The following is a 57,671-nucleotide window of genomic DNA, read 5'->3' as shown; positions in this document are numbered from 1 at the left end:
TCGCAGGGCACGGTGAAGGGGCTATCGCGGTCAATGCCGCCCTCTGGGTCAGACTGGAAAAGCTCGATCACCAGATCACCCCCGCCGCGGTTGATGATATCCTCGGCCTTGATGTTATGGCGATGCATCGGCGACAGCTGCCTGTCGCGCGAAATCATGATCTTTTCGGCGTATAGCATGCCGCTGCCCTGCGCCAAATCCGCTGCCGTACCGTTCCGGGTGGTAAACAGAAACAACCCCAGTTCGTCAAAACGACCCTGACCGTAATCGGTGATGTCCCACCCGAGCCCCCGCGCGCGCAGGATTTGTGCCGCGTCACTGCGCATCTGCTCCGGCGTCCAATAGGCAAAGGGTGGCAGGATATAGCCAAAGCTGCGGATGAAGGCATCACTGTATTTCACGATTTCATTGACATCAGAGCGTTTCATCACCGGGGTCTCCGTTCAGGGCGTAAACATGCAAAAGCTGCAGGCGCGTCATACACCCGGCATAAACCCGGTTTCCAGCAAAAGCTGCGCTTAGGGGGTATCAATCAGTTCAAGCAGCTTGCGGCGCTGAATTTTCCCGGACGGGCCTTTGGGCAAATCATCCAGAAAATGCACATGATCCGGTGATTTGAACGGTCCGAGACGCGCTTGGCATAACTGTATCAGATCCTCAGACGACAGCTGCGATCCTGCACGCACTTTGACCGCAGCCTCCACCGTTTCACCATAGCTTTGACACGGACGGCCAAACGCCGCTGCCTCAATGACATCGCCATGCGCGTAAAGCGCTTCATCTATTTCGCGCGGCGCAATGTTTTCCCCGCCCTTGATGATCAATTCCTTGAGGCGACCCGTCACGAAAAAATACCCATCCGCGTCCATGCGGCCCAAATCACCAGTGCGCAGCCAATCGCCCGCAAAGGTTTCCTGTGTTGCCTGCGGGTTCTTCAGGTATTCCAGCATGACATTTGGGCCTCGCACCGCGATCTCACCTTCGACACCGGGGGCGCAGGGTTTGTGCGCAGAATCCAGAACAGCAACCTGATTTCCATAAGCGCACCCCGGTGAGCCGATTTTGCGCACCCCCGGCGGCAAGGGGTTCGACAGAATTTGCGCCGCCGTTTCGGTGAGCCCCATGGTCTCGATGATCGGCACCTCAAAGCGCTGTTCAAAAGCCGTCTGCACTTCCGGCGCCAGCGCTGAGGAGGCGGAGCGTCCGAACCTCAGGCGCGTTTTGGTATCCGCATCCGGTTCGGCCGGGCTGTGCAGCAAATGGCTGATGATGGTCGGCACCACGGAATACCATGTCGCCTCGGCGCGCGCGGCGTCCTGCCAGAAACTGCGCGCCGAGAAACGGGGGCACACAGCCAGTGACCCGCCAGACACCAACGCACCCATCACGCTGACGCACAGACCATTGATATGATAAATCGGCAAAACACAAAGGCCCCGGTCATGCGGGCTGAGGTCATGGGCCACGGTGGCCGTCCAGCCCCCGGCCAAAAGGCTTGCATGGGTGTGCACAACCCCCTTGGGCTGGCCCGTCGTCCCGGAGGTGTACATCAAAAGCGCATGATCGCTCGCGCAGATGCTGTGAAGCTGTGTACCGGGCGGATCCGCGTTCAAATCAACCTGTTCAATCCCGTCAGGGCGGGCGAGGTCAAACAGCGCTTGTGCCTCCTCGTGAACCAAGGCGAAACGCGCTTCAGAATGCTCAAGCGCATAGGAGATGGCATCGCGGCCAGCCACAAGATTGACCATGGTCGCGCGAAACCCGCCATATAAAGCGCCATAAAGAGCGATCAGCCCCGTGCGCCCGTTCGGATGCAGGATCGCGATGCTTTCCCCTTTGCGCGCCCCTTTGCGCGTCAAAACCCATGCCACCCGCAAGGCTTCTGCCCGCAACGCGCGCCACGACAGAACCGTTTCATCCTGTGAAAACACCAAGGCAGTGCCTGCCTGCGTCGCGCGATGATCAAGCCAGTTGCGCACCGTCCCGGCAGGCGGCGCTTCGAGGTCCGTTTTCATGCGCCAGCGGCTTTCCAATACTCGCCAAAAATTTCCGCCACGCTGGGTTCCCGCGCGGGGATTTCGCGGATGACTTTTGCCGTCTGCATGAAGTGCTTCCAGTGCAGATTGTCGTCAATGGAATTGCCGCCCCAAGACCCGCATCCCATCGAGAGGGAAAAAGGCATGCCGTTGTTAAAAGCGCCCCCGGTTGCAAAGCAATGCGCCTGATTGACGATCACCCGACAGGTCGGCAAGGTTGTTGCCAATTCGATCGCGCGGGTATCCCGCGCCGAATGCAACCCAACCGAATGCCCTGCCCCCTGATGCGCCAGAATCTGTGCCGTTATTTCGCAAGCCGACGCAAAGTCGTCAGCCCGATAAAGCGCCGCGACGCGTGACAGCTTTTCCCCGGACAACGGGTGCTCGGGGCCAATGCCAGTGGTTTCGACCAGAATGAACTGCGTGTCTGCTGGCACATCTCCCTCAACATCCAAAGCGGCGATTGTTTGTGCCGCATCCTGCGCAATCACCGCGCGGTTGAGATGACCGTTGGGCCAGAGCTTTTGCACAATGCGGTCTTCGTCGCGGATCAGCGCGCCGCCAACTTTTGCAAGTTCGATCATGAAGGCGTCATAGATGGCATCGACCACCACAAGCGCATTTTCAGAGCTGCAGGAGGTGGCATTGTCAAAAGTCTTTGAGGCCGCGATTTTTCGCGCTGCCGCCGTTAGATCTGCGGTTTCATCGACAATGACCGGAACATTGCCCGCACCAACGGCCAATGCAGGCGTGCCGCTGGTATAGGCGCGCCGGACGTTGTTTTGCGATCCCGTCACCACGATCAGATCGCTGATCTCCAGCAGCCGCTGGGTTTTTTCCTTGGATCCCGGTGCCGAGACCATCTGCACCAAATCCGGATTTTCACCGATCTTTGCGAATTCTGCATGGACGTATTCAAGCAGCGTTTCACAGGCGGGCACCCCTTTGGGCGACGGCGACAACACAATCGCGTTTCCGCATTTCAGCGCATTGATGATGTTGTTTGCAGGCGTTGCAGCAGGGTTCGTCGACGGCACCACCGCCCCCACCACTCCAATTGCGCGGGCGATCTCAGTGATCCCCGTTTCCGGACTGTGTGTAACCGCGCCGAACGTCTTTACACCCGCAATGTCCCGCATCAAACCCAACGTTTTGCGATGGTTCTTGGTGATCTTGTCGGCGACATTCCCAAGGCCCGTGGTTTTCACAGAGAGTTCAGCGAGGTGGCGGTTGCGCGCAGGCTCCATAATGGCCCAGGCGGCGGCTTGGGCTGCCAGGTCATAGCGCGCTTGCGAGCCCTTCGCCTCATACTCCTGCTGGGCGGCACGCGCGCGCGCCACCGTTCTTTCGACTTCTCCAATGTCTTCATGGGCATTCATCTTGGACGTCCTGCTGGTGTATAAGATCCGCGCCTCAGACAAGAGGCGCGGACAGTCGTTTTCAAAGTCCGGCGAGCAATTCTGCCAGCGTCTCCTGACGCTGCGCCCACATCTCGAGCACCTCGTCACGGGTCATGACATTCATGGGCGAGCCGCCAGCCTGCATCTTACCCTGCACACGGCTGTTTTCGAACATGGCGGGGACTGTTGCCGCCAACTTGTCAATGATCGGCTGCGGTGTACCCTTTGGGACCATCACGCCCCGAAAATTGACCGAAGCGTTATCCACATCAAGTCCTGCTTCCATCATCGTCGGCACATCGGGCAGAAATTCGTTGCGCTCCAGATCAGCGACCGCAAGGATCTTGACGTTGCCCGCTTCGCGCGCACGGAATGCGTCAGACAGGTTGTTGATGCCCGCCATAACTTCGCCTGCGATCACGGCTTTCATTGCCGCCGCGCCACCGCCTTTTGTCGGGATATAGGCCAGCTTCATGTCACCGGCTTTTTCCATTTGCAACGCGGCGATATGGTGGCCGACGAAGAGCCCGGCACCGGAGGTTGTCAGCTTGCCCGGATTGGCCGAGGCGAAATCAACAACGTCCTGCAACGTGTTGAATTCACTGTCTGCACCGACCACCAGCACCGCCGGGTCCGCCCCCCAGTTTGCAATCGGTTCAAAGCTGTCCACGCTGTAGGAGACACCGCCCTTGATAGACTGCGCGATAAAATGCGGCACGTTGTAAGCGCCCAATGTGTAGCCATCTGCATCCGCCTGCGTCGCCAGCCAGTTCCAGCCCACGCGTCCCCCGGCACCCGGCTTGTTCAGGATCGCAATCGGCATCCCCAGCGCGTCCTCGTTCCCCGACGTCATCGTCACGATACGCGCCTGAAAGTCCGTCGCTCCGCCTGCGCCGTAACTCACCATCATCATCACCGGACGGTCGGGGTAGTTTTCATGCCCATCCGCAAGCGCGGCCCCCGTCATTCCCATCAGCGCGATTGCCGCACCTGCCAGTAGTTTCTTCATTCTTCAATCCTCCCTAAAGGTTATATGATCCGCGTGTTTGTCGTTAGAAAAAGACCTCACGCGGTGTGTAGACTTTCAAAAGAACGGCAAAGAGGCCGTACATGACTGCAATGAAACAGCCGGTGGCGAAAACGCGCTTACCCCATGACTTGACCTGCGAATGCGGCGCCGGGTCGTAAAGGCTGAACAGCAGGAAAAAGGCGATGGCCGTGGCCGTGTAGAACCCCAGCGTTTTCGCGGCCCAGAAGATATAGACAATCGCGACGATGAGGCCCGGCAGCATGCGGATAAAGGCATCTCCCGAGACACCCGCCCCGACCTTGGTCCACCCGAGGCAGGCCTTGACGAATGTCCAAATGGCCAGCACGGCAAAGACGGTTGAAATCAGCCGTGGAAACAGAAAGGCCTCAGCCGGTTGTTGTGTATAGCTCAGGTATGTGACCCACAGGCCCACTACCACAACGCAGCCAGATGCGACGATATGCTGGACACGCGGCAGATTGATGTCGCTCATACCATGATCTCCTCTTTCGAGACATATCGACGATTGCGGACCTCCATCCATGCGGAATAAGCGATGGATGCAATCACGGCGGCGATCAGGAACAGGTTCAGCGGACCGCCCAGGAAATAAGGCCCCAGCCCATCGGTGGCATTGGCAATCATCGACCCTTGGATAAAGTTGGATTCAGCAATCGGACCAAGGATCAGACCCAGCACCAGAGGGGCCGCCGAAAAGCCGAACCGCTCAAGAAAATACATCATGATGCCCAAGGCCGCCATGACATAGACATCGCCCATGCTGGACTGCACCGAATAGCTGCCAAAGAGCGCAAGCCCCAGAACGACCGCCGCCATCAGCGACTGCGGCACCTGAGCGACACGCGCCGCAAATCCCGCAACATAAAGGCCAAAGATGCACATCAGCACCTGCCCGATCAGCATCGAATTGATGAAGGTCCACGCGACATCGGGGTGATTGTCAAAAAGGTCCGATCCGGGGAAAATCCCATGGATCAGCAGACCGCCCAAAAGCACCGCAGCGGTGGGTGAGCCGGGAATAGACAAGGTCAACAGTGGCACGAGTGAGGGGCCGACCATTGCATTGTTGGCAGATTCAGCCGCAATCACGCCTTCGGGGTGGCCCTTGCCGAATTTCTCACGCTCCGGCGAAAACTTCTTGGCCTGATCATAGGCAACCAGCCCGGCGATCTGCCCGCCGACGCCGGGGATCAGGCCGATGATCGACCCCGTGGACATGCCGATGAACATCGCACGCGGGTATTTCAACAAGGCGCGCATGGCCTCTACTACGGAATGCTTTTGCACTTGCAGCACTTCGGTGCCGTCATCCCGCCGCCCCTTTGCAAACATGGTAATGACCTGCGGGATCGCGAAAAGCCCGATCAGCGCGGCGATAATGTTAATCCCGCCCCCAAGCGCATCATGAAAAATAAAGCGCTGCGCGCCCATGATATCGTCAAACCCGATGGTCGCCAGCCACAGGCCAATACAGCCCGACAACAGTCCTTTGACCACGGATTTACTGTCGAGCGTGCCGATGACAGTGACCCCCAGAATGGCCAGCCAGAACAGATGCGAAGGCCCGAACGCCAGGGCCCATTTGGCCAGAACGGGCGTGAGAAAGATCAACAGCAGGACCCCGAAAATGCCCCCCACTGCAGAAGACAGAAAACTAAGTTGCAGGGCTTTGGTCCCCTCACCATTCTGCGCCATCGTGTGGCCGTCCAGCGTGGTGGCAATATTGGCAGGTGCGCCGGGAATCTTGAGCAAGATCGCCGAAACTGCCCCGCCTGCAACGGTTGATGTATAGGCTGCGCCCAGCAAAATCAGACCCTGCGTCGCGTCCAGTTGAAAGGTGAAGGGGATCAGCAAGGCAACGGCCATGGTCGGGGACAAACCCGGCGTGGCCCCAAGCACAAGCCCGCCAATCGTGCCCAAGAGTAACAACGCAAAGTTGACCGGCGTGAATACATCACCGAAATAATAGATAAACTCCATTCAGGCCCCCTCCCGTCAGGACGTTCTTGACCTTTCAGGCTAAGGCATGAAAATAGTTTTGCAAATGTTTTCATAAAATGCATGAATTAGGCACTGTATATGACTGATAAAAAATCAAAAAATGCTGACATTGTGGCGGTTGCAAATGCCGCGAAGGTCTCGATTTCCACTGTGTCGCGCAGCTTCAATCACCCCGGGTTAGTCAATCCTGCGACTCGTAAAAAGATCGACCGCGCGGTGCGCAAACTGGGCTATATCCGCAACCGGGCCGCGCAGACCATGCATGGCATTCGCAGTGGCACAATAGGGCTTGTACTGCCGACCATCGACAATACGATTTTCGCCGAAGTGATACAGGCTTTTTCCGAAAGCGTGGATGCGCACGGGTTCACGATCCTTGTCGCGTCCCATGGCTATGATCTCGAACGCGAATATGCGGTGCTGCGCAAGTTTCTGGAACACCGCGTGGATGGCGTTGCCCTGATTGGGCTGGATCACAGCGACGAAACCTACCAATTGATCAACAGTCAGGCCATTCCGGCGATCACCATTTGGAACTATGATGCGGCCTCCCGGCTTTCCTGCGTTGGGGCGGACAATTGGCAGGCGGGCCGTTTGGCAGCACAGCACCTCATCGATCTGGGGCATCGCGAAATCGCCGTGGTTTTCCCCCCTGTTGCCGGTAATGACCGGGCGCGCGCCAGACATGACGGCGCGCTTTCGGTCCTGTCCCTGCACTGTTCCGACCTGCCCCCGTCCTGGACCCAACAGGCGCGTTATAGCATCGCCGATGGCAAGGACGCCGTGATCAATCTGCTGTCTGCCGACAGACGCCCCACGGCCATTTTATGTGGCAATGACGTCTTGGCCGTGGGGGCCATCCATGCGGCACGACGCCTGAACCTAAGTGTTCCAGAGGATTTGTCGGTCATCGGAATAGGCGATTTCAAAGGGTCAAAAGAAATGGAACCGGCCTTGACCACCATCAGCCTGCCCGCGCGCACAATCGGGCAGATTGCAGGCGAACAACTGGCCCAATCCATCATCCAGGAAGACCGCCAGATCCGCCGCACGGATTGTGCTATTTCGCTGGCAAAGCGTGACACATGTCAGGTCTGTACGACCTAGCAGCGTTTCAAAAACCCACGCACATCAGGCGCGCCCGATCCTCGGCCAATCCCATGGACAGCAGCACAGGATCCGTGCGCTGGCGGGTTTGGAAGTCTTCCTTGCTGATCAGACCCTGCCACTCGATCGAGATCAGCGCTTGCGCGACCGCCCCGCCCAGCGTGGTGCCCGGACCTGTGATGATAAAGACGTCAGGGGCAAATGTACGGGCTGCAACTGTGATTGCGCGGGTGAAATCGTAGGGGGCTACCACCTGATGGCCAAGGGTATAATCGCGAAGGTCTTCTGTTGTGCACGACTTTGGATACCAGACTGCCCCCCGCCCATCGATGATCGGACGCTGCGGCGGCTGGAAAAGTGCCGCGCTGAGGGCTGCGCGCCCCTGCGCCGCGACAGGTTCCTGCAGGGCGGTATGAAACGCGGCGTGATTTGGAAGCCGCATCGGATAACGCCCCTGCACAGGTGTAACACTTTGTTCAAATGCGGACAGACCGGCTTCATTCCCTGCGACGACCAGCATACCGCCGAGGTGGATGGAGACCGCAAGACTGTGATCAGGGCGCCGCCCGATCTGCGCGACCTGCTCCAGCAACGTGTCACGCAGCCCCGGTATCTGCTGCCAATTCTCATCCACAAATGGATAGAGACACTGCCCGCCGATCATGCTGTCTTGCATCAGCGTGCCCATCGTGTTGACAATCCTGAACGCATCGACTGGTTTCGCGGCCCCCGCAACGGCCAGTGCCGAATACCACCCCATCGAATTTCCGGTCACACCGACCACTTCGATCTGCTCCGGTATTTTCTGCGCATCCAGAAACGACGCGGTATAAATCAGGGCCGAGGCGTGATCGCCCCGTGTGTGAAGGGCCTGCTGATAGCGCGCAGCACCATCGAGGTCGGCCAGCGTCTGCTGTCCCAGCGCGGTCCTTTCGCGGTCAAACGCCGCGAGGTGGTCCAAGGCATCGCTGTGATGGCGCGCAAGATATCCCAGTTCGCTTTTCGTATAGGTGCCGCGACCGGGGCAAATCACAACTGCGGTTTTGCTCATGATGCACCCTGCGCCAGTCCGAGTGCCGCAGACACGATACCCTCGACCGAGGGAAGCGTCGCCGCATAGGCAGGCCCGGTTGCGATAAAACAATCCTCTGCGGTGAGGCGCGCCACCCGGGTCCGCCCCGCTTCGGTAAAAAGGCTCAGCAAAGCCTCGGACTGACTGCCCGTGCGGCGGCACTCATCGACGATCAGCACCGAAGCACAGTCCTGCGTGGCCGCAAGGATCGCAGCATCGGGCTGCGGAGCCAGCCAGCGGATATCAATCACGCGGGTCCCAACACCCTTTTCTGCCAACACCTTGGCCGCTTTTTCGGACAGATACCGCCCGTTGCCATAGGAAACCAGCGCGATATCCGTGCCATCCCCAACCACGCCCACATCGCCAAGATCGATCCGCTGATCCGGTGCGGGGTAGTGGTGCAGCCATCCGCCGTCGCCCGCTACGTGCAGATCGCGCATCGGGTAAAGCGCGATCGGCTCGATAAAGACCACCACGCGCTGTTCTTCGCGCGCCAGCCGCACCGCTTCGCGCAGCATCATCGCCGCATCCGCCCCATTGGACGGACATGCGATCACAAGCCCCGGAATGTCGCGCAGAACGGCAAGGCTGTTGTCGTTGTGAAAATGTCCGCCAAATCCCTTTTGATACCCCAACCCCGCAATCCGCAGCACCATCGGGTTGGTAAACTGACCATCCGAGAAAAAACTGAGCGTCGCAGCCTCACCACGTAGTTGATCCTCGGCATTGTGCAGATAGGCGAGGAACTGGATTTCCGGGATCGGAACAAAACCGTTGTGCGCCAGTCCCAACGCGAGGCCCAGAATGGATTGTTCATCCAACAGCGTATCAATAACCCGGTCCGGGCCAAATCGCGCCTGCAGCTTTTGCGTCGCACCGTAAACGCCGCCCTTGCGACCGACATCTTCGCCAGCAACGATAACCTCGCCGTGCTCAAGCATCAGATCAGCCAGCGCCCAGCTGATCAGCCGCCCCATGGGCTGTGGCTCTGCCATGGCGCGCAAGTCACTACCGAAAAGCGCGTCGCGTTCGCTGGCATCCGGCCCGTTGCTGGGCACGACCTGCCGCGCTGGCGGGATCAGGCTGGCGGCGACGTCTTCGCTGGTTTTCAGGCGCGGTCGCGTCACCGCTTGTGCGGCTAGTCGCGTGCATTGTGTGCCCGCGTTTTGATAGATTTCCAAGGCTTCTTGGGGCGCGCAGGCCTGCCGTTCGTGCATCAGCCGGACACTGTGCAACAAGGGGTCATTGGCTTCATCCGCCGCAATGGCCTGTGGGCTGCGATAGGTCGCCTCAACATCTGACCCTGCATGACCATAAAGACGAATAGTGCGCAGATGCAAAAACGCAGGCTTGCGATGGCGCCGCACATATGCCGCCGCAGCCCCCGCAACAGCGAGGGTTTCAGTCATATCGAGACCATTGCAGGCAAAGTAGCGCAGGCCCGGACGGTGCGCCAAATTGGCCGCAATCCACCCCTCAGGCGTTGGGGTCGAAATGCCGATGCCATTGTCTTCACAGACCAGCAGCAGTGGCATGGGCACCGATTGATAACTGCTCCAGCAGGCCGCGTTGATTGCGCCCTGCGCCGTGGAATGATTGGCTGATGCATCGCCAAATGAACACATGACCACAGCATCATGGGGCAGCGTGGACTGGTCAGGTTTCAGGCGACGCGCCAGACCAATCGAATAGGCGGCCCCCACCGCCTTGGGCATATGGCTTGCAATCGTCGAGGTCTGCGGCGGGATGTTGAGCGCCTTGGACCCCAGGACCTTGTGCCGCCCGCCTGAGATCGGATCATCGCGCGACGCGGCAAAGCTCAGCAGGATATCCCATGCGGGCGTCTGTCCCGGCACCTGTGCCGCGCGTTGGATCTGAAAAGCGGCGTCGCGGTAATGCAAAAAGGCCATATCTGTCGGGCGCAGGCTTTCAGCAACCGCCGCCATGCCCTCATGCCCGCTGGAGCCGATGGTGTAATACCCCTGCCCCGCCTTTTGCATTGCGCGGCTCGTCCGATCAAGCTGGCGCGACAGACATTGCGCGCGGAAAACCTCAACCATTTTTTCCTGCGGCACATCACGCCGCGCGGCGGACCCATCCGGAAAATCATGCGCCGCGACGCGTTTCAGAAAGTTCTCGTGAACGATCCCAGCACGATCCATTTTCGTCGTCCTCAGTTCCGGCTACAGGCACTCATTTTGCCGGTTGGACGGTGCTGGGATTCGGGGCAATTGTCCATGCACATTGCGCGCCAATAACAGCACTGCATTGCTGCCATGATGTCAATCAGCCGTCGCGCCGACACCTTTCAAAGCGACCAAAGCCGTTTTGGCCAATTCGATCCCACGCTCAATGTTCAGATCTTCAAACATACGGCGTGTGACCGCGTAGGCCTGCGCAGCTTCCTTATGTTCGCCTTTAGCAGCAAGGACATGCCCATTGACCAGATAGGACCATGCCAGATCACATTTGCACTGACGTTCTGTCTGGATTTGGATGGCCGAGGTGATCGACGCCTGCGCGGCAGAAATATCCGGCGTACTGCTCGCGATCTGCACCTCGGTGGCCACGCGCAACGCGATGGATCGCGGCCAGGTTTCGCCGCTTTCGGTGGCCGTCACGACCGCCGCCTCACTGAGCCGCATTGCCGTATTGATGTCACCCTTGGACAAAAGCGCCTTCGCCAGAAAAGCCTCAAACGCGCCGCGGTGAAATGAGGTGCCCAGGGTGGCCCCCAGTTCAAGGCATTGTTCCAGATGATTGCGCGCAGCGACGATTTCTCCTGCGACAAGGCAGGCTTCTCCGCGCCATCCCAAGGTCAGGTATTTGCGGAACACATCACCCGATTGTTCGCAGATATAGAGGCTTTGTTCAAAATCAGGCGTGGCGTCTGACAGATGGCCGAACCATCCGTTCACCAGCCCGCGAAACATCAGACAGGCCGCTTCTGTCGGCAGATGTGCAACCTCACGTGCCAGCGCCACACCGTGATTGGCCGCATCCATCGCTTGCTGGTATTGACCATGTTGTGCGAGCGCAAAGGCCAGAACACCCGCAACGGCCGCTTCCTCAAGGTGGTCGCCTACATCGTGCATCTGGCGCACGCTTTGCGAGGCATAGTTGATCGCCGCCACGGGCTCTCCGAGCAGGCAATGTACACGCGCCAGCAGGTTGACGGGTCCGGTCTTCATCCGCTCGTCGGTATCACTCAGCTGTTCGGCCAGTTCCAGTGCCTGACGGGCCAGATCAGCCGCCAGCGCAAACCGGCCCAGCACATAATACGTCCGACCCGTCCAATACTGTATCTGACACAAACGGATCTTGTGGTCTATTTTCTCAGCCAGCGTTCGCGCCATGCCAAGATTGCCAAGGTTGCGCTCGAATTGGTCGCGTGACGAGGCGACATTCGCAAGTTTCAGGATCGCACGGATTTGCAGCTTCGCGGACAATTCGTCCGACGGAATGGATTTGGCCATATCCAATGCGGACTGGTAATGCGCGGAGGCCTCGGTTGACGCATAGCGCGCCGCCGCCGCATCCCCGGCGCGAAAACTGAAGGGGATCGCTTTTTCCACATCACCCGCAGCCTTGTAATGATAGGATAAAACTTCCGGGCTGCGCTCGCTCACCTGCGGGAACCGCCCCTCCAGAACCTCCGCGATGTCCAGATGAAGCTGGCGCCGCTTGCTGTGCAGCAGGCCTTGATAGGCCGCATCCTTGATCAGCGCATGTTTAAATTCATAGACGACCTCGGGGGCCAACCCGCGCCGATAGAGCAGTTCCGAATCCACAAGGCGCGTCAACGCGACATCCAGCGCATCCTCGCTCTTTTGTGTCACCGCCAAAAGCAGCGCGTGGCCAAAGGTGCGCCCCAGCACCGACGCAAGCTGTGCTGCCTCTTTCGCCGATCCGAGGTGATCCAGACGCGCCATCAACGAATCCTGCAACGAATCCGGGATGGCCGTCGCCCCGAGCGGCCCCGTCAATTCATACCGCCCGTTCACGAGCTTGAGCAGGTCCATCTCGAGAACCAGCTTGGTCAATTCCTCGATGAACAGCGGCACGCCGTCCGTTTTTGAACAGATATGATCCAGCACCTCATCAGGCAGCGGCCGACCGCCCGTCACCCCTTCGATCAACTCGATGCTCTCAGGACGGCTGAGGTGGCGCAAACGCAACACCGTCAAATGCGGCTGCTTGCTCCAGAGCGGTTCGAAATCAGCACGGAACGCGGGGACAACCAGAATTCGGGACGTGCGCACATGCTCGACCAAAAGCCCCAGAAACTCGCGGGTTGAATGATCCGCCCATTGCAGGTCTTCGACAAGGATCAGCAACGGAGTTTTTTCGGACAGCGCCTTGGCAACGGACACAAGCGCTTTGAGTGTTTGTTTTTTCTGGTCCTCAAGCGTCAGAACCGGAGTGTTGTATCGCCCTGCGGCGGGCAAACTAAGCATCGCGGCCAGCAAGGAGCCGTACTCCGCCACGTCAAACCCCAGCTCGGCCAGATACGCGTCCAACTTGTCCAGCATGGCCGTAGGCGCGTTATCCGCCTCAGATTGAAGGGTGCGTTCAAAGAAATCAATCACGGGGTGGAACGGCGTGTCCTGCCTGTAATTCGAACAGACAAAACTGATCGCCGTGCAATTCTGGGCCAGCACCTGCATCTGAAAATGCTGCAAAACGCGTGACTTACCGACGCCCGGCTCGCCTGACACAAGAACGATCTGCCCGTCGCCGCCCTTGGCCTGATCCCACCTGTTCACAAGCAGGCTCAGTTCTTCTTTGCGCCCCGCCATTGGGGTCAGACCCCGCTGCAATTTTGCTTCAAAACTGCTGCGCGCCTCGGTACTTTCGCAGACGCGGAAAACTTCGATCGGGTCTGAAACGCCCTTGAGAGACTGCGCACCAAGCGGCTCGCAGATAAAAAGACCCTCAATCAGGCGGTGGGTGCGCCGGCCGATCACGACGGTGCCGGGTTCCGCGAGGGACTGCAAGCGGGCCGCAATATTGGGTGTGTCCCCCACAATCGCCATCTTTTCGCGCTGCTCACCGGCACCAATATCGGCGGCAACGACTAGCCCCGTATTCACCCCGATCCGCACATTCAGGCAGACGTCAGGTGCGGAGAAATCCTTGTTCAGCGCTTCAACAGCGGAAATGATGGCAAGACCTGCGCGGATCGCCCGCTGCGGGTCATCTTCATGCGCTTGCGGGTATCCGAAGTAGATCAGCAGCCCGTCACCCATGAAATTTCCGATGAAACCGCCGAATTGTTCGACGACTTCGGCACAGGCCACACGGTAGGCTGTCAGCAAGCCGGTCATCTCTTCGGGGTCCAACTGCTCCGAAATAACTGTCGAGCCAACGAGGTCGCAGAACATCACCGTAAGCTGGCGGCGGTCCCCTTCGAAGGCGTATGGTTTGGCCGGATCAACAGGGGATTGTCGGCGGGCTGGAACAGGCGCAGAATTACTCTGCACGATCGCAACACCGCAGCCCCCACAAAAGGCATCATCAGGTTCATTGGAGAACCCACAAGAGGCACAGGCAACCGGAAGCGCGGTTCCGCAACTGCTGCAAAAACGCCGTCCCGCACGATTTGCGGTGTCGCAATTCAGACATTCAATACTCATGCGTCCGTTCCCTTGGCGGCGCTTGATCGCACCTTTTTATACTCAACGGTTCTCCCCTATATCCCTTAGGGTAGCAAAGCGCGCTCTATTTGTCTTTGCTTGCCGTCGATTGTTTTTTAGCGTTTTTTTCCGGCCCATAGGATTGCTCGAACATCTGCGCCGCATATGAGAATGCGGTGATCAGGTCCTTGTCGTTTTCCTTGCCTTCAGCCTTGGCCAGTTTCTCGAACTGCTTTTTCAGTTCCGACCCTTTGGCCGGGGCGGCGCTCTTCTTGGCAGTTTTGACGATATCCATCATCTCCTTGCCCATCCCTTTTTTCGCAATCGTCTCAATGGTGTTCTTGGGTGTCTTTACGTTGGTGGCCTCGAGCTTGGCTTTGTGCGTCTGTGCAAATTCCGTTCCGGTCTTATACCCGATGTCAAACAATGTGGACATGTTTGAGTAGGACCAGTCCAGCACCTTGGGCCATTGCTCTTCGGAGATATTGTCACGAAACGGCATGCGCAAAACATCGATCCCTTCAAGCTGGGAGCCCGTGGTTTCATAATTTGCCGAATCCATTTCAGCGATCCGCGTCAGTGGGTTGATGATGGAATGCACCCATGCATCATAAAGGTTGTCAGGCTCGGCAATCAGCTTTCTCTGGCCCAGGATATCGAAATAGATAACCGTATCCACAAGATTGCGGCTCATCACATAGCCCGGGCTAAAGGCCAGTGTGTCAAAGGCCGATCCTTCAAGATATGTTTTGCCGTCCATTTTATAGGGCGCATAAATTAAGGGCATCGCCAAGGCCGCCTTGAAATGGTCGGATGTAATTTCCTCCTTGGCAAATGTCACTTCTGCTTCGTCTTCGATGCAGTAGGCAGACATCAGAAACTCGCCATCAAAATCAGTAAGCTTGTCAAAATCCACGACCAGATCAATCCATGGCGGTGGCTGGCACATCCCGTTTTGTTTGGGGTTCATATCGCTTGGACAAAAGGCCGCGACCCAGAATTGCGTGATATCCGACATGAAACGCTGCGCTTCGTTCTCGCGTGGCATGGCCGCCAACCATGTCTGATGGAATTTCGTATAGGCCTCGGCCATGGGACCGGCCTTGTGGAAGATTTTGTAATTGACCGGGAACATATTGTAGATGCTGTCGTGCACACCCATTTCGCGGGTTGCCTGCAACGTTTCCTTGCGCGTACCGTTTCTTGGTGCCGCATACAGCAACCCGATCAGCATCCCCGCGCCGGTTGTTGAAACCACGTCAAATTCGATGCCTGCATCATCCAGCGCCAATAGAGCACCCGACATCAACGGAAGGTTGGGCGCACCGCCCCCCAAGACAAGTCCAATAGCCATCTAAAATATCCCCAATATGCTTGGCGCAATCGTTCCGTCATGCGTGTCTCCCTGTCAAGCCCGCGCACTGTGTGACAAGTGCTGCCTAAACAAGCGCCATTGCCTGCACAGCAACTGCGCCCCACCGCCGCCGTACGTTCAATACTTGACCATAGCGGCGCAGCTACCTACTCATTCAGGTGTGTTTTTGTGCCACCGGTCAGGGTAACACGTGTTCCGTTGGCCTGCATAATGGGCCGGGTGATAGGCTGAAGCAAAAAAAATTGGATCAGCGCTTAAAAATGAGGCGCTTGGATCTTAAAAACGGGAGTTATCGATGAAATTCAAGACATTCACAGCCGGACTATGTCTGTCAGCGGGTATGACAGCAGGTGCCGCCTATGCTGACTGCGGTGCCGTTTCGATCACGGAAATGGACTGGGCGTCTGCCTCCGTGGTCACATCAGTTGCCAGTTTTTTGATGACCCAAGGCTATAGCTGCGATGTAACTGTCGTGCCCACAACAACGGTGCCGGCGATGACATCCGTCGCGGAAACCGGCCAGCCGGATATCCTGACCGAACTCTGGACAAGCTACACCGAAGTCTATGAGGAACTGGTTGCTGAGGGCAAACTTGTTGAAGTGTCCAAGGTGCTGTCTGATGGTGGTGTCGAGGCATGGTGGATCCCGCAGTACCTTGCGGACGCGCATCCCGAACTGAAAACCCTTGACGGTATCAAAGCCAACCCAGACCTCGTTGGCGGGCTTTTTCATGACTGCCCGTCGGGTTGGGGCTGTGACATCACGAACAACAACAATTTCAAGGCGTCCGGTCTGGCCGATGCAGGGGTTGAAAGATTTCAACACGGCTCTGGTGAGACGCTCGCCACGGCCATTGCAGCCGCATACGAAGCGGGAGAGCCTTGGTTTGGATACTATTGGGCGCCCACATCCGTGCTTGGGAAATACCCGATGGTTCAGGTTGAAATGCCTGCCTACGATGAGGCCACGCACACCTGCAACGGGCTGGAAGATTGCGCGACACCCGGCCTCTCCGCCTACCCCACATCGAATGTTGTGACAGCGGTTACCACGACCTTTTCGGAACGCGAACCAGATGTCGCGGAAATGCTCAGCAAGATGAGCTTTACCAATGCGCAGATGGGCGAAGTGCTGGCATGGCAGGAAACAAACAACGCCTCAAACGAAGAGGCCGCCGTCTATTTCCTGACCACGCATAAAGACACATGGGCTGCGTGGCTCAACGACGATGCCAAGGCAAATCTGAGCGCCATTTTGCAATAAGCTTGCACCATCAAAAGACAGTGCAGCGCTCTGAGAACGGGCGCTGCACATTGAAACAAAAGGGCATTTAATGGCGTATTACGACGGTCTCTTTGATACATTGGGTCTGCGCGCGTGGTGCGATCAAAGCGTCGAAACCGCGCCCACGTCGATGCAGGCATTGCTTGGCCAGTTGGGCGGTGACGACACAGAGCGGTCATTTGGCAGCATCCCCTTTCCCTCTCTCGATACGCTGCATGAGTCCTGCACGCAGATCCCGCAAACCCGCGACATGACCGCAGGTGTCGAAAACGCCTTTCTGGCCGCACGCGAAAGCCTCAAACTGGTGCTGGACCCGATCACGCAACCGCTGTCGTGGATGCTTGATGGTGCCTTGTGGCTGTTCACGACGACGCCGTGGTTTATCATCGTGCCCCTGCTTGTGGCCCTGACGTGGTACGTCGCGCGATCCATCGGCGTCACCGTTTTCGTTGCCATGTCGTTCTTGTTTCTGGGGCTGATTGATCATCTGGATGTGGCGTTGGAAACCCTGTCGATCATCTTTGTCTGTACCGGGCTGTCGGTTGCCTTGGGCGTGCCGATAGGAATTGCCATGTCGCGCTCCAACACCCTGCAACGCATCGTCGTGCCGATCCTTGATCTGCTGCAAACCTTGCCGACATTCGTCTATCTTATTCCGCTGATCTTTCTGTTTTCCGTCACAGAATCAAAGCTCTACGGGATCGCAATTATCCTTTACGCCATCGTCCCGGTCATCCGCCTCACCGACCTTGGCATCCGGCTCGTCGACCCTGACGTAATTGAAGCCGCAGACGCCTTTGGCATGACAAAACACCAGAAACTCTGGGGGGTGCAATTGCCACTGGCGCTGCCCAATATCATGGCGGGCGTCAATCAGACCATCATGATGAGCCTTGCAATGGTTGTGATCGCGTCGCTTGTCTCTGCCCCCGGTCTTGGGGTGCTGGTGCTGCGTGGCATCCGCAATCTGGAACTGGGCGTCGGTATTGTGGCAGGCTTTGGCATCGTGTTGCTGGCCGTGATCCTTGATCGCGCCTCAAAAGCGGCGCTCGGTCGTATCGACAAGAACAAGAATGCGCATTGAGACCGGTGAAATGAAGCCTGAACCCAAAGTCATATTGCGCGGTGTTTACAAGATATTTGGCCCGCGCAGCACGCAGATGATGACGCAGGTCCGCAATGGTCTGGACAAGGAAACCCTGCTGGCAGATCACGGTCATGTTCTGGGGCTACAGGATATCAATGTGGACATGCAAGCGGGCGAAATCACCGTCGTCATGGGGCTGTCAGGGTCGGGGAAAAGCACGCTGATCCGGCATCTCAATCGCCTGATCGACCCAACCGCTGGCGAAATCCTTGTGGATGGCGAGGATGTCACCAAGCTCAGCGACAGTGACCTGCGGGCATTGCGCCAGACGAAAATGGCGATGGTCTTTCAGAAGTTTGCCCTGTTGCCGCACCGCACGGTTTTGCAAAACGCCGCCACGGCCCTCGCGGTTCAGGGCGCGGATCGTGCGACGCAGGACAAAGAGGCACGGCGCTGGCTCACGCGTGTGGGCTTGGGGGGGTATGAGGACCGGTATCCGTCGCAACTTTCGGGGGGCATGCAACAACGGGTGGGCATTGCGCGCGCACTGACTGCCGGGACGGACATCATGCTGATGGATGAGGCGTTTTCCGCGCTGGACCCGCTGATCCGGACGGACATGCAGGATTTGCTGCTCGAACTACAGGTCGAGCTGAAAAAGACGATCGTCTTTATCACGCACGACCTTGATGAAGCTCTGAAACTGGCGGACCATCTCGTGATCCTCAAGGATGGCGCTGTCATCCAACAGGGCGAGCCGCAAGGCATCCTGCTGAATCCTGCCGACCCTTACATCGAAGACTTCGTCAGCGACATCAACCGCGCCCGCGTCCTGCGTGTCCGCTCGGTCATGAAACCGCTCACCGATATGCCCTTTGCCGGTGATGTTGCGGCGGATGATACGCTGGAGCATCTGATCGCGCGGTCCGGGGGGGACACCACCCTCTCGTATCGGGTGATGCAGGATGGCGTTCCGGTTGGTATTCTGGACATGAAAGAACTGGTCAGGGCACTGGTGCCCCGCGTGTCCACTCAGGCCTGATCTGCGCCTTTAACATATTCAGCAACAGCCCCGGCTGCGCCCTTCGACACCAGCGTTTCATATGCATTGCACACTGCCTGTCTGAAATCCGGGTTTGAAGAGAGCTCATCATCAAAGACATCACGGACCCCAAGCAGCGCGTCCACTTTTCCGGATGATGTTTCAGCACTGTCCGAGGCCGCTTTCACTGCTTTGGCCAAGGGATCGCGCACATCTATCGCTGCGCCTTTTTCATCCACGCCCCCGACATACCGCATCCAACCCGCCACGGCGAGGCACAGCCCATGCGGCGCGCGCCCTGCCCTGTACCCGTCCGCAATGGTGCCAAGAATACGTTGAGGCAGCTTTTGTGAGCCATCCATTGCGATCTGCCAAGTCAGATGCCGGATTGCAGGGTTTTGATATCGCGCGAGCAATGCTGCCACATAGGCCTGCAAGTCTTCACCTTCGGGCACGGGCACGGTTGGAAGGATCTCATCATGCCAGAGCGTGTTGCACAATGAGGCAAAGGACGCATCAGCCACGGTTTCGGCAATTGTTTCATAGCCTGCCAAATAGCCCAGATATGCCAGCGTCGAATGGGTGCCATTAAGGCACCTCAGCTTCATCGCTTCATGCGCGGTGACGGAGCCCACAAATTGCGCTCCCGCTTTTTCCCACGCCGGTCTGAGACCATCAACGAAGTCGTCTTCAATCACCCACTGGCGAAACCCTTCATGCCGCACGAGCGCCGCATCATAGTAACCGCTGCGCGCCGCCAGCGCGTCAATGTCACCTTGTGTCGTTGCCGGGGTGATCCGGTCGACCATCGTGGATGGAAAACGTGCATGTTCTGATATCCATGCGGCCAGTTCGGGATCACGTTTCTGCGCAAACTCAAGAATGATACGCCGTGTCGTCGCCCCATTTTCCGGCAGGTTGTCACAGCTCAACACGGTGAACGGTCTGACATTCGCCTGTTTGCGCCGTGCCAGCGCCTCAACGATCAGGCCGGGCGCGGTTTTGGAAGCCGCCGGAGTGTTCAGATCATGTTGCACATCCGGGTTTTCCACGTTCAAACCACCTGAGGTCGGATGACGGCAATATCCTTTTTCTGTGATTGTGAGGGAAACTACTTTAACCTCGTCTTGCGCCATCGCGTTCAACACCGCCTCCGGGTTCTGCGGCGCAACCATGACGCCCGAAATGGCATTCACGACACGCGCGGTCTCTCCCTCAGGCCCCATTGCAACGGATGTATAGACGCAGCCCTGCGGCTCAAGTTCCTGCTGTGCGCGCGCGCTTTGCAAGCTCACGGCAAGGATGCCCCAATCGCCCCCGTCGATGGCCATCGCCTCATCCGTGTAGATGGCGTTGAAAGCACGAAAGAAAGCGCCGGGGCCGAGGTGCACCATACCAATGACAGGGGCATCGGTCTGGCGCTGCAAACGCGGGAAATTACTCACAATCTATACGCCTCTTTTGCCAAACGATAAGACAGGTCATGCGCCAGTTCAAAGGCTTCGGCCTCGCTTAACCGGCCGGTTCGCACCAGCGTCGCAAGGTAGGCGCAGTCCGAGCGGCGCGCCACATCATGACGCGCCGGGATCGAGCAGAAGGCCCGCGTATCATCATTAAAGCCCGCCGTGTTATAGAACCCGCAGGTTTCGGTTGTGGCTTCTCGGAACTTTTTGATGCCTTCATAGCTGTCAAAAAACCACCAGGGCGGCCCGAGTTTCAACGCCGGATAAGCCCCCGCAAGCGGGGCAAGTTCGCGCCCGTATGTGGTCTCATCCAATGTGAACAGGATAACATTCAGCGCAGGCTCCATACCAACCGCATCCAGCAAGGGGCGCAGATCCTGCACGTAATCCGTCCGACCGGGGATATCGAACCCTTTGTCACGGCCAAAGCGCGCGAACATCTGTGCGCTGTGATTTCGCCGTGATCCCGGATGGATTTGCAACACAAGACCATCTTCAAGGCTCATCCGCGCCATCTCGGTCAACATATGGCCGCGGAACACATCCTCCTCTTCTGGGGAACAGGTGCCGCGCAAAGCTTTTTGAAACAAATCCGCCGCCTCGGCCTGCGACAGATCGGCCGTGCGTGCCGAGGGATGCCCATGATCTGATGCCGTCGCCCCGAAGGATTTGAAAAAAGCCCGGCGCGCCGCATGCGCGTTCAGATAGCCCTGCCAGCTGCTGGTATCCTCGCCGGTCAACGCACCCAGTTGGGCCACGTTTTCCGCAAATCCTTCAAAACTGGGATCGACCACCGCATCCGGTCTGTAGGTCGTTACAACCCGGCCCGACCAGCCGCTTTCGCGGATTTGGCGATGCCAGCGCAGGCCATCCAGCGCCCCTTCGGTGGTGGCGAGCATTTCAACATTGAAGTCTTCAAAAAGGGCGCGCGGCAGAAACGCATCTGTCTGCAGCATCGCTTCAATATGATCGTAACAGGCATCTGCTGTCTCAGCACTCAGGGGCGTGTTCAGACCAAACACATGCTCAAACGAGTGGTTGAGCCACATCGCCGAAGGGGTGCCCCGAAAGAGATGGAAATGCTGCGCAAACAAGCGCCATATCTTGCGCGAATCCGTTTCGACCTGCCCTGCGTCAACACGCGGTATTCCCAGATCTTCGGGCGCGACACCCTGACTGATCAACATGCGAAAAACGTAATGATCCGGAATAACGAACAAAGCCGCGGGGTTTTCAAATCGCGCGTTTTCAGCGAACCAGCGCGGATCACAATGACCATGCGGGCTGATGATCGGCAGATCACACACCGACGTGTGGAGATCGCGCGCCAAGGCCCGTGCTGATGGCTCAATCGGAAACAGGCGATCCGGGTCTGTCAGGCTCATGGGTTGGTCCTCAATAGGTTTAACGCGGCAGTGATAGGTCAGTTTGCAGACTTTAGAAAGAGTCCTTGCTGTCTGCCAAAGACTGGAAAAAATACCTTTGGAAAATGATGATCAAAATGAGCGGCGGCACGAGCGTCAGGACAGCGAGCGCCATGCCGGGGCCACTCTCCAATCCGATGAGGCGGATGCCGCGCACAACGGTATAGGTGGTTTCATCCGTGCTGAGCATCAGCGGCCAGAGGTATTGATGCCAGCCGATCATGAAGGACACCACGAAAATCGCCCCGCCCCGACGGCCTGCCAACGGTACGATGAAATCGCGGAAGAACAACACAGGCCCTGCGCCATCCAGCTTGGCCGCCTCAAGGTATTCATTCGGGAAAGACAGCAACAACTGACGAAAAAACAAAGTACCCAAAGCCAGCGCAAGCGCGGGCAGGATCATGCCCAGTTGTGTGTTGACCAACCCCAGCATAGCGGCCACCTGAAAGGTCGTCACAAAGCGGCTTTCCAAAGGCAGCAGCAGCGTGGCCATTGTAAGCCAGAACAAAAAGCCCGCCAAAGGCAGTCGGAAATACACCAATGCGTAGGCTGCAAATAACGAGAACACCGTTGTCAGGCTGGCAAGCCCCGTCGCCACGATCAAGGAATTCTTGAGCATCGCGATCGCGCTGATCTGATCGGTAAATCCTGCCTTGAGGCTGATCACTTCGGTATAGTTTTGCGGTGCGTCAAAACCCGGTACCACATGCAACCCACCGACATTAAGCTCAAGACTGCTGTGGGTGGACGCGACAAACAGCAGGAACATCGGCAGGATCATAAATCCTGTGCCTGCAATCAAAATAAGATGGTCGAATGCCATCCGCCGCGCGCTGGTGCCGTGAACCATCAGATGGTCATTTGAGCCGCTCACCCGTGTCAGTCCGGAAAACAAAAGCGACATCAGCATCGAATCGCAATTTCAGCTTATCATCCGCTTTGGGCAACAGGGTTTGCGAACCCTTGAGGCAGATTTCCTGCGGCTCCCCTTCGGCTGAGGTTACGCCGTCGATGGTCCCATAGATCAGGTTTTCGCCGCCATGCTGCTCGACAATGTCGACATTCATGGTGACCTGTCCCTCCGGGTCAATTGTCATGACGTCCGGGCGCACACCGAGCATCAGATCCGTGCCCGTCGGCAGGTCGGAAAAGCCGGTTATTCTCAGATCGCCATTCACAATCGCCGTGCCATCGAACGTCACCGGGATCAGGTTGATCTGCGGCGCGCCAATGAAAGAGGCCACAAACAAGGTGCGCGGATTTGCATAAAGTTCCATTGGAGCGCCCATCTGCTCCACCTGCCCCTCGTTGATGACCGCGAGCCGGTCCGCAAGGGTCATCGCTTCGGTCTGATCATGCGTCACGTAGATCGAGGTCACATTCATGCGGCGCTGCAGTTTCTTGATTTCGATCCGCATTTGCACGCGCAACTTGGCGTCCAGGTTCGATAGTGGCTCGTCAAACAGGAACACCTGCGGGTTGCGCACAATCGCGCGTCCCATGGCGACACGCTGGCGCTGCCCGCCCGAAAGCTGGTTGGGCTGGCGATCCAGATATTGATCGATCTTGAGCATCGTGGCCGCATCCATGATGCGGCGTTCGATTTCTTCCTTGTCCATTTTGCGGTTTTTCAACCCATAGGACATGTTTCCGCGGACCGACATATGCGGGTACAGCGCATAGTTCTGGAACACCATCGCCACATCACGTTCGGACGGTGAGACGTCGTTGATCAGCCGATCACCGATCAGAATCTCCCCTGACGACACAGACTCCAACCCGGCAACCATCCGCAGCAAGGTTGACTTGCCACAGCCAGAGGGACCGACGAAAACGATCAACTCGCCATCGTCAATTTTCATATCAACCCCAAAGATCGCCTCGGCACCATTGGGATATGTTTTGCGGACTTGTTTAAGTTCTACCTGAGCCATTATTTCTCACTCTCGACGAGGCCCTTGACGAACCATCTTTGGAAAATCAGCACAACCATCACAGGGGGTAAAGTCGCCAGAATGGTCAGTGCAAATGCTTTTTGGAATTGAGGCAGTTCGCCCCCCTCATTGAGGACCTGATAAATCTGCTTGATGCCGATCACCAGCGTGTAGTTTTCCTCTTTCGTGGTCATGATGAGTGGCCAAAGGTACTGGTTCCACCCCACCACAAACATGATGATCAGGATCGCGGCAATCATCGTGCGGCTGAGCGGCACGAGAATGTCCTTGAAGAACCCCCAGGCCGTGGCACCATCCAGACGGGCCGCCTCAAGCAGCTCATCCGGGACGGATCGAAAGAACTGTCTGAAAAAGAACGTCCCCGTGGCAGAGGCGATCAGTGGCAGGATTAGCCCCGTTTGCGTGTCCAAGAGCCCCATATTCGCGACCACTTCGTAAGATGGGATAATCCGCACCTCCAGCGGTAAGAGCAGCGTCATGAAGATGATCCAGAACAGCGGCACGCCCAACCGGAAGCGGAAATATACAATCGCATAGGCCGCCAGCATCGAAATGATGACCTTGCCAATGGCAAAGCCGATGCCGAGGATCATGGAGTTTTTCAGCATCGTTGTCGCCGTGACCTGTTTCATCACGCCGCCTTCAACAAACAGAACTTCGTTGTAGGTCTCGATCAGATGCGGGCCGGGCCAGAATTGCAGCCCCTCGCGCAGGATCGTCTCGGGCGCATGGGTCGAGGTTGCAAAGGCAACCCAGACCGGCAACGTCATGAACAGCGCACCAATGATCAGGATGATGTGGGTGGAGATCGGTGTACGGTCCATCAGTAATGCACCTTTCGCTCAATATAGCGGAACTGGATCACCGTAAGGGCCAGCACCATGATCATGAGCACAACGGATTGCGCAGATGACCCGCCGATGTCCGCCCCCCGGAAACCGTCCTGATAGACCTTATAGACCAGCGTTGCGGTGGAGCCACCGGGCGCACCCTGCGTTGTCGTGTCGATGATCCCGAAGGTTTCAAAGAAGGCATAGGTGATGTTGATGACCACCAGAAAGAATGTCGTCGGCGCGAGCAACGGAAAGGTGATCGTCCAGAACCGCCGGGTGGAGCTGTTGCAATCCATCTTGGCCGCTTCCTGCACGGATTTGGGAATACCCTGCAGACCCGCAAGGAAAAAGATGAAGTTGATACTGATCTGTTTCCAGACCGAAATCAGAATGACAACAAAACTGGCATCATAGGCATCCAGTTTGTGATCAAAATCGAACCCGATGAAGTTCATGAAGTTATACAAATCACCGATCAGCGGATTGAACATCAGGTTGCCCATCAAGCCCGCGACGGGCGGCGCAATCGCATAGGCCCACATCAGCATCGTTTTGTAGGTGCTTGCACCATGGATCACTTCGTTGGCTTTGACCGCCAGCAGCAGCGCCAGTGCGAGGGACAGAAACGTCACCAGAGACGAGAAAACCAGCGTGAAGCCTGCGGCCTGAAGCCATGAGGAATTCAGGATTGTATCACTGTAGTTCTTGAACCAGACGAACCTCGAAGACAGCCCGAAGGCATCTTCCAGCAGGAACGACTGGTAAATCGCCTGCGCAGACGGCCAGAGGAAAAAGATAGCGATAATGATAATCTGCGGCGCAATAAACAGATAAGGAATGGCGCTGTGCTCAAATTGAACGCGCTTCATACATTCCGACCCCTTTGGTTTTTATGATTGGGCCAGCAGGCTGTATCGCCTGCTGGCCTTTCTTTACAAGCGCTTAGTTGACGGTCGCGTGGAACCGGGCAAGCAAGGCGTTGGCTTCTTCTTCCATGGTTGCAAAGGCTTCATCAACCGTTGCTGAACCGGAAAAGATGTCTTCATAGGCATTGTACATCGCTTCACGGATCTGGACGTAGAAACCCAAACGGTAGCCTTTGGTCCATTCGCCTGATGGCTGGTTCAGTTGCAGAACACCAACCTCAGCATCTGGCGTGGAGTCGTAGTACCCATCCGACTTGGCCAGTTCATAGGCTGCGTTCGTGATAGGAACATAGCCTGTTTCCTTATGCCAGAAATACTGCACTTCAGGGCTCGCAAGGAAGTTCAGGAAGTCAGCAGTTGCGGCGTTCTCTTCGTCGCTTTTGCCGGCCATCGCAAACAAGGCAGCGCCACCAATGAATGTGGCTTTGGGCTCGTCAATGATCGCTTTCCAGTATGGCAGATAGGTCGTGCCGAACTCAAATTCCGTGCTCGCTTTCAACCCACCGAATGACCCGGAAGACCCAAGCCACATTGCAACTTTCTGCTGCACGAATGCGTCCTGGTTGTCACCCCAGCCACGACCGTAGAAGCCATAATACCCAGCATCAAGCCATTCCTTGACCTTGGTCCAATGCGTTTTCATCGCATCGTTATTGTACAGGATTTCTACATCTGTGCTGTCATACCCGTTGTTGCCTGTGGCAAGTTGCAGGTTATGACGGCTGTGGAAGTTCTCGGAGAAAATCCAGGGGCTGTGGCTTTGCGCCAGTGCCTGATACCCGGCCTCTTTGATGGTCGGTGCCATCGCCTCAAACTCTTCCCATGTGGTGGGCGGTGCGTCGATACCGGCCTTGGCAAGAATTTCCTTGTTATAATAGAGCAGCGGTGTGGAAGAGTTGAACGGCATGCCGATCATCTTGCCTTCGCTGTCGGCATAGAAGTTACGAACGCCCTCGATATAATCGCTCGCGTCAAAACCGCCCTCGTACTGCGTCAACAGATCAGCGACCGGAATCGTCGCGCCCGGTGCGTTGATGATCGTTGCCGCACCAGCGTCAAAAATCTGAATAAGGTTTGGTTGCTGGCTGGCGCGAAACGCCGCAATACCAGCGGTCATCGTATCCTCGTATCCACCTTTGTAAGTGGGCACGATCACGTAATCGGTTTGGCTGGCGTTATATTTTTCTGCAACTTCTTCAACGACTTCGCCAAGACGGCCGCCCATGGCATGCCAGAATTGAATTTCTGTCTGTGCCCATGCGCCGGTTGCAAAGGTGGCAAAACCTGCTGTGAGCAAGGTAATAGATTTCATCGGATACTCCCTAGTTGGAACTGCTTCATACAGTTTTGGTTCTTATGATCTTATGGTGACGCTTCCATGACAGGGCAAGGTCACGCAACAATCCAAGTCACCGCGCAGAGAATGACCCAAAACCCGCGACTGTCAACCAAAACGCTCAAACAATCCCATGTTCGCGTTTCTGAGACGGCACTCTATTTCAGTCGTTCGATGTGAATCGCGCGCCACTCGTCAATCGCAAGCTCTTTGGCCGAGCGAACAACCCTGATTTCGTTCAACGTTATCGTTTTGCCGACAAAGCGGTGGGACATTTCGTGCACGGCCTGTTGTCCCGGTTCACCAGCGGGCAAACCATAGGCAAGGCTCAGATGCGGTCGAAAAGGCTGCGGCAAAGGAATGGCGAGGCGCGCCGCCAAATCCTCCCGCGCAGATGCAACGGAACTTTCGATGTCGAGGTCAAGAAACAGCGACATGAAAAAATCTGCCGTTTGCGATACGCGACTGATACGCGCGGACGATTTTGGCAATGTCGCCAACAAGGAACGGCAAGCCGCCACAGTCGCTTTTGGCGCACTGCGCACATCCCCCAACAGCGTCAGGTGCGGTTCAAAAACAGGCGCGGCGAAGCGTTCCGCGTATCGAGCGATCTCGTCGGTGAGGGATGGTCCCTGCCCTGTATCGGGACACAGCCAGACCGAATGCGGCGTTGATCTTTCGTGATCCAGTTTCTCTTCCTCCGTGGCTGCGTTGTCGCCAATCTCGATTGGTTTTTATCAAGGCGTGAAAGCCGGCCCCGTCTATGCCATAGTAACACGACAACGCACAGCCAAGGCCAGAGCAATCCTGTTTTGAGATACGCGCCTGGCTGGCGGCATACCATGGGAGAGCACAGAGATGTCAGCAGATCAAATCCGTCAGACAAAAGGCCGGGGCCAGCTTTATGACAGCGTTCTTGACACGATCGGGAACACCCCCGCCATTCGGATCAACCACCTCGCCCCTGAACATGTGACGATCTATGTGAAGGCTGAATTTTTCAACCCCGCGGGGTCGGTCAAGGATCGTCTCGCGGTGAACATCATCGAAGCGGCGGAGCGTGCAGGCACGTTAAAACCCGGACAAACGGTGGTCGAGGCAACAAGCGGGAACACCGGGATCGGCCTTGCGATGGTCTGTGCGCAGAAGGGCTATCCGCTGGTGGTGACCATGGCAGAAAGCTTTTCGGTGGAACGGCGGCGTTTGATGCGGATGCTTGGGGCGAAGGTCATTCTGACCCCAAAGAGTGAAAAAGGCTTTGGGATGTATCAGAAAGCAGTCGAACTTGCGCAAAAGAACGGCTGGTTTCTGGCGCATCAATTCGAAACGGGCGCCAACGCAGACATCCATGAAAACACGACCGGGCCGGAAATCGTCGCCGATTTTGCAGGCGAGCGGCTCGATTACATCGTAACGGGCTATGGAACCGGGGGCACTGTGTCGGGTCTTGGGCGTGTGATCCGCAAAGAACGGCCAGAGACAAAAATCATCCTCACCGAACCCAACAACGCGCAGCTTTTGGGCAGCGGTCATGCGCAGGAACGCAACGCCGACAACTCCCCCGCCGTCAGCCATCCCGCGTTCGAGCCGCACCCCATCCAAGGCTGGACTCCGGATTTCATCCCGGCCGTTCTGCAAGAAGCCGTCGATGGCGCCTATTATGACGATCTGCTGCCCGTGGCGGGCGCTGACGGCGTGAAATGCGCAAGGCTCTTGGCACAGAAAGAAGGCATCTTTACCGGCATTTCTGGTGGGTCGACCTTTTCCGTCTCGCTGGAAATTGCCAAAACGGCAGAACCCGGCTCGGTGATCCTGTGCATGCTGCCTGATACCGGCGAGCGCTACCTTTCCACCCCGCTTTTTGAAGGCATCGGTGAGGAGATGGACACCGAAGAGCAGGCGATCTCACACTCCACACCCGGCTATCAATTGGGCTAATCCGGCATGCGCGCTGATGGCAAAAGGACTTACTGGATCATGGCATTGACCCATTCGGCCAAAAACCCTCTGCTTTTGAGAGCATCCAGATAGGTCAGCAAGGCGGGGCTCAGCTCAATCATGGCCTGCCCCGCCGCATCACCGTCCAATTCCAGCATGGGCAACAACGCGCGTGATCCCGGCACGGGCGGGGTTGATGCACCCAAAAGATGCCGCATGAAATCCCTCGACACTTCGGGGTTTGCTGTCTGCGCAGAAATCAGGGCGGTACGCATCATGATGGTCTGAAAATCACTCGGGAAGACGATCTCAAGCTGGTGTGCCAAATCCTCGCGCGCAGCCGCGTAGCTACCCAGCACGTTATAGGCCAGCAAGATCTTACCTGCTGCGACATCCTCAATCATCGCCCCTGAACAGCAATAAAGCTGTACCTCCAGATTGCCCATCACCTCCATCAGACGCCAGTAGGTCTCGGACGTGCGCGCATCCTGCGTTGCAAACAGATATCCAAGGCCCGATTGGCGCACATCATAAGTGCCGACACGCCCGCGAAACTGATCGGGGCTTTCGCGCAGCACCCGGATCACGGCCTGCCTCGTTTGGGGCACATCGCGTCCGTCAAAGGCCTGCCGGTTCAGGACAATCGCCGCCGGTTCAGATGTGAAGCCAAAAAGCGTGTGCCGCCAATGCGCCCAGTCAGGGTAGCCCAGCATTTCCATAGGTTGCGCAAACCCGTCGTTCGCCAATTTGAACTGCAAATCCATCGCGCTGGAGATAACAACATCATAGGCGTTCGGGGACTGGCGGAAGATGCTGTTCAAATCCGCCGTCCCGGCCACAAAATACTCAATCGCCACGCTGTCGCGGCCTGCGACAAATGCCGCAAGGACGGGCGCAAAAAGCGCTGTATCCGTGCTTGAGAGAATATGCAGCGTTGTTGACGCATCCGCGGCGCCGAAACGCTGCCTGTCTTCCCATTCCTGCGCAGATGCAGCGTCGCCGCACAGAATAAGAGCGAGGATCAGAACGAGAGCATGACGCATGCGCCCCCCTCCTTTCGATTGCTGAGGGTCAACGCTCCGCCATGGGCCTTTGCCACATCCTGCGCAATGGTCAGCCCCAACCCGGAGCCTGTGATCCCAGTCGCATTGCGTCCGCGTGCAAAGCGATCCACCAAGCTCGCCATCTCATCGGACGGAAAACCCGGGCCCTGATCACAGATCGTCACACGGCCGGCGGCTTCCTGATCAACGCGGATTGTAATCTCGCTTTCAGCGGGCGCGTATTTCAATGCATTATCAATCAGGTTTCGAATGGCGTTTTGCACCAAAATCGGATCGGCCAGAACGATAACCTGCGGGTCCGTTTCCAGGTGAAATGCGATGTCCTTCATCTCTGCCACAGGCTCAAGGCGGCTGACCAGTTCAATCACAAGCTCCGTCAAATCAAGGCTTTGTCGTTCCAGATGATCCGCCCGAAACGTGATCATCGCATGATCCAGCAGTTGCCCCGCCGCACGCGAGCTTTCGTCAATCGCCCGCACCATCGAGCGCAGCGCTTTGCGGTTTTCTTCCTTTTCGACGCGCTGCAGGGTTGCTTCGGCGTGCGAGCGCACCGTGGCCAGCGGCGTGCGGACCCGGTGCGCGGCTTCAGCGATGAAATCCTCGGAGCGTTGCAGTGATTGGTCCAGTCGGCTCATCAGGTTGTTCAAGGAAGACACCAGCGGCACCATTTCCTTGGGCACCGGCTTTTCCACAGGACTGAGGTCTTGCGGGCCGCGCCGCGTGATGGACGACGTCAGACGGTTCAGCGGCCTGATGGTTGCCGAGGACGCCCAAAAGGATAACGCGGCCGCCAGCGCAAAAAAACTGACCCCGAACAGAGCAACCGTATTCGAGATATCGCGCAACGTTTCCGACAAAGCATCCTGCGTCTGTGCCATGGAAACTGAAATTACGGTTTGTCTGTCCGTCGCAAAAAGCCTGCGCGCATCAGAAGTGATACGCACAGCGGCGCCGTTGAACTCATCCGTCCACGATATGGCCTCAACCCCATCCGGCGCACGGCGCGGCAGCAGCGCATAGCCCGATAGCAGCGCATCATCACGGTAAATCGCATAAAACACCCGGTCATCCAGCTCAGTGTTCAACATCGCCAGAGCCGCATAGGGAAAGTCGATCTCCAGATTACCATTTCGAATGACCGCTGAATCGAGGATGGATGAAACCGACGCATTCAGGATGTTGTCCTGCCCCTGCTGGGCAATCTGCGTAGCATAAGCGCGCGTGAACAGATAAATCAAAACGGCCAATACCGCCGCCCCGCCGATCAACCCCACAGTCAGTCGGCGGCGCAATGAGGCGGATGAACGTACCACCTCAGACATGTTCCAGACTGTACCCCAAACCGCGCGACGTTCTGATCCGCAATTGTGACGGCTCAAGGTGTTTTCGAAGCCGCCCGACATATACCTCAATGGCATTGTCAGAGACGTCTTCATCGTAGGAAAACAGCCGGTCCACCAGTTTCTGTTTCGAAAAAAGCTGCCCCGGTGCGTTGATAAACAGCTCAAGCAGCCGCAACTCGCGGTTTCGCAGTTTTACGGATTGGCCCGCCACGCTCAGACTGCCCCGAACCGGGTCAAAGATCACATCGCGCAGCTGCGTGACCGTCTGCGCCGACCCCACCCGACGGCGCAGCACCGCACGGCAGCGCGCCTCCAGTTCCGCATGATCGAAGGGTTTGGTGACATAGTCGTCCGCGCCCAGATCCAGCAGGGTGATTCTGTCTGAAACCTGTGAGCGCGCTGTCAGAATGATGACCGGCGTGTCCTTCTGGCTTTGACGATGGTGTTGCAGAAAATCGCGCCCGTCGCCATCGGGCAACATGATATCAAGCAGGATCAGATCATAGTCGCCCACCTGCGCATAGGCCATGGCGTCCTCAATTCTCTCAGCATGATCAATCACATGGCCATCCAGACGCAAACGCGCCAACAGCGCCTGCGCCAATTCAATGTTGTCTTCTACCAAAAGAAATTTCATCGTTGCATTTCGCATGAGGCGGCCGCGTGACAGGTCCATGTCAGGTTGCCATGTTTGAGTGCAATCAACTGAGCCGGAACCGGTACAGTTGTCAAATGGGAGGAACACATGAGTACTTTGAAACTGGGCCGTCGCGCCCTGATGGGAGCGGCTGTGGCCGCGATGAGCCTTGGCGCACCAGCCTTTTCGGACGGTCATCAAGCCGTTGAGAGCATCCATTTCCTGATCCCCGGTGGTGCTGGCGGCGGCTGGGATGGTACGGCGCGCGGCACGGGCGAAGCACTGACAGCCGCCGGTCTGGTCGGCACAGCGTCATATGAAAACATGTCGGGCGGCGGGGGCGGCAAGGCCATCGGTTACCTGATCGAGAACGCAGACAGCAATCACGGCACCTTGATGGTGAACTCCACACCCATCGTGATCCGGTCCCTGACGGGCGTTTTCCCGCATAACTTTCGGGATTTGACGCTGGTTGCGGGAACAATTGGTGACTATGCCGCCATCGTTGTTGGAAAAGACAGCCCCGTTAACAACATGACGGACCTGTTGGCGGCCTTCGATGCTGATCCGAACGGTACAGCCATCGGCGGCGGATCGGTTCCGGGCGGCATGGACCACCTCGTGGCGGCAATGGTCATGGAAGCGGCGGGCAAAGATGCGCTTGGCGTCAAATACATCCCCTATGACGCGGGTGGCAAAGCGATGGCAGCCCTGCTGTCTGGCGAAATCGCCGCCCTGTCGACCGGATTTTCCGAGGCGGTCGATCTTGCCGATGCAGGCGAAGTCAAAATCATTGGCGTGACATCGGATGAGCGCGTAGGCGCAGCCCCCGACGCCATGACGATGAAGGAACAGGGCATCGACACCACATTCGTCAACTGGCGTGGTTTCTTTGGCGCGCCGGGTCTGCCGGAGGACAAAGTCGTTGCCTATCAGGATGCGATCGCCAAGATGTACGACACGCCGGAGTGGGAAGACGTGCGCGCCCGCAATGGTTGGGTCAACATTCACAACCCCGGTGATGACTTCAAAACCTTCCTCGAAGAACAGGAAAAAGTCATCGGGGACCTGATGAAGAAACTGGGCTTTTTGTAACGCCCTGTGACCGGGGCGCGCGCAATGTGGCGTCCCGGTCGTTTTACGTTTTGAATGCTGGGAGGGTGTAATGGCGCTGGATCGCTGGATCGGACTTGTGTTGCTGGGTGTGTGCCTTGTTTATGGCTACACCGCGTGGTTCACGATGGATGGCGGGCTCGCCCCCTTCATGCAGCGCAACCCCATATGGCCCTCAACCTTTCCCAAAGTACTCTCCATCATGGGCATTATCGCATCCCTGATCATTGTGCTGGGGTTTGAAAAGGGCGAGGCAAAGATCGGCGACATTGATTACCGGAAACTCTGGGAATATAATCTGGGTCAGGCCCTGCTGCTTCTGGCGCTAATGGCGGCCTATGCGCTCTTGCTGCGCCCGGCGGGTTTTCTGATTTCTACCTCAGGGTTTCTCATCCTTGGCTCGGTCATTCTGGGCGAGCGCAGGATCCTCCTTACCCTGATCATTGCCGCCGTCGCCACAGGCATCGTGTGGTATCTGGTGCAGGTCGTTCTGGGGATATTCCTGCGGCCACTACCGCTTTTTCTAGGAGCCACATGATATGCTCGAAGGACTGCTGATCGGCCTTCAAACGGCCCTGTCGATCCAAAATCTTCTGATGGTCATCGGTGGCTGCCTCATCGGGACGTTTATCGGGATGCTGCCCGGCCTTGGCCCGATGTCCATCATCGCGATCATGATCCCGGTTGCCATATCATTGGGCGATCCCTCTGCGGCGCTCATCCTGCTGGCAGGCGTTTATTACGGCGCGATCTTTGGCGGCTCAACCTCGTCGATCCTGCTGAATGCACCGGGCGTTGCGGGTACTGTGGCAAGCAGTTTTGACGGATTTCCCATGGCCCGGCAAGGCAAGGCGGGCAAGGCCCTGACCATCGCGGCGATTGCCAGTTTTGCAGGCGGGACAATCGGTGCCATCCTTTTGATGGTCTTTGCGCCGATGCTGTCATCCGTCGCCTTGTTGTTTCATTCAGCTGAGTATTTTGCGTTGATGGTCGTCGGTCTGTCCGCCATCGCCGCCTTTGCAGGCACGGGTCAGGTGGCCAAGGCGATCATGATGACCGTGCTCGGCCTGATCATGGCAACCGTTGGCGAAGGCGCGCTGTTTAATATGCCCCGCTTCACTATGGGGCTGATGGACCTGCAATCAGGCTTCGGCTTCATCACGCTGGCCATGGCGATGTTCGCGCTGCCCGAGGCGCTGTTTCTGGTGCTCAAGCCCCGCGAAAACAAAGAAAGCGATGGCGACATCAAAGACCTGCGCATCACACGTGCAGAGGCGCGGGCCATCGCGCCCGTGATCGGACGTCAGTCCGTGCAGGGCTTCTTTATCGGTGTTTTGCCCGGTGCGGGAGCCACAATCGCGTCCTTTCTCGGCTACGCGGTGGAGCGTAACATCGCCACCAAGGCAGAACAGGAAGAGTTCGGCAAAGGTTCCATCAAGGGCCTCGCCGCCCCTGAAACAGCCAATAACGCAGCCTGCACCGGGTCATTTGTTCCCTTGCTCACGCTCGGCATTCCGGGCTCGGGCACGACAGCGATCCTGCTGGGTGCCTTGATCGCGCTGAACGTGACGCCAGGGCCACGATTGATGATCGACGCACCCGAGGTTTTCTGGGCCGTCATCATGTCGATGTTCATCGGCAATCTGGTCTTGCTGGTCCTGAACCTGCCCCTTATCCCCTACATCGCCAAGGTCCTGTCCATCCCGCGCAATTTCTTGATCCCGTTTATTCTGTTTTTCACGCTGATGGGGGCCTATATCGGGCAGAATAATGCAACCGAGCTGTTGTTGTTGGTCGGTTTTGGCATCTGCGCGACCATTTTACGATTTGCTGACTATCCGCTTGCTCCCCTTCTGATCGGCTTCATCCTCGGCGGGATGCTGGAGGATAACTTTGCCCGTTCCATGCAGCTTTATGATGGTATTTCCTTTGTCTGGGAACGCCCGATGACGCTGGGCCTTTTGATCGTTGCGGCCATTCTCATCATCCTGCCAAGCTACCGCGCACGCCGCGCAAGATTGCGCGCGGATGGGATTGCAGACGGGGATTGAAACAGAAAAACCTTGTCCGCTGAAAGTGTTCAGGGTGCCCAGACAGTGGCAACGCACAGGTTACCCCTATGACGCGACACATGCGTTCCGCCACTCCTTGTCTTACAACGCGATCCCTTGGCAATGTGTATCGAAGCCCTGCAAAGCGGCGATCTCAACAAACAACTGGTCAGCGCGATGAAGCCTCATCGTTGCTGTTCACTTAACCAGCGGGTCGGAGCGGACATAGGACCTGAATAAAATCTGCCGTGCCTCGAACCGCCGAAATGAAAGATGCTGTCGTCAAATCGCCAGTGTTTAAGTTCAGCTTATCTAACATCGCTGAACGGGCCATCCAGCTTGATCCAATAAAAAAGGCGCGCCACTGAGGCGCGCCTGTCATACTTCGATTTTGAGAACTCAATGCGCCGTTGCACTATCATTCGTCTCAGGTGCTGGTGCCAAGGCAGCAGCGGCAGCGGCATCTTCTGCCTCTTGGTCCCACTCAATGCCCTCAGGTTTCCTGATCAGGGCGTGCTCAAGCACCTCGGACACATGTGTCACCGGGATAATGTTCAACCCTTCTTTCACGTTGTCGGGAATCTCCGGCAGGTCCTTGGCGTTTTCTTCGGGGATCAGCACAGTAGTGATCCCACCGCGCAAAGCCGCAAGGAGCTTTTCCTTCAAACCGCCAATCGGCATCGCATTGCCCCGCAAAGAGACCTCGCCAGTCATTGCAATATCCTTGCGTACAGGAATCTGCGTAAGCACAGACACGATTGATGTCACCATTGCCAGACCAGCCGACGGGCCATCCTTGGGCGTGGCCCCATCGGGAACGTGCACGTGAATATCGATCCGATCAAATTGCGGAGGCTTCACCCCAATCTTTGGGCTGATGGAACGCACGTAGCTTGATGCGGCATCAATAGATTCCTTCATGACATCACCCAGCTTGCCCGTGGTCTTCATCCGACCTTTTCCGGGCAATCGCAGCGCCTCAATGCTCAAAAGCTCGCCGCCAACCGAAGTATATGCCAGCCCCGTCACCACCCCGATTTGGTCTTCCTTTTCGGCAAGCCCATAGCGGTACTTTTTGACACCCAGAAAATCATCGATGTTCTCGTCGGTGACCGAAACAGTTTCAGCCTCCTTTTTGATAATTTTCGTCAAGGACTTACGGGCGACTTTGGCGATCTCACGTTCCAGATTCCGAACACCCGCTTCTCGGGTGTAGGTACGAATCATCTCGCTCAACGCACTGTCTTGCAGCTCGAATTCCTTGGATTTAAGTCCATGGTTCTTGATTTGCTTCGGAATCAGATGCTGCTTCGCAATCTCACGTTTTTCATCCTCAGTATATCCGGCCAGCGGTATGATCTCCATCCGGTCGAGCAGCGGGCCCGGCATGTTGTAGCTGTTGGACGTGGTCAGGAACATCACGTTTGACAGGTCGTATTCGACCTCGAGATAGTGATCCACGAAAGTGGAGTTTTGTTCCGGATCCAACACCTCAAGCATTGCAGATGCAGGATCACCACGGAAATCCTGACCCATTTTGTCGATTTCATCCAGAAGGATAAGCGGGTTGGTTGTTTTGGCCTTTTTGAGGGCCTGGATAATTTTGCCGGGCATGGAACCAATATAAGTCCGCCGGTGACCCCGGATTTCGGATTCGTCGCGTACGCCGCCAAGGCTGATGCGAATGAACTCACGCCCCGTAGCGCGCGCCACGGATTTACCGAGCGACGTTTTCCCGACACCGGGCGGTCCAACCAGACACATGATCGGGCCCTTTATCTTGGTCGATCGCTGCTGCACCGCGAGGTATTCCACAATACGCTCTTTGACTTTTTCCAAGCCAAAGTGATCATCGTCCAATACTTTTTGCGCACGTGTCAGGTCTTTTTTGACACGTGATTTCTTTCCCCAAGGGATCGAAAGCATCCAGTCTAGATAATTGCGAACGACGGTCGCTTCCGCTGACATCGGGCTCATGTTCTTGAGCTTTTTAATCTCGGCATCGGCTTTCTCGCGCGCTTCTTTACTCAGCTTGGTATCTGCAATCTTTGCCTCGAGTTCGGCAACTTCATTCTTGCCGTCCTCTCCATCGCCGAGCTCTTGCTGAATCGCTTTCATCTGCTCGTTCAGATAGTATTCACGCTGTGTACGCTCCATCTGCGATTTGACGCGCGTCTTGATTTTCTTTTCGACCTGAAGCACGGACATCTCGCCCTGCATCAGCCCGTAGACCTTTTCAAGCCGCTCAGACACGCTCAGCGTTTCAAGCAAATCCTGCTTTTGTGCGACTTCAATGCCCAGATGGCCAGCAACGAGGTCTGCAAGCTTGGCAGGTTCGGTTGACTCGCCAACGGCCGAGAGGGCTTCCTCCGGCACGTTCTTTTTCACTTTGGCATAACGCTCAAATTCATCTGTGACCGTGCGCAAAAGTGCCTCAGTCGTGGCCAGGTCACCGGGCATTTCGGTGAGATACTCCGCCCGCGCTTCAAAAAAGCTGTCGTTATCGAGGTATTCAGTTATCCGAACTCTCGCTTGCCCTTCGACCAGTACCTTAACCGTTCCATCGGGCAGCTTTAAAAGTTGCAGCACATTGGCGAGAACGCCTGCCTTGAAAATTCCGTCGCTGTCTGGATCATCTTCGCCCGGATCGATCTGGCTCGACAGCAGAATCTGTTTGTCATCTGACATCACCTCCTCAAGGGCGCGCACTGACTTGTCGCGCCCCACAAAAAGGGGAACGATCATATGTGGAAAAACCACGATGTCGCGCAGCGGCAATACTGGATATGAGGCGTTAAGAGGCTCTTGCATGCTCTTTCCTTGTTTTTGGCAAGATGGAACCGGTCCCGCCTAAGCAGCAACACTTGTCCATCTCCGTTTCACGAAAGTTAAAATGGGGCGCTCTGCCCCTGAAATCAACCTAGGTGCCGATCTGGTGAACAGAATGGCTTTAGAAAGTCCAAATCACAAGGTGCTCAACGCACTTTTAGTTTTATGCCGCATCGCGGGTCAGGACAGTTGATCTGTCAACGAGACCGACAGCGAAGAAACACGGGATGACAAGGTTTTCACCTCATCTGCGATGACGGTAAATCCTTTTCCAGCATCTCCGGCACGGGCCGCTTCGATAGAGGCATTGGTCGCAACCATGTTGATGACCCGTCCAATTTTCCCGATCTCAAGCGCAATCTTGTTGGTTTTTTCCATCGTCTTCGATTTGTCGGCTTCGGTCAGCTCCAGAAAGAACCCTGCCAATTCGCTGGTGAGCTTGTTGAGACCTTTCGCCACCCGCGTACAACATAGATCATACATGTCCTGCGAGGGATTGAACCCGCGAATGCCGTCTGATTCGCAGGGGCTGCACCGCTCAAGCGTCCGTGTCAGTTCCGCCAAATCCCTTGTGACGTGCTGCACCCTTTTGGATATCGATTCGGGCAACTCGATCTGCAGTGGCTTGAGATGCTCAACCTCCATTTTGCCGAGGCTCTGATGGGCTCTCTTCACATCACTCAGCGCCTGCATCAACTCGTCGGGTGCGACCACTTGTGTTTCTGCCTTGTCACCTTGCATGTGGAACACGAGGACTTGCATTGCAGCGACGCGCGCGGCGGCGACACTGTCCCGGATATCGTGCAGTGTTTTTTCCAGCGAAACAGACTCTTCTGCGTTAAATTGAGCGGTAACCGCGTTCATCTGCTCTCTCCCGATGCGTTTGTTCGCGCCTGTGTACAATCAATTGGTTTAAGCACAGGTTAATCGCAGCTGAAATCCGGGCGGACAGGCGGAAAACCGACACGTCGTGTGATTACACCGGCTCGATATCACCTTGAGCACGCTCAGTCGCGAAAGCCGCTGTCCATTCTACGAATGTACCTTGCGAAATTGCGGCACGCATATCTGACATAAGCTCTTGATAATAATGCAGGTTATGCCACGTTAAGAGCATCGAACTGATAATCTCCTGCGACCGGAAAACGTGGTGCAGATAGGCCCGGCTATAACTGCGGCACGCAGGGCATGTACACTGTTCATCCAGCGGCCTCGGATCATCGGCATGGCGCGCGTTCTTGATGTTCACAACACCCCGACGCGTAAACACCTGCCCCGTTCGACCTGAGCGGCTGGGCAAAACACAATCCATCATGTCGATGCCGCGCGCCACGGCACCCACGATATCATCGGGCTTGCCCACCCCCATAAGATACCGGGGCTTATCGTGCGGTAACTGCTCCGGTGCATAATCCAAACAGCCAAACATCGCCTCTTGCCCTTCGCCAACCGCCAGCCCGCCGACCGCGTAGCCATCAAATTCAATGTCGCGCAGGGCCGCCGCACTTTGCGCGCGCAAATCTTCTTCCAGACCACCCTGCTGGATACCGAAAAGCGCATGCCCCGGGCGGTCACCAAAAGCGTCCCTGGACCGTGCAGCCCAGCGCATGGACAAATGCATGCTTTTCTCAATGGCAGCCCGGTCTGCTGGCAAGGCAGGGCATTCGTCAAAACACATGACGATGTCAGACCCAAGCAGCCGTTGGATTTCCATGGAACGCTCCGGCGTCAACATGTGTCGCGAACCGTCAATGTGGCTTTTGAAACTGACGCCCTCTTCAGTCAACTTGCGCAAAGCGGCGAGGCTCATGACTTGGAAACCGCCCGAATCCGTTAAAATCGGACGGTCCCAATCCATGAACTTGTGCAAACCTCCAAGACGCTCAATCCGTTCCGCGGTCGGGCGCAGCATCAAATGATACGTATTTCCAAGCAGGATATCCGCACCAGTCTGACGCACGGATCCCGGCAGCATCGCCTTGACGGTCGCGGCGGTGCCCACGGGCATAAAGGCAGGGGTGCGAATATCGCCCCGCGGCGTCGAAATCACGCCGGTGCGTGCGCGACCATCGGTAGCCTGAAGGTCAAAATTGAATCTCATTTTGTCGGTTTGACGCAAATCCCCCCCCTTTCCAAGCCCTTGGCGCTGTGTTTTCCCGGCGCCACCCCTTTAAGGCCGCGTGGAAACACCAAAGCAGCCTATGGCAACAGATTTATTCAGTGACTTTGGTGCGCAACCCGCTTTGGGCGCGCAACAGGGTTACTACCGGGCGGGAGCTTGGGCAATACTGCGCCGCGCGCGCAATCGAACGGGGACGTTGAACAGTAAGAACTTTTTCAATTCTTGCATTTATGGCTGCCAATGCGCACATCTGTGTGGCATGACTGAAAGGACCGTTCGCATGGATATCGAAACCCTGATCGTTGATCTTTTATCTGGCAATATCGTCTTGTTGCTACTGGCGGCCTTGCTGATCATTGTTGTGGTCAAGGGCGTCAAAATCGTGCCTCAGTCCGAGCAATATGTGATTGAGCGTTTTGGCAGGCTGCGCTCGGTGCTTGGACCCGGCATCAACTTGATCGTCCCTTTTATTGATCGGGTTGCGCATGAAATATCCATTCTGGAACGCCAGTTGCCCAACGCCAGTCAGGACGCAATCACCAAGGACAATGTGCTTTTACAGGTGGAAACGTCGGTTTTTTATCGCATTACGGAACCCGAGCGCACAGTTTATCGCATCAGGGATGTGGATGCCGCAATCGCCACCACCGTTGCAGGCATTGTGCGCGCCGAGATCGGCAAAATGGATCTGGATGACGTGCAGGCCAATCGCGCACATCTCATCACGACGATCAAGGCACTGGTTGAGGAGTCGGTGGATAATTGGGGCATTCAGGTCACCCGCGCTGAAATTCTCGATGTGAATCTCGATCAGGCGACCCGGGATGCCATGCTTCAACAGCTCAATGCAGAGCGGGCACGCCGCGCTCAGGTGACAGAGGCCGAAGGGTCAAAGCGCGCCGTCGAATTGGCGGCCGATGCTGAACTATACGCATCTGAGCAGACGGCAAAGGCGCGCAGAATATTGGCGGATGCGGAAGCCTATGCAACACAGGTTGTCGCGAATGCAATCAACGAAAACGGCCTTGAAGCCGCGCAATACCAGATTGCGTTGAAGCAAGTCGAATCCCTGACGGCGCTGGGGGCTGGCTCTGGTAAGCAGACCATCGTGGTGCCGGCGCAAGCGATCGAAGCCTTTGGGGATGCCTTCAAGCTGCTCAAGGGGCGTGGCGTATGATCGGCGCACTGGGTCTTTGGTGGGTCTGGTTGGCCGCAGCCTTGGTCCTTGGACTGGCCGAAGTGCTGCTGCCAGGGTTCATCTTTTTGGGCTTCGCCATCGCGGCCATACTCATGTCTGGCGTGGTCCTCATCGCGCCGGAACTCGGCGCGCCTGCCCTGCTCGCGGTCTACGGCGGCGGCGCGTTGATCTGCTGGATCGGCTTACGCGTTGTGTTCAGGAACCAGTCCAGCGGCGCGCGTATCGTCACCAAAGATATCAACGACAACTGATCAGGCCGTCTTTCGGTTGAGGTCGCTGGTACCACCTGCTACCCAAGGGTTCATTTTCGGCTCGGGGGAACAGCGATGGACAAGCTTACATTCGGTTGGGAGGAATGGGTATCTCTGCCCGACCTCGGTTTGCCTGCGATCAAGGCAAAAGTCGACACAGGCGCGCGCACCTCGGCCCTGCATGCCCACGACATCGAAGTCTTTGGCCCCGCCAAGACGCCAAAGGTCCGCTTTAATGTTCATCCGGTTTCGGGACGGGATGATATTTCCATTACCTGCTCCGCACCGCTTGTTGACCGCAGGGAAGTCACGTCCTCAAATGGCGAGGCGGAACAGCGTTTCGTGATATCCTCAGAGCTGCATGTCGGGGGGCAAACCTGGCCGATAGAGATTACGCTCACCAATCGCGCCTCGATGAATTCCCGTATGCTTCTGGGGCGACAGGCATTGAATGATCATATTTCAATATCGCCGACCGAACGTCACCTGCAACCTGAACTCAGCTATGAGGACTATCACAGCGCTTCCCTGAAAAAGGGCGCACCAAAACGCGCGCTGCGTATTGCTGTTCTCAGCCGCGAAGACAACTATTCAACGCGGCGCCTCGTAGAGGTTGGTGAAACACGCGGCCATGTGGTTGAAGTTATCGACACAACCCGTTGTTATATGGCCATTAATACCATGGCACCCGAAGTGCATTACGACGGCAAACGCCTGCCACGCTACGATGCCGTGATTCCACGGATTGGCGCATCTGTAACGCCCTACGGCACCGCTGTAATCCGACAGTTCGAAGCTATCGGGACCTACTGCGTGAACGGCTCTGCCGGGATCACCGCGAGCCGCGACAAACTGCACGCGCATCAGGTTTTGGCCACAAAACGGATCGGGATGCCATCGACCGCCTTTGCGGCTTCCCCTAAGGATACGTCCAACCTGATGGCATTGGTGGGTACGGCTCCGCTGATCGTCAAGTTGCTCGAAAGCACGCAAGGCAAAGGCGTTGTCCTTGCCGAAACCAAGAAAGCCGCGGAATCAGTGATTGATGCGTTCCGGGGTCTCAAGGCGAATTTTCTGGTGCAGGATTTCGTCAAGGAAGCCGCAGGCGAAGACATCCGTTGTCTGGTGATCGCAGGCAAGGTGGTCGCGGCGATGAAACGCACCGGGGCGGAGGGCGATTTTCGCTCCAACTTGCATCGGGGTGGTTCGGCGAAAGTCGTGCGCATAACCAAAGAAGAACGCGACACAGCGGTTCGCGCCGCACGGGCGTTTGGCCTCGGTAAAGCAGGTGTTGATCTATTGCGCTCCACGTCCGGGCCAAAGGTGCTGGAGGTTAACTCCTCCCCCGGGTTTGAAGGGATCGAAAAAGCGACCGGCAAAGACATTGTCGGCAAGCTCTATGATGAGATCGAAACCCGCGTGCGCCCACAACCTGCGCGCAAACGGAGGTCGTAGTCAGACCCAAAGCTCCTTTGAACCGCTCAACACACAGGCGAAACCACCATTCTCGCAGTGATGGACGCTATCGATTGAATGGACACCATGCTGCTGCCCCCACCTCGTGAGCGGGCATCGGTGCGCGATTGTTTTTCGCAGGGCACTGAAACGAGAAGGCCGCATGGCTGTAATAAGATACTAATAACTGCTGTAACCGGAAGAAGGCGGAAGAACCCGGAACAATGCGGATGAAGCCATAAAAAAGGCGTTTGGTCTGAGGCGTGAAAAAATTGCCTGTTGTTGAACTGATCGCACCTGACAGCATCAACGTGGGCCACGCAGAGGTCGCATACGAAATCAGCCTCGGGCCCCAGAGTGAACCACTGGTGCAACATATGTACCTCAAGTGCGATGTGCGCAGGTCCTCATCGACGGTGACCACTTCGGCATTCTTCCGAATTCGGTTTCTAATTGATGGCATCTGGGGCGTTTGGGGAAACCCATTGAACAGAGAGGATGTGAGCTCGCAGTCATGGCAACCTGTGCAGCGGGTGGGTCACATACAGGGGCCCTATGATGCTGCACAGCTGCAGTTGCGCGCCACGCTCAGCAATGGGAGCTCGACTGCCGGTCAGAACAACATCCGCGAGGTCGTCATGCGTGTGCAGAGTGTCGTGCGATGATCGTTTGGTACAAAATAACGGGCAGCATCGTGACCAGTGCGGGCAGCAGTGCCACTGTGCCCACGGGCGCGGCGCTCGCCCCGCCTGATCTGAGGCCAGCCCAGCTCGTCCGGCTCATGCAGGATGCTGGAGGGGCACTGATCGAGCGGCCCCTGTCGCCTGTCGTCACCTCGGCAGGCACCTTCCACACTATCGAGAACTGCCCTGCCGGCACCGTCATCGAGGTCGCTGACATCAGCGGTGATGAAATCATGGCCGAGATCACCAGCACAGGTCAGACCGAGGTCATCTCGCTGCCCGATCCGGGCGAATACCAGATCCGCGTCGCGGCCCCCCTGCCCGCGCTGCCAACACAGCGGAGGATCATCCAATCCTGACCCTGAACCGCAGCCAGTCCAGTCTCGACCACCAGATCGCCAAGGAGCGCGCCGAGGCCATTGCATCTGTCAATGCGGCAGCCAAGATCATCCGTCGCCGGTTCGTCACCGATCTGCCCGGACAGGAGATGATGTATCTGCGCAAGGAGGCTCAGGCGCGGGCGTTTCTGGCTGAGGCGGTCACGCCCACCGATCTGACCGATTATCCGCTGATTGCAGCCGAGGTTGGCATCACGGCACAGAGCGCCACGCAGGTCGCACAGGTCTACATCAATCTCGCCTTTCAGTGGGAGAGCGTGGGCGCGGCCCTCGAGACCGTCCGGCTGGGGGCCATCAACACCATCGAGACGGCCACCAACACCTCCCAGATCGCCCTGACACTCACGTCGTTTTTTACAGCAATGGAGGCTTTCAATGCGCCTGCTTGATCCTGAGACTTTCAAAGACCAGCCCTATGTGGCGGGCCTGAACCAGGGCGGTCACATGATCGCCGGGGCGGCGATCTTTGCGGGCGGGTTCAGTCTGGGTGACTACGCGGTCGGCACGGCGATGGCACTGATCGTGCCGTTCGCGCTCGAGCTTTGGCAATATACTCAGCGGGGTGCCGCGCTCTGGGACAGCCTGCTCGATCTGCTGTTCTGGTACCTCGGTGCCGCCGCCTGGTTCATGGCGATCCTGACGGGCGATGTCTCGGGCCATGCCATTCTTTTGCCGGTCTGGAGCGTGCTCATCATGGGCACTGTCATGGCGGTGTTCACCATCTTTAAAGCCCGCTCGAAAGGGGATTTATAATGCCGACGAAAAGCACACAAATCACAGGTCCGACGCTGATCGCCTCCGGTGAGCAAAACGTCACCATCAACTTCAAACGCGGTGTGGGCGAGTTTTACGTGCTCGAGACAAACACGGCCCCCGATGCGGGTGATCACGGCGCGTATCTCGGCATTCAACCCGAGAGCATGGCACTTGATGCCGATCAGTTCCTCTTTGTGGATGGCACCGGCACGCTTGTTGTCATTGCGCGCAACCCCGCGATCTGATCATGCGGTTGCTGACAGGTCATAAGCTTGCATCCGCTGGTTTGCTACTCAAGGGCCATGGCTTGCTTGGCGGGATCGCCGCGCGCATCACGGGGCTGACCAGCAACAATACATTTGGGGCCACTGCCCAAAGCGGCGCAAGCCTCGGCTTTGCTGTCTCGGGCCTGCCCGACGGCGTCACGGTCACCGGCCAGTCATGGCGCACGTCATCGGCAGGCGAACTGGCGACGACAGCAACCTACGCACCTGATGCCAGCACAAATGATCTTGAGAACCTCTTTGTCGTTCTGACCTTGTCGGATGGCGGATCGCTCCAGACGCCTGCCAGCGTCATCAGATACCCCGCCCCCGTGGCAGGCACACTTGCGCCGGTGCAGGAGGTGCAAGGCACCGGCACCCCATCGGTCAATCTGGCCGCCGGGTTCACAGGCGCTGATCTGACCTATTCGGCCTCCCCCGCTTGGATCACGATCAGCGGCAGCACAGCTACGATTGCAGATGCGCTGCGCTCGGAGGTGGTGGCAATCACCGCGACGAACTCCGGTGGATCGGCGACGGTCGATTTGGCTGTAAGTATTGCGGTACGCGCACCCATCAACGTCGAGGTCTCGCCCTTGGGCAACGACACGACGGGCGACGGCACGGTGCTGGCCCCCTTTGCCACGCCGCAGGCCGCACAAGCGGTCATGATCCCCGGCGACACGCTGATTTTACGCCCAGGTGTCTATGATCCCTTCGAAATGCTGTTGGGTGGCGGCCCCGCGAGCCGGATCACCGTCGCAACCCTGCCCAGCGAGGTGGGCCAAGCGATCATCCGGGGCGATCTGCAGCAGCATGTGGTCTATGGCGGACCGGGCATCACACAGGACAATGCGACCCGCGATGGCATTCGCATCGACGGCAAGAACTATATCACCCTGCGGGGGCTGACCGTTGAATACGTCTGGCGCAACGGCGTGTTCATCAAAGGCGCGGGTGAAAACACGGTCACCGGCAATCACATCATCGAGGACTGCCTTGTGCGCCACACCGGCCTCAGTGGCATCATGGCCTGCGGCGAGCGGCCTGAGCTGGCGGTCGCGGCGAATGATCCGTTCCGCACGCGCCACATAACGATCCGGAATAACGAGGTGACCCAGACCAATGTGGTCACCGATTACAATGACACGGTCACGAACTCCTTCGGCGAACCCGGCGGCGTCGGCGAGGCGATCACCATCGCCAACAGCCTGCGCTATGCCTACGTTTACAACAATTACATCCACAACAGCCGCCAGTACGGCATCGACTTCAAGAACCACGTGGTCGACGGCGAAATCACCGGCAACCGGATCGAGGACGTCGTCCGGTACGGCATCTATCTGGATGCGGGCGAAACGGATGTGCGCCGCATTCTGGTGGATGGCAACATCATTCAGCGGTGCCGTGCAGGCATCGTGATCGCGCGCGAGGAAGACGGCAACGACAGTGGTGACAACCTGATTGTCGAGGACATTGATCTGGTCAACAACACGCTGGCCAACCTGTCTCGTGTCGGCATCCATTATCAGCGCCACGGCACAAAGGATCAGCAGGACATCGGGTACTTTCGCCGCGTCCGGGCGCGGTTCAACACGCTCTATAACACCAACACCGATGGCAGCTATCGCGACATCAGCATCGATGGGATCGCAACCTTCGGTGTCAACCGGGCGGGCCAGCAGATCGTGTCGGGCATCGAGTTGATCGGCAACCTCGCCTGGAACCCGGACGGGCAGATGCGCATGGCCACGGATGTGGCGGGCGATCCCCGCTTCACGGTTGCGCAAAACCACAATGTCCGGAACGGCGCGTTTGTCGGAGATGACCCGCTGTTTGTTGATGCGGCCAATGGTGACTTCAACCTGCGCCCCGGATCCCCGGCACGCGCCAAGGTCACGACAGCTGCGTATATTGCCGGTCTGTATGCCAGGGATAGCAATGGCACCGCGCATGTATTGCCGACCTCAGCGGGCGCTTACTACGCCGCTGCCTAGGTCGTCGCGTCCTGCGCCGTCCTTACGGTCAATAATGCCGGGCGGGTCCAACGACCTTCCGGTGATCGTCAGCGATGGCTTTCGATCCGATTCTGCATTCATCCCTGCAGATCGTTCCCGTTGATGCAGTGGCATCAGGGAGCGTCTAGGTCCCAGCAGACCTTGGGTTTGGATGGCCATTGACGGGTCAGCGGGCCGAAGCGCCATTTCACTGCTAGTGCACCAATGACCGCTTCGGCGCTACTTGAGAACCGTTATATTTATTGACGGAACGGGCAACAGTCCGTGTCGGTCAACAAGCAGTGGCGCATCTGTGTATCGACCAATCTTTGTCTGCTCATTTTTAGCCGCTAATTTGCATGCCCCGCTTTGGCGGGGCAGCTTCGTTCAAGATTCACCTTTTTTGCCTTCTAGTCTTTGGTACAGACCGCGACAAATGCTTGGTTACTCAGGCCAAACGGAGCTACGCGTTGCCTTTCGCTTACCCGGCGACCGCCTGAATTGCTGCAAGCATCGTCAAGCGCTGAGTTCCGATAGATGGCTGCTTGGCCTACAAACAGATTGTTCATGTTTTTGTTGAGCGTTTTGATCATATCTTGCGCTCTTGCCAATTCCGCCTCAACACTTGGCAACCGGTGGCTGTCTTGCTCGAATTCTCTGTATCTCTCTATAGCGGAAAGCTCTGCGAAGCCTGCCGGGAACTCGGTGTTAACATGTGGGACCCGTACAGTTGCGCGGACGGCAGAATTAATAGCGAGCCTTCGGTATCCCGCTTGAACACGGGCTTCCATTTTCGCAACGTCAACAAGGTCCAAGTCAAAGTCTGTCGGAACCCATGCATCTCCTTTTCGAGACCATTCAGACTTTCCATCAATCTCGATTTTGTCGTCGGCTGACTTCTTCGCTTTAGCTTTGACTTTTCCGTCCGTTAGTTCCGCTTCTTCGGTTGTGGCATTCTCGGCGGCGAACTTGAGGAAAGCCTTGATGTCTTCGTCGACAGTCGCATCTGCAGGCCTCTCAATGCCGGCCGCGACCAGTTTGGTGTTTTCAGCTGAGACTGAGGCAACCTCTGCTCGCAGACGCTCTGCATCTTGATTGATAAAGTTCAAAACAGCATTCCGAAAATCTGGCGTGCCGCAAGCTTCCGCTTCACCTTCGCAGCGCTCTTCAATCTGGTAGGCTGTCGACATGCTTGTAATGCGTTCTGATAGCCAGTCCCTGCTGACAACCCGCGATCTTTCTACCTGTCTTTCGGTCGTCTGGCCGCCACCTCCGCCGTTCAGGCTGAGCGGCCCAAGTTCAAAACTTAAACGTCCACCACGGTTGCGTATCGAAACTGTGACCCGGTCCGTTTCGCTTTCTTGGCTTTTGTTTTCAATCATTGATGAGAACTGAGCATCAAAGTCTGCAGTTATCGAGATGGATTGTGCCTGATAAGTGGATGAAAATACTTGATATCCGACCTGAAGCTTTGGGTTTCTAAGAAACGCGTTTAACCAGCCGCAGGTCGCCTCGATTTCATATGTTTCAATAGCCTGAAGTGGGGTGCTCTCTGTCACAATTTGGCCATCAACGAGACCTTCGTAGCTGGTTTGATAAATGACCTTAGAGTCACGACCGCGCTCTAGCCGCACACGCTTGGCGTAGTGCGGCAACGGTTGCAACTTTGTTTTCTCCACACCGACTTTACGCGAGAGCTCAGAAAGTATTTCGTTGTTGTAGTAAAGAACTGTAAGACGCGGGAAAGGTATCGCTTCATCCAAGGCGCTGGCTTTCTCGCAAGTCGCGTCAATCTCTGCTTCCAAGCCCGCCCAATCAGGAACCGGGCGTGGAACGTAGATTGTATCACTGCCTATGGTATACACGTCGATCGCTTCACCCTTTAGGAAGTCGATTTGTGGGACGTGCGAACGATTGTTTGCGTCAAAAGTCGTTCGCGCGATCTGAGGGGAGGCATCCTTAGCGTCTATATCATTTCCAGAAATCACCCAGATTGTGCTCGCAACCGTCATCAAGCTCGCGGTGCGAAGAAAAGTTTCGTATTTTTTCATACTGACTTATCCTTACTGTTCAGTGACCTTCATTCTGAGATAAATGAAGTTTCATAATGTAGGGATGGATTTGACCATGAATCCAGTGCTATTAGCGTTTTGCGGGCCGCCAGAATTCACTTTAGTGGCGCTTTCAACTAAAGAGCAAGGCCACGCAGTCTTTCAAGCTAGCCAGTTCCTTCTCGATCCTGCCGGTCGAGCGTGTCTCCAAGGCGGTCAAGACCTTCTCGGAAGCCTCTGAGGCCGTCACTAACCGCTCAGCGCAGGCGAGGAAGTCGCGTTCAAGAGCTGGCGGTCGCAACAATATTTGAAAAGTAAGGCCAAAAGTTAATCGCCATTCGAGAAGAACAGACGTTCATGCATTCCGCAGCATCGGGCAAAATGGGCTGGATGCGGCCATTTAGTTTGATTTGTTGGATTTCTGTTGGGATCTGAAATAATAGGAAGGTCAAAACGTCAATGCCGCCAAGGTCGGCACAGCGCAGAAAGCGGACTTTGCAAAGTTGCGATTTGAGCGGCTAAGGTATTTAACAGAATACGGGAATTCTGTTAAGGATTGCCAAGCGACTAGACGTGAATTGGTCTGCTAAGGGGGCGTTGCAACGCCGATTGCTATACACAATTATACATAGTGTTAAGGCCACGCCTCATAATGTATTACTATCTCTAACTTATGGAACATCACCGAATTGCTTAAGCAAAATTTGGGAGCTGTTTAGGATACTCTCAGTATTCTCGATGTTTGGCTGGTGATTGGAATCTCGGAAAATTTCGAGGGCAGCTTGGCAAGATGAGATTGCGTCTTTGAGCGCAGCGCATTCACGAGTTCGCTCAGCCGATGTGGCCAAAGCTTCAGTCAAATTCATCTGTGTAATAGCCCAATCCAGAGGCATGCTCTCGCGGGTCAACTCTTCAAGCGCTGCGCGGTAAGCTGCCACGGCCTCGTCCAGACGCGCCGTACCGCTCTCCCGCTCCCCAAGGGTCAAAAGCGCATTGCCGAGATTCATCTGTGTCATGGCCCAATCGAGAGGCACGCGCTCACGGGTCCACTCTTCAAGAACTGCACGGTAGGCGGCCACGGCCTCGTCCAGACGCGCCGTACCGCGCTCCCGCTCCCCAAGGGCCAAAAGCGCATTGCCGAGATTCATCTGTGTCATGGCCCAATCGAGAGGCACGCTCTCGCGGGTCCGCTCTTCAAGCGCTGCGCGATAGGCTGCCACGGCCTCGTTCAGACGCGCCGTACCGCTCTCCCGCTCCCCAAGCCTCTTAAGCGCATTGCCGAGATTATTCTGTGTCAAAGCCCATTGGAGAGGCGCGCGCTCACGGGTCCACTCTTCAAGAACTGCACGGTAGGCGGCCACGGCCTCCTCTAGACGCGCCATACCGCTCTCCCTCATCCCAAGCATCGCAAGCGCATTGCCGAGATTCATCTGAGTCCCAGCCCATTCGAAAGGCACACGCTCGCGGGTCCGCTCTTCAAGCGCTGCGCGGTAGGCTGCCACGGCCTCGTCCAGACGCGCCATACCGCTCTCCCCCTTCCCAAGGGTCAAAAGCGCATTGCCGAGATTATTCTGTGTCATGGCCCATTCGAGGGGCGCGCGCTCACGGGTCCACCCTTCAAGCGCTGCATGGAAGGCTGCCACGGCCTCGTCCAGACGCGCCGTACCGCGCTCCCGCTCCCCAAGGGTCAAAAGCGCAATGCCAATGCTATTATGAGAGAAGCTTTTCCCATAGGTATTTTGTGCCTTAAGCAATAGAGCCTCCGCAAGTGAGATTGAAACTTCGAGATCGAAATTAAGCCCTTTGTCACGACCCTGATCAAGCCATTTTTGTTGCAGTTTAAACAGGGCCACAAACCGTTTCGACTGATCAGAGGGTGCATCCAGATCGAACTCAGCCAAGGCAAAACGGCAGGCATTCGCAACACTGCGCGTTAAAATCGCCTGCGCAATACCTTTTTCGTATAGCCGCGCTCGGGCTGCCCGGCGCCGGGCATCTTCTGCGTCAAGTGCGGCAATCTCATCATCGAGCGTTGCCTGTCCCGCATCAAGATCACCGGTTTCGTTGAGCGCATTGATCCGGGCCACGACCGCATCAACCGCATCGGAGATATTCGACGGAAGTTGCCCCCTGTCGCGCTCACTCCGTGCGACTTCAAGTGCGCGTTCAAGCCCGGCCAAAGCCGTATCGAAATCACCCGGACTGCCCTCGGCATAGCGGCGCGCCAAGGCGATCAGCATACCCTCTTTGATGCCGAACTCGCGGGCATTGTCCTGTTCCCGGGCAACAAGGGTGTCGACCATCTTACGAAGGGCAGCAGTGTCGGCCTTGATGCTTTCCAGTACCGTATGCTCGATGCAATGTTGCGCGAGCAAATCCATCACCATGGCTTGTGTGAAGACGTCACGATATTTCGGGTTCTGTCGAAAAATGTCAAAGGCGGTTTTCAGTGTCAGGGATATGGCGCGACGAGGTCCGTGATCCAGATCGGTCAGGACCCTACCGAAGGTATCGCTCAGCAGAGCAGCCTCGATATCCCCGGAGGCTACCGCTCGCGCCATGCGCTGAGGTTCAAAAGTGATGCGCGATTTGTTTTCCGTGAGCAGTGCGGCGGCAATGCTGATATCAGCGTCGGAGATGTCACTGGCTGCGCGTAGGGCGTCTTCGGTGGTTTTACGAGCACGGCGAACAGTGGCGCGGTCGCAGTTTTCCCATTTCTCATAGCCGATCATGGTGAGTACCGCGACAGGAACCAAGACCGTCGCAACAGTGACGCCACCCGCAATGAAGCCAAGGGCGGCAATACAAAAGCTCGTACCATGTTCGGCGAGTTGTTGACGGTCGCTCATGTCACACCCCAATCTGCTACTATTTGAATAATGAGATATAGGGAGCTCGGGTCAATCAATAAAACTGTAGCGGTGGTAGACAGATCAAATCGAGAGGACCGCAAGTTGAGCGCAATGACTCGCACCAGACTTAAGCACCACCTCATTAAGCTGATTTCGGTAACAGTTTGATCGCGGCAAACAGATCATGATTTGCGCACCGCCAAGCTGGCTTGGACTCCAAACACCGCACTGGCGTAGCTCTACATTTAGCGGTGGGTCTGCTATGCGTATGTTCCAACATCCTCCGGAGTCGCCCAAGTCATGCACTTATTGAGCATAGAGCGCGTGTTTTCGAAGAAACAGATAAAGGACGCCGGACGTCTCCTCGGAGGTGTTGTGCAAAGAAACTCAGAGATCGAAGAAGCTTTTCGCATCCTTCATAACTGGAGATTGCATCATGCCTATCCGATGGTGCGCGAGCGAGCAAAGCTCACACGTCTGGTGAAGCCACTTGGCGGTATTACTGCGGGACGATTGAAGCGCACTTCCTCAATCCGAAAGAAACTGTTTCGCGGAAGCACCAAACTCGACCAGATGCAAGACTTGGTTGGTTGTAGAGCTATCGTTGATAACATGAGCGATCTCCAAGAAGTATTAAGTAAATTCAGAAGCATAGAAGAAGGTGGGCGGGTTCGACGCAAAACGGACTACATCAAGACGCCGAAGGCGAGTGGTTATAGAAGCGCTCATTTGATTGTAAAGTTCGACGAGCGTGGACTTGGAGAAAAGCACGCCGGGTGCAATGTTGAGATTCAATTGCGAACTCAGCTTCAGCACGTCTGGGGAACCACGGTTGAGGCTGCAGGCGCGATGCGTAATGAGGATCTAAAGGCAGGCGAAGGCAGTGCTGAATGGTTACGGTTTTTGACCCTGATGAGCGGGCACATAGCGGAAGTTGAGAAGCAGCCTCGCGGTGATCACCTATCCATGAGCTACAAAGATCTAAAAGCTGAAGCAAAACAGCTCTCCGATAGTCTGAATGTTAGGCAGAACCTCAGTACTTTCAGCAGTTTCATGCATGAAGCCGAAAGGTACGGTGGGTTTCACAGCTCAAGGTACATGCTCAAGATGGATGCTTCGACGGGGAATGTTGATGTCAGACCGGCCTGGCGCGAGATGTTTGCGTTTGACGACTTGGAAGATGACTTTGAGGAGACCAAACAAAGCTTGGAGGTCAGCGTTGATAACATGGAGGCGCTTCGGCAGGCATACCCAAACTACTTCGCGGACACCCGCGAATTCCTCAAAGTGCTCGATGATCTAGAGGGGCCCAGACATCCGCCCTCAAAGAAGGCAATAGACAACCTGGATTTGAGTTTTCTTCCAAAAGACATAAAGCCTCTAAATAAGAAGAAGGTCTTACACCTCGAGTACACCGGCAAAGTATTCTGGGGGGAGGAACTCGTCGGCCACTGGGAAAAGGGAGTTTATGGGACGTACTTCTTTGAGTCAGTAACTGAAGGGTACATCGATTTCGAAAGTCCTAGTCTAGATAGGTTCAAAGAAGACATAAAGGACTGGCACGAAGCGAAATGAGCGATGTTGGCGCATAAGCCCTTATATGTGATGGTCAGGCGTTTCAGAAAGTCTGCTTTGGGCTGGGAGCGATAATTAGTCGGGTTCCGCAACTATCTCTGTTGAGGGCCGATGTAGAAACTTCGCAAAGTCTGCTTTGCTCAACAACCTGAACGACAAGGAGGCTCCGTGGATTGCCGCCCCAAGGCGCTCCTGAAACTGGTTCTGGTTTGAGCCCTCTTTAAAGGTATATTCAAAGCAGCTTTTTGGAAAACACGTTTGCTGCAATTATCAATGTCATTCACTGCATGTAGTAGGACACTAATAACTGCAGTAACCGGAAGAGAGCCGAAGAACCCGGAACAATGCGGATGAAACCCTATAAAAAAGGCGTTTAGTGTGAGGCGCGGCAAATTTGGCCGTTATTCTGAATGTCTTTCAGTAAACGAGAAATCGGCCGTTTCCGGCCATATTGCGAAATTCATGACATTGATAATTGCAAAAGCGCTGAGGTGTTCGAAGGCCCTTTAAAATAGGGTTTAAACCTCTTTCTAGCGCGAGTGACTGGCACCAAATGAAGCAAAATGATGGACGAGAAGTGGAAAGTCGGCTTTCAAGTTTGTCTCAGACTTTCCAGAATGGGAATTACCGTTTAAAAACAGCATGAAGTCGGTTTTCGAAATGATGAAATCCGCTTTGGAAGTTGAAAGCGATTTTGGCTGCATTCTTATTCAGATTGACCAAGCTCACACATGCTTTCCCACTTCCTACCGAACCAAACAAACAACGTTTTCTGGTCGCTTTTGTTGTTCGGTCTTCTGACCAAAAGTGCATCGTCCATTATGCGAACCATCTGTGGACTGGGTAGTGTCTCAGTTTGAATTTGAGGCCTTATAATCGATTGCAAGCCTCCAAGAAAAGTCACCGGATGTTAACTGAATTGTGTTGACTGTGGAGGTTGAAATTAACAAACAGAACTCCACATTTATGCAATGAAGTATATTGACACAGTATGTTTTTTCTGCCGCAAGTCATAAAATAGTTAGGGAATCGTCTTGTTGTGGTATGTATAAAATGTGTACAAGAGAAAAAAGCTGTTGACAGTGAATCACTATTAGGCAGCGAAACGGGGGTTGACAATGCCGAAAGGCCCGAACGGACAAAAACGGCCCGCCGACGCTATCGGTTGCGCCGTTTCAGTTGCGAGGATCGCAACAGGAGAAGACGAAGATACGGGTTACGTGTCACGGAATCGCCGTAAAAGCGGTGTAGCTGGTGCGAAAGCACGGACAAAAAATCTGGACGCCGAGCAACGTTCAGAGATTGCAACGAGGGCCGCAGAGGCCAGATGGAAAATGGAGAGCGAAATGACAGAGATGACATTTGACCAACGCTTTCAAAAAGCTTTCGATGGAGGTCTTGCCGACATCAAGTTTTTTGTTCGGCGTGATGCATCGGTTACTCCCGATGCATTGAGAAGTGATGCCCTGGCCTTTCAGGAGGCAATTGATTGTGGGAACGTGAAAGAAGTGGGTGGTGTGGACTAGCAATATTTGGTTAGTTCTGACTTTTACACATCAACACTTTGCTATAAGGAGGCCTGACGGCCTCCTTTTTTGTTGGAAAAGACATGCTTGAAAACGTGGGAAATATCCTCAAAGACTACCATACCGAGCATGGCCTAGACATGAGTAAAGATGGCGGTCCGCCCGTACGAACTTCTCTATTGCATCCGTACATCGAGGCTCGTGGGGTTGTAGACAAGATTACGATCTTCGAAGCAGACATCAAAACCACTCATATTGTAGCTCAAGTTCAGAAGTTTCAGGGTCAAACTACGCCGTATAGTGGCACGCTAGACTTGGCGCGCATCTATTACGCCAAGAACCACAACTACTGCTGGCGACGCTTTGGTGTATGTAAAGAAATGTATCACTGTATGATTGATCGCACGATGGCTGATCGTGTCGCTACACTTTCGTCGCTGACGGCACTTCTGGAGCTTCTTGCCGCAGACACTACGGCCCTGACAGGGAACTTTGCCCCTTTGAACAGAGAGCAAGAAGCTGAACTTCTCGCCCTAGAAACGCTATTCCCAGTTGAGTTTCGCTTGGATTATCTGGAAAATCCAGCGCCAGAAAATGTAATTCTGGAGCTTTCAGAGCGCTTTAGGATTCCGCTGATCTATGCAAGGCTCGCCTGTCGCCCGACTTACAATCAGGCTGTGATTGGGTTAAGAGGCAGGCTTGAGGATTTAAACTGAACTTTTTGCTTAATAAAGTGAAATAACATACCTATATCAATGGTATGAACAAGCTTGATATCAAAACTCGCGCAATGATCCTCAACATGATGGTGGAGGGCAATTCCATGCGCTCAATCAGCCGCGTTGTGGGTGTATCAATCAACACAGTTACCAAGCTGTTGATTGAAGCCGGTGAGGCCTGTGCTAAGTACCACAACAACACAGTGCGCAACGTCAAAACCACCCGCGTAGAGTGCGACGAAATCTGGTCATTCGTGTATGCCAAGGCGAAGAATGTGGAGACCTCTAAGTCTGCACCTGACGGTTCTGGTGATGTATGGACATGGACCGCAATCGACGCAGATAGCAAAATGATCCTGTCTTATGAAGTTGGTGATCGTTCTGGCGATACCGCTTACGAGTTCATGGTCGACCTAGCGTCTCGCCTATCAAACCGTGTGCAACTCACTACAGACGGCCACAGGGCCTATCTGGACGCAGTAGAGGGCGCATTTGGTGGTGACATCGACTATGCCATGCTGGTTAAGCAATATGGCGGCTCAACGGGCAAGCAAGGCCACGAAAAGAAGTACAGCCCTGCTGAGTGCATCGGTATCAAAAAAGAACAGGTGTTTGGTGAGCCAATCGAGGAACTGGTCAGCACTTCCTACGTAGAGCGCCAAAACCTCACAATGCGCATGGGGATGCGCCGCTTCACGCGCTTGACCAACGGGTTCAGCAAGAAGCTGGAAAACCACCTGCACATGCTGTCGCTGTATTTCGTTCACTACAACTTTGTGCGCATCCACAAAACGCTGAAAGTGACACCTGCAATGGCCGCTGGTGTATCTGACACGTTGCACGACACCGCATGGATCGTTGGACTGATCGACGCCAATGCACCCGCGCCCAAGAAGCGCGGACCCTATAAGAAAAAAGATAATTCAAACTGAGACACTACCGTGGACTGGCATCACCTTGACGAACGATCCGCTTCCTTCGGACTTATTCAAAAAGCGCAGCAGCAATATATCCTCTGCTACCGATCCGGTAGTCTGGCAATGGTTCGTTGCAGCATTGCTGACTGAAGCGCAGGCCAAAAATACGGTTGTCAAAATAAGGCGAATGAATGTTAAAAAACAGGGCGTCTAACTGTGATGCCCTGACCAAATTACCTTTCCTATGATCTCAATATCCCCTGCCCGTTCCGGCGGCAACACATCGCTCTGCGATGTGGGGTTGTCACCGCGTATGATCAGCACGCCGCCCATTAGGACTTCGAGCCTGCGCAGCAGAACCTTTTTTTCGCGGCGGATTGCGTAAATCTGGTTGGCTTCGATATTGACCAGTGCTCGATTGATGAGGGCAATTGAATGGGAGCCAAGTGTCGGCTCCATTTCGTCGTCGATAGCAGCTACTAGGGCGGCGTTTTTTGCGGCGATCCCGTTTGCATGCAGCCAGCGCTCATGAAACCCCAAAGTTGAGGGAACGCCCGGAAACCGGCCCGCCTTGAGGCTGTCGATCATTATCTCGACCAGCACCATGCCATCATGACGCGGCAATCCCGGCGCGCGTGGATCTGGGATGAACACGGCGTCGTGGTTATCGGAGCCGGGCTTGCCCCTGTAAACAGCCACCACGGGGAAAAGCTCCTTCACCATTTTCAAAGGTCGCTCTTCAAGAAACTCTTTCTGGGCTTCATCCTCAATGGGTTGCCAGCCGCGCAACCTAACTGTGCGCCCGTTCATGTCGATAAGACGCTTAATAGCAACAGCCCCAAGCGCATCCCTAATGAAAACACGATCTCCAATTCTGGGTTGCTGGTCGGGCGAAACC

Annotated in this window: 47 protein-coding genes and 2 pseudogenes (2 of these 49 cut by a window edge); 21 read left to right on the top strand and 28 right to left on the bottom strand. The window is 56.1% G+C overall.

The annotated features are described in order from the left end of the window. The 6 genes from K5Q35_RS02485 to K5Q35_RS02460 all read right to left on the bottom strand — a co-directional run. On the bottom strand, window positions 1-428 hold the 5' portion of the coding sequence (locus K5Q35_RS02485; protein ID WP_220798313.1) for a D-lyxose/D-mannose family sugar isomerase. The gene continues 241 nt to the left of window position 1, outside the view; only the first 428 of its 669 coding nucleotides appear in the window; the start codon lies at window positions 426-428; its stop codon lies beyond the left edge, outside the window. A gap of 90 nt (window positions 429-518) precedes the next feature. Next, window positions 519-2,015 (bottom strand): AMP-binding protein, encoded by a 1,497-nt coding sequence (locus K5Q35_RS02480; RefSeq protein WP_220798312.1) that lies wholly within the window; start codon window positions 2,013-2,015, stop codon window positions 519-521. After that, on the bottom strand, window positions 2,012-3,415 hold the full coding sequence (locus K5Q35_RS02475) for an aldehyde dehydrogenase family protein (protein WP_220798311.1): 1,404 nt from the start codon (window positions 3,413-3,415) through the stop codon (window positions 2,012-2,014). Before K5Q35_RS02475 ends, K5Q35_RS02480 begins: the two co-directional genes overlap by 4 nt. A gap of 61 nt (window positions 3,416-3,476) precedes the next feature. Continuing rightward, on the bottom strand, window positions 3,477-4,445 hold the full coding sequence (locus K5Q35_RS02470; RefSeq protein ID WP_220798310.1) for a tripartite tricarboxylate transporter substrate binding protein: 969 nt from the start codon (window positions 4,443-4,445) through the stop codon (window positions 3,477-3,479). Between the two features lie 43 nt (window positions 4,446-4,488). After that, window positions 4,489-4,959 (bottom strand): tripartite tricarboxylate transporter TctB family protein, encoded by a 471-nt coding sequence (locus K5Q35_RS02465; protein ID WP_220798309.1) that lies wholly within the window; start codon window positions 4,957-4,959, stop codon window positions 4,489-4,491. Further along, window positions 4,956-6,467 carry a tripartite tricarboxylate transporter permease gene (locus tag K5Q35_RS02460; protein WP_220798308.1) on the bottom strand — a complete coding sequence of 504 codons (1,512 nt, stop codon included), beginning with the start codon at window positions 6,465-6,467 and terminating at the stop codon, window positions 4,956-4,958. Before K5Q35_RS02460 ends, K5Q35_RS02465 begins: the two co-directional genes overlap by 4 nt. Window positions 6,468-6,566: 99 nt before the next feature. Between K5Q35_RS02460 and K5Q35_RS02455 the strand changes: the two genes are divergently transcribed. Continuing rightward, on the top strand, window positions 6,567-7,595 hold the full coding sequence (locus K5Q35_RS02455) for a LacI family DNA-binding transcriptional regulator (RefSeq protein ID WP_220798307.1): 1,029 nt from the start codon (window positions 6,567-6,569) through the stop codon (window positions 7,593-7,595). Between the two features lie 7 nt (window positions 7,596-7,602). On the opposite strand, the gene K5Q35_RS02450 is transcribed toward K5Q35_RS02455, so the two are convergent. The 5 genes and pseudogenes from K5Q35_RS02450 to K5Q35_RS02435 form a co-directional block, all read right to left on the bottom strand. Further along, window positions 7,603-8,646: an ACP S-malonyltransferase gene (locus K5Q35_RS02450; RefSeq protein ID WP_220798306.1), complete on the bottom strand. Its 1,044-nt coding sequence runs from the start codon at window positions 8,644-8,646 to the stop codon at window positions 7,603-7,605. Next, on the bottom strand, window positions 8,643-10,832 hold the full coding sequence (locus K5Q35_RS02445) for a thiamine pyrophosphate-dependent enzyme (RefSeq protein ID WP_220798305.1): 2,190 nt from the start codon (window positions 10,830-10,832) through the stop codon (window positions 8,643-8,645). Before K5Q35_RS02445 ends, K5Q35_RS02450 begins: the two co-directional genes overlap by 4 nt. Window positions 10,833-10,952: 120 nt before the next feature. After that, window positions 10,953-11,828 (bottom strand): annotated as a pseudogene (locus K5Q35_RS22890) (adenylate/guanylate cyclase domain-containing protein); the annotation flags it as partial. Between the two features lie 1,089 nt (window positions 11,829-12,917). Further along, window positions 12,918-14,306: pseudogene (locus K5Q35_RS22885) on the bottom strand (AAA family ATPase); the annotation flags it as partial. Between the two features lie 85 nt (window positions 14,307-14,391). Beyond that, the gene (locus K5Q35_RS02435) at window positions 14,392-15,660 is read right to left on the bottom strand and encodes a patatin-like phospholipase family protein (protein ID WP_220798303.1); all 1,269 of its coding nucleotides are present in this window, start codon (window positions 15,658-15,660) and stop codon (window positions 14,392-14,394) included. 316 nt (window positions 15,661-15,976) lie between these two features. On the opposite strand from K5Q35_RS02435, the gene K5Q35_RS02430 reads away from it, so the two are divergent. From K5Q35_RS02430 to K5Q35_RS02420, 3 genes are all read left to right on the top strand, one after another. Then, window positions 15,977-16,945: a glycine betaine ABC transporter substrate-binding protein gene (locus tag K5Q35_RS02430; protein WP_220798302.1), complete on the top strand. Its 969-nt coding sequence runs from the start codon at window positions 15,977-15,979 to the stop codon at window positions 16,943-16,945. Between the two features lie 70 nt (window positions 16,946-17,015). Next, a complete protein-coding gene (locus K5Q35_RS02425) occupies window positions 17,016-18,050 on the top strand; it encodes a proline/glycine betaine ABC transporter permease (protein WP_220798301.1) in 1,035 nt (344 codons plus the stop codon). Window positions 18,051-18,060: 10 nt separating this feature from the next. Beyond that, window positions 18,061-19,095 (top strand): glycine betaine/L-proline ABC transporter ATP-binding protein, encoded by a 1,035-nt coding sequence (locus K5Q35_RS02420; RefSeq protein WP_220798745.1) that lies wholly within the window; start codon window positions 18,061-18,063, stop codon window positions 19,093-19,095. Here the strand turns inward: K5Q35_RS02420 and K5Q35_RS02415 are convergent. The 8 genes from K5Q35_RS02415 to K5Q35_RS22880 all read right to left on the bottom strand — a co-directional run bounded on the left by K5Q35_RS02415 (window position 19,086) and on the right by K5Q35_RS22880 (window position 27,646). Then, window positions 19,086-20,489 (bottom strand): mannitol dehydrogenase family protein, encoded by a 1,404-nt coding sequence (locus tag K5Q35_RS02415; RefSeq protein WP_220798746.1) that lies wholly within the window; start codon window positions 20,487-20,489, stop codon window positions 19,086-19,088. The two genes, K5Q35_RS02420 and K5Q35_RS02415, sit on opposite strands and share 10 nt — an antisense overlap. 47 nt (window positions 20,490-20,536) lie before the next feature. Continuing rightward, window positions 20,537-21,943, bottom strand: a complete 1,407-nt coding sequence (gene uxaC / locus K5Q35_RS02410) for a glucuronate isomerase (protein WP_220798300.1) — start codon at window positions 21,941-21,943, stop codon at window positions 20,537-20,539. Between the two features lie 52 nt (window positions 21,944-21,995). Next, on the bottom strand, window positions 21,996-22,859 hold the full coding sequence (locus K5Q35_RS02405; protein ID WP_259650434.1) for an ABC transporter permease subunit: 864 nt from the start codon (window positions 22,857-22,859) through the stop codon (window positions 21,996-21,998). Beyond that, window positions 22,843-23,919, bottom strand: a complete 1,077-nt coding sequence (gene ugpC / locus K5Q35_RS02400; protein WP_220798299.1) for a sn-glycerol-3-phosphate ABC transporter ATP-binding protein UgpC — start codon at window positions 23,917-23,919, stop codon at window positions 22,843-22,845. Before ugpC ends, K5Q35_RS02405 begins: the two co-directional genes overlap by 17 nt. Further along, on the bottom strand, window positions 23,919-24,764 hold the full coding sequence (locus K5Q35_RS02395; protein ID WP_013961434.1) for an ABC transporter permease subunit: 846 nt from the start codon (window positions 24,762-24,764) through the stop codon (window positions 23,919-23,921). The genes ugpC and K5Q35_RS02395 overlap by 1 nt, the downstream gene beginning before the upstream one ends. Then, a complete protein-coding gene (locus K5Q35_RS02390) occupies window positions 24,764-25,642 on the bottom strand; it encodes an ABC transporter permease subunit (RefSeq protein ID WP_013961433.1) in 879 nt (292 codons plus the stop codon). Before K5Q35_RS02390 ends, K5Q35_RS02395 begins: the two co-directional genes overlap by 1 nt. A 73-nt stretch (window positions 25,643-25,715) precedes the next feature. Beyond that, window positions 25,716-27,011: an extracellular solute-binding protein gene (locus tag K5Q35_RS02385; RefSeq protein ID WP_013961432.1), complete on the bottom strand. Its 1,296-nt coding sequence runs from the start codon at window positions 27,009-27,011 to the stop codon at window positions 25,716-25,718. A 182-nt stretch (window positions 27,012-27,193) separates the two neighbouring features. Continuing rightward, window positions 27,194-27,646: a 2'-5' RNA ligase family protein gene (locus tag K5Q35_RS22880; protein ID WP_374758581.1), complete on the bottom strand. Its 453-nt coding sequence runs from the start codon at window positions 27,644-27,646 to the stop codon at window positions 27,194-27,196. Between the two features lie 247 nt (window positions 27,647-27,893). Between K5Q35_RS22880 and K5Q35_RS02375 the strand changes: the two genes are divergently transcribed. Continuing rightward, entirely contained in the window at window positions 27,894-28,973 is a 1,080-nt protein-coding gene (locus K5Q35_RS02375; protein WP_220798297.1) for a PLP-dependent cysteine synthase family protein, read from the top strand. Between the two features lie 29 nt (window positions 28,974-29,002). Here K5Q35_RS02375 and K5Q35_RS02370 read toward each other — a convergent pair whose 3' ends face one another. The 3 genes from K5Q35_RS02370 to K5Q35_RS02360 are packed head-to-tail and all read right to left on the bottom strand — an operon-like array spanning window position 29,003 to window position 32,017. After that, window positions 29,003-30,016, bottom strand: a complete 1,014-nt coding sequence (locus K5Q35_RS02370) for an ABC transporter substrate-binding protein (protein WP_220798296.1) — start codon at window positions 30,014-30,016, stop codon at window positions 29,003-29,005. Further along, a complete protein-coding gene (locus K5Q35_RS02365; RefSeq protein ID WP_220798295.1) occupies window positions 29,995-31,359 on the bottom strand; it encodes a sensor histidine kinase in 1,365 nt (454 codons plus the stop codon). Before K5Q35_RS02365 ends, K5Q35_RS02370 begins: the two co-directional genes overlap by 22 nt. Further along, complete coding sequence (locus tag K5Q35_RS02360) at window positions 31,352-32,017, bottom strand: response regulator transcription factor (protein ID WP_220798294.1); 666 nt, start codon at window positions 32,015-32,017, stop codon at window positions 31,352-31,354. The genes K5Q35_RS02365 and K5Q35_RS02360 overlap by 8 nt, the downstream gene beginning before the upstream one ends. A 108-nt stretch (window positions 32,018-32,125) precedes the next feature. Here K5Q35_RS02360 and K5Q35_RS02355 point away from each other — a divergent pair, with 108 nt between their 5' ends. The 3 genes from K5Q35_RS02355 to K5Q35_RS02345 all read left to right on the top strand — a co-directional run bounded on the left by K5Q35_RS02355 (window position 32,126) and on the right by K5Q35_RS02345 (window position 35,181). Beyond that, a complete protein-coding gene (locus K5Q35_RS02355; protein WP_220798293.1) occupies window positions 32,126-33,112 on the top strand; it encodes a tripartite tricarboxylate transporter substrate binding protein in 987 nt (328 codons plus the stop codon). Between the two features lie 70 nt (window positions 33,113-33,182). Beyond that, window positions 33,183-33,668, top strand: a complete 486-nt coding sequence (locus K5Q35_RS02350; RefSeq protein ID WP_220798292.1) for a tripartite tricarboxylate transporter TctB family protein — start codon at window positions 33,183-33,185, stop codon at window positions 33,666-33,668. 1 nt (window position 33,669) lies between these two features. After that, window positions 33,670-35,181: a tripartite tricarboxylate transporter permease gene (locus K5Q35_RS02345; protein ID WP_013961424.1), complete on the top strand. Its 1,512-nt coding sequence runs from the start codon at window positions 33,670-33,672 to the stop codon at window positions 35,179-35,181. 399 nt (window positions 35,182-35,580) lie between these two features. Here the strand turns inward: K5Q35_RS02345 and lon are convergent, their stop codons facing one another. The 3 genes from lon to tgt form a co-directional block, all read right to left on the bottom strand. Continuing rightward, on the bottom strand, window positions 35,581-37,992 hold the full coding sequence (lon, locus tag K5Q35_RS02340; protein ID WP_220798291.1) for an endopeptidase La: 2,412 nt from the start codon (window positions 37,990-37,992) through the stop codon (window positions 35,581-35,583). Between the two features lie 198 nt (window positions 37,993-38,190). After that, a complete protein-coding gene (locus K5Q35_RS22840; RefSeq protein ID WP_013961418.1) occupies window positions 38,191-38,874 on the bottom strand; it encodes a methyl-accepting chemotaxis protein in 684 nt (227 codons plus the stop codon). Between the two features lie 112 nt (window positions 38,875-38,986). Beyond that, on the bottom strand, window positions 38,987-40,111 hold the full coding sequence (gene tgt, locus K5Q35_RS02330; protein ID WP_220798290.1) for a tRNA guanosine(34) transglycosylase Tgt: 1,125 nt from the start codon (window positions 40,109-40,111) through the stop codon (window positions 38,987-38,989). A gap of 301 nt (window positions 40,112-40,412) precedes the next feature. Here tgt and K5Q35_RS02325 point away from each other — a divergent pair, with 301 nt between their 5' ends. From K5Q35_RS02325 to K5Q35_RS02285, 9 genes are all read left to right on the top strand, one after another. After that, entirely contained in the window at window positions 40,413-41,309 is an 897-nt protein-coding gene (locus tag K5Q35_RS02325; RefSeq protein ID WP_013961416.1) for an SPFH domain-containing protein, read from the top strand. Continuing rightward, a complete protein-coding gene (locus K5Q35_RS02320) occupies window positions 41,306-41,581 on the top strand; it encodes an NfeD family protein (RefSeq protein WP_220798289.1) in 276 nt (91 codons plus the stop codon). Before K5Q35_RS02325 ends, K5Q35_RS02320 begins: the two co-directional genes overlap by 4 nt. 75 nt (window positions 41,582-41,656) lie before the next feature. After that, on the top strand, window positions 41,657-43,036 hold the full coding sequence (gene rimK, locus K5Q35_RS02315; RefSeq protein WP_220798288.1) for a 30S ribosomal protein S6--L-glutamate ligase: 1,380 nt from the start codon (window positions 41,657-41,659) through the stop codon (window positions 43,034-43,036). A 263-nt stretch (window positions 43,037-43,299) separates the two neighbouring features. Further along, window positions 43,300-43,701 carry a hypothetical protein gene (locus tag K5Q35_RS02310; RefSeq protein ID WP_220798287.1) on the top strand — a complete coding sequence of 134 codons (402 nt, stop codon included), beginning with the start codon at window positions 43,300-43,302 and terminating at the stop codon, window positions 43,699-43,701. Further along, complete coding sequence (locus tag K5Q35_RS02305) at window positions 43,698-44,078, top strand: hypothetical protein (RefSeq protein ID WP_220798286.1); 381 nt, start codon at window positions 43,698-43,700, stop codon at window positions 44,076-44,078. Before K5Q35_RS02310 ends, K5Q35_RS02305 begins: the two co-directional genes overlap by 4 nt. Before the next feature lie 128 nt (window positions 44,079-44,206). After that, entirely contained in the window at window positions 44,207-44,506 is a 300-nt protein-coding gene (locus K5Q35_RS02300; RefSeq protein ID WP_220798285.1) for a hypothetical protein, read from the top strand. Further along, entirely contained in the window at window positions 44,493-44,870 is a 378-nt protein-coding gene (locus K5Q35_RS02295; protein ID WP_220798284.1) for a hypothetical protein, read from the top strand. Before K5Q35_RS02300 ends, K5Q35_RS02295 begins: the two co-directional genes overlap by 14 nt. Beyond that, a complete protein-coding gene (locus K5Q35_RS02290) occupies window positions 44,870-45,118 on the top strand; it encodes a hypothetical protein (RefSeq protein ID WP_220798283.1) in 249 nt (82 codons plus the stop codon). Before K5Q35_RS02295 ends, K5Q35_RS02290 begins: the two co-directional genes overlap by 1 nt. A gap of 2 nt (window positions 45,119-45,120) precedes the next feature. Then, window positions 45,121-47,133, top strand: a complete 2,013-nt coding sequence (locus tag K5Q35_RS02285) for a right-handed parallel beta-helix repeat-containing protein (protein ID WP_220798282.1) — start codon at window positions 45,121-45,123, stop codon at window positions 47,131-47,133. Window positions 47,134-47,543: 410 nt separating this feature from the next. On the opposite strand, the gene K5Q35_RS02280 is transcribed toward K5Q35_RS02285, so the two are convergent. Beyond that, window positions 47,544-49,184, bottom strand: coding sequence for a hypothetical protein (locus K5Q35_RS02280; RefSeq protein WP_220798281.1), 1,641 nt, complete (start codon window positions 49,182-49,184; stop codon window positions 47,544-47,546). 671 nt (window positions 49,185-49,855) lie between these two features. Then, window positions 49,856-52,033, bottom strand: a complete 2,178-nt coding sequence (locus tag K5Q35_RS02275) for a tetratricopeptide repeat protein (RefSeq protein WP_220798280.1) — start codon at window positions 52,031-52,033, stop codon at window positions 49,856-49,858. A gap of 303 nt (window positions 52,034-52,336) precedes the next feature. On the opposite strand from K5Q35_RS02275, the gene K5Q35_RS02270 reads away from it, so the two are divergent. The 4 genes from K5Q35_RS02270 (at window position 52,337) to K5Q35_RS02255 (ending at window position 56,788) form a co-directional block, all read left to right on the top strand. Further along, complete coding sequence (locus tag K5Q35_RS02270) at window positions 52,337-53,611, top strand: RelA/SpoT domain-containing protein (RefSeq protein WP_308443336.1); 1,275 nt, start codon at window positions 52,337-52,339, stop codon at window positions 53,609-53,611. A gap of 1,118 nt (window positions 53,612-54,729) precedes the next feature. Further along, window positions 54,730-55,137, top strand: coding sequence for a hypothetical protein (locus K5Q35_RS02265; protein ID WP_220798278.1), 408 nt, complete (start codon window positions 54,730-54,732; stop codon window positions 55,135-55,137). 83 nt (window positions 55,138-55,220) lie between these two features. Further along, window positions 55,221-55,853 (top strand): hypothetical protein, encoded by a 633-nt coding sequence (locus K5Q35_RS02260; RefSeq protein ID WP_220798277.1) that lies wholly within the window; start codon window positions 55,221-55,223, stop codon window positions 55,851-55,853. Between the two features lie 44 nt (window positions 55,854-55,897). Continuing rightward, on the top strand, window positions 55,898-56,788 hold the full coding sequence (locus K5Q35_RS02255; RefSeq protein ID WP_220798276.1) for an IS1 family transposase: 891 nt from the start codon (window positions 55,898-55,900) through the stop codon (window positions 56,786-56,788). Between the two features lie 195 nt (window positions 56,789-56,983). Here K5Q35_RS02255 and K5Q35_RS02250 read toward each other — a convergent pair whose 3' ends face one another. Then, window positions 56,984-57,671 carry the 3' portion of a S24 family peptidase gene (locus K5Q35_RS02250; protein ID WP_220798275.1) on the bottom strand. 371 nt of this gene lie beyond the right edge of the window, so only the last 688 of its 1,059 coding nucleotides appear in the window; the start codon falls outside the window, past its right edge; the stop codon is at window positions 56,984-56,986.

This window comes from Roseobacter sp. OBYS 0001 (assembly GCF_019654895.1).
In the GTDB taxonomy this organism is placed as follows: Bacteria; Pseudomonadota; Alphaproteobacteria; order Rhodobacterales; family Rhodobacteraceae; genus Roseobacter; species Roseobacter litoralis.
The sequence above is the reverse complement of the archived record's forward strand: the minus strand, read 5'-3'. Positions and strand labels throughout refer to the sequence as shown.

Excerpts from the sequence above, each read along its gene's own strand:
- K5Q35_RS02480 (WP_220798312.1), bottom strand. The coding sequence starts at position 2,015 with ATGAAAACGGACCTCGAAGCGCCGCCTGCCGGGACGGTGCGCAACTGG.
- K5Q35_RS02475 (WP_220798311.1), bottom strand. The coding sequence starts at position 3,415 with ATGAATGCCCATGAAGACATTGGAGAAGTCGAAAGAACGGTGGCGCGC.
- K5Q35_RS02470 (WP_220798310.1), bottom strand. The coding sequence starts at position 4,445 with ATGAAGAAACTACTGGCAGGTGCGGCAATCGCGCTGATGGGAATGACG.
- K5Q35_RS02465 (WP_220798309.1), bottom strand. The coding sequence starts at position 4,959 with ATGAGCGACATCAATCTGCCGCGTGTCCAGCATATCGTCGCATCTGGC.
- K5Q35_RS02460 (WP_220798308.1), bottom strand. The coding sequence starts at position 6,467 with ATGGAGTTTATCTATTATTTCGGTGATGTATTCACGCCGGTCAACTTT.
- K5Q35_RS02455 (WP_220798307.1), top strand. The coding sequence starts at position 6,567 with ATGACTGATAAAAAATCAAAAAATGCTGACATTGTGGCGGTTGCAAAT.
- K5Q35_RS02450 (WP_220798306.1), bottom strand. The coding sequence starts at position 8,646 with ATGAGCAAAACCGCAGTTGTGATTTGCCCCGGTCGCGGCACCTATACG.
- K5Q35_RS02445 (WP_220798305.1), bottom strand. The coding sequence starts at position 10,832 with ATGGATCGTGCTGGGATCGTTCACGAGAACTTTCTGAAACGCGTCGCG.
- K5Q35_RS02435 (WP_220798303.1), bottom strand. The coding sequence starts at position 15,660 with ATGGCTATTGGACTTGTCTTGGGGGGCGGTGCGCCCAACCTTCCGTTG.
- K5Q35_RS02430 (WP_220798302.1), top strand. The coding sequence starts at position 15,977 with ATGAAATTCAAGACATTCACAGCCGGACTATGTCTGTCAGCGGGTATG.
- K5Q35_RS02425 (WP_220798301.1), top strand. The coding sequence starts at position 17,016 with ATGGCGTATTACGACGGTCTCTTTGATACATTGGGTCTGCGCGCGTGG.
- K5Q35_RS02420 (WP_220798745.1), top strand. The coding sequence starts at position 18,061 with ATGAAGCCTGAACCCAAAGTCATATTGCGCGGTGTTTACAAGATATTT.
- K5Q35_RS02415 (WP_220798746.1), bottom strand. The coding sequence starts at position 20,489 with ATGGTGCACCTCGGCCCCGGCGCTTTCTTTCGTGCTTTCAACGCCATC.
- uxaC (WP_220798300.1), bottom strand. The coding sequence starts at position 21,943 with ATGAGCCTGACAGACCCGGATCGCCTGTTTCCGATTGAGCCATCAGCA.
- ugpC (WP_220798299.1), bottom strand. The coding sequence starts at position 23,919 with ATGGCTCAGGTAGAACTTAAACAAGTCCGCAAAACATATCCCAATGGT.
- K5Q35_RS02395 (WP_013961434.1), bottom strand. The coding sequence starts at position 24,764 with ATGGACCGTACACCGATCTCCACCCACATCATCCTGATCATTGGTGCG.
- K5Q35_RS02390 (WP_013961433.1), bottom strand. The coding sequence starts at position 25,642 with ATGAAGCGCGTTCAATTTGAGCACAGCGCCATTCCTTATCTGTTTATT.
- K5Q35_RS02385 (WP_013961432.1), bottom strand. The coding sequence starts at position 27,011 with ATGAAATCTATTACCTTGCTCACAGCAGGTTTTGCCACCTTTGCAACC.
- K5Q35_RS02375 (WP_220798297.1), top strand. The coding sequence starts at position 27,894 with ATGTCAGCAGATCAAATCCGTCAGACAAAAGGCCGGGGCCAGCTTTAT.
- K5Q35_RS02370 (WP_220798296.1), bottom strand. The coding sequence starts at position 30,016 with ATGCGTCATGCTCTCGTTCTGATCCTCGCTCTTATTCTGTGCGGCGAC.
- K5Q35_RS02365 (WP_220798295.1), bottom strand. The coding sequence starts at position 31,359 with ATGTCTGAGGTGGTACGTTCATCCGCCTCATTGCGCCGCCGACTGACT.
- K5Q35_RS02360 (WP_220798294.1), bottom strand. The coding sequence starts at position 32,017 with ATGAAATTTCTTTTGGTAGAAGACAACATTGAATTGGCGCAGGCGCTG.
- K5Q35_RS02355 (WP_220798293.1), top strand. The coding sequence starts at position 32,126 with ATGAGTACTTTGAAACTGGGCCGTCGCGCCCTGATGGGAGCGGCTGTG.
- K5Q35_RS02350 (WP_220798292.1), top strand. The coding sequence starts at position 33,183 with ATGGCGCTGGATCGCTGGATCGGACTTGTGTTGCTGGGTGTGTGCCTT.
- K5Q35_RS02345 (WP_013961424.1), top strand. The coding sequence starts at position 33,670 with ATGCTCGAAGGACTGCTGATCGGCCTTCAAACGGCCCTGTCGATCCAA.
- lon (WP_220798291.1), bottom strand. The coding sequence starts at position 37,992 with ATGCAAGAGCCTCTTAACGCCTCATATCCAGTATTGCCGCTGCGCGAC.
- K5Q35_RS22840 (WP_013961418.1), bottom strand. The coding sequence starts at position 38,874 with ATGAACGCGGTTACCGCTCAATTTAACGCAGAAGAGTCTGTTTCGCTG.
- tgt (WP_220798290.1), bottom strand. The coding sequence starts at position 40,111 with ATGAGATTCAATTTTGACCTTCAGGCTACCGATGGTCGCGCACGCACC.
- K5Q35_RS02325 (WP_013961416.1), top strand. The coding sequence starts at position 40,413 with ATGGATATCGAAACCCTGATCGTTGATCTTTTATCTGGCAATATCGTC.
- K5Q35_RS02320 (WP_220798289.1), top strand. The coding sequence starts at position 41,306 with ATGATCGGCGCACTGGGTCTTTGGTGGGTCTGGTTGGCCGCAGCCTTG.
- rimK (WP_220798288.1), top strand. The coding sequence starts at position 41,657 with ATGGACAAGCTTACATTCGGTTGGGAGGAATGGGTATCTCTGCCCGAC.
- K5Q35_RS02305 (WP_220798286.1), top strand. The coding sequence starts at position 43,698 with ATGATCGTTTGGTACAAAATAACGGGCAGCATCGTGACCAGTGCGGGC.
- K5Q35_RS02300 (WP_220798285.1), top strand. The coding sequence starts at position 44,207 with ATGATGTATCTGCGCAAGGAGGCTCAGGCGCGGGCGTTTCTGGCTGAG.
- K5Q35_RS02295 (WP_220798284.1), top strand. The coding sequence starts at position 44,493 with ATGCGCCTGCTTGATCCTGAGACTTTCAAAGACCAGCCCTATGTGGCG.
- K5Q35_RS02290 (WP_220798283.1), top strand. The coding sequence starts at position 44,870 with ATGCCGACGAAAAGCACACAAATCACAGGTCCGACGCTGATCGCCTCC.
- K5Q35_RS02285 (WP_220798282.1), top strand. The coding sequence starts at position 45,121 with ATGCGGTTGCTGACAGGTCATAAGCTTGCATCCGCTGGTTTGCTACTC.
- K5Q35_RS02280 (WP_220798281.1), bottom strand. The coding sequence starts at position 49,184 with ATGAAAAAATACGAAACTTTTCTTCGCACCGCGAGCTTGATGACGGTT.
- K5Q35_RS02275 (WP_220798280.1), bottom strand. The coding sequence starts at position 52,033 with ATGAGCGACCGTCAACAACTCGCCGAACATGGTACGAGCTTTTGTATT.
- K5Q35_RS02270 (WP_308443336.1), top strand. The coding sequence starts at position 52,337 with ATGCACTTATTGAGCATAGAGCGCGTGTTTTCGAAGAAACAGATAAAG.
- K5Q35_RS02265 (WP_220798278.1), top strand. The coding sequence starts at position 54,730 with ATGCCGAAAGGCCCGAACGGACAAAAACGGCCCGCCGACGCTATCGGT.
- K5Q35_RS02260 (WP_220798277.1), top strand. The coding sequence starts at position 55,221 with ATGCTTGAAAACGTGGGAAATATCCTCAAAGACTACCATACCGAGCAT.
- K5Q35_RS02255 (WP_220798276.1), top strand. The coding sequence starts at position 55,898 with ATGAACAAGCTTGATATCAAAACTCGCGCAATGATCCTCAACATGATG.